The 57,508-nt window shown below is 70.2% G+C and carries 53 protein-coding genes and 1 tRNA gene (1 of these 54 cut by a window edge); 23 read left to right on the top strand and 31 right to left on the bottom strand.

Annotation, left to right across the window (positions count from 1 at the left end; genetic code table 11):
* The 8 genes in view from QN163_00270 to QN163_00235 are tightly spaced (at most 57 nt apart) and all read right to left on the bottom strand, a layout consistent with a single transcriptional unit that may run on beyond the window.
* Positions 1-925: the 5' portion of a DUF58 domain-containing protein gene (locus QN163_00270; protein MDR5682452.1), read on the bottom strand. Its footprint begins 302 nt before the window's first position; the window shows 925 of its 1,227 coding nt (coding positions 1-925); its start codon is at positions 923-925; its stop codon lies off the left edge, out of view.
* A complete protein-coding gene (locus tag QN163_00265) occupies positions 922-1,902 on the bottom strand; it encodes a MoxR family ATPase (GenBank protein ID MDR5682451.1) in 981 nt (326 codons plus the stop codon). The genes QN163_00270 and QN163_00265 overlap by 4 nt, the downstream gene beginning before the upstream one ends.
* A gap of 57 nt (positions 1,903-1,959) precedes the next feature.
* Positions 1,960-3,279 carry a 3-phosphoshikimate 1-carboxyvinyltransferase gene (gene aroA, locus QN163_00260; GenBank protein ID MDR5682450.1) on the bottom strand — a complete coding sequence of 440 codons (1,320 nt, stop codon included), beginning with the start codon at positions 3,277-3,279 and terminating at the stop codon, positions 1,960-1,962.
* 7 nt (positions 3,280-3,286) lie between these two features.
* A complete protein-coding gene (gene aroH / locus QN163_00255; protein ID MDR5682449.1) occupies positions 3,287-3,655 on the bottom strand; it encodes a chorismate mutase in 369 nt (122 codons plus the stop codon).
* Positions 3,652-4,101: a type II 3-dehydroquinate dehydratase gene (gene aroQ / locus QN163_00250; GenBank protein MDR5682448.1), complete on the bottom strand. Its 450-nt coding sequence runs from the start codon at positions 4,099-4,101 to the stop codon at positions 3,652-3,654. Before aroQ ends, aroH begins: the two co-directional genes overlap by 4 nt.
* On the bottom strand, positions 4,098-5,690 hold the full coding sequence (aroB, locus tag QN163_00245; GenBank protein MDR5682447.1) for a 3-dehydroquinate synthase: 1,593 nt from the start codon (positions 5,688-5,690) through the stop codon (positions 4,098-4,100). Before aroB ends, aroQ begins: the two co-directional genes overlap by 4 nt.
* Positions 5,691-5,712: 22 nt before the next feature.
* A complete protein-coding gene (aroC, locus tag QN163_00240) occupies positions 5,713-6,831 on the bottom strand; it encodes a chorismate synthase (GenBank protein ID MDR5682446.1) in 1,119 nt (372 codons plus the stop codon).
* Between the two features lies 1 nt (position 6,832).
* Complete coding sequence (locus QN163_00235; protein ID MDR5682445.1) at positions 6,833-7,720, bottom strand: shikimate dehydrogenase; 888 nt, start codon at positions 7,718-7,720, stop codon at positions 6,833-6,835.
* 134 nt (positions 7,721-7,854) lie between these two features.
* Between QN163_00235 and QN163_00230 the strand changes: the two genes are divergently transcribed.
* The gene (locus QN163_00230) at positions 7,855-8,433 is read left to right on the top strand and encodes a phosphoribosyltransferase family protein (protein ID MDR5682444.1); all 579 of its coding nucleotides are present in this window, start codon (positions 7,855-7,857) and stop codon (positions 8,431-8,433) included.
* 3 nt (positions 8,434-8,436) lie between these two features.
* On the opposite strand, the gene QN163_00225 is transcribed toward QN163_00230, so the two are convergent.
* The gene (locus QN163_00225; protein MDR5682443.1) at positions 8,437-9,798 is read right to left on the bottom strand and encodes an NYN domain-containing protein; all 1,362 of its coding nucleotides are present in this window, start codon (positions 9,796-9,798) and stop codon (positions 8,437-8,439) included.
* Between the two features lie 136 nt (positions 9,799-9,934).
* Between QN163_00225 and QN163_00220 the strand changes: the two genes are divergently transcribed.
* The 12 genes from QN163_00220 (at position 9,935) to hutI (ending at position 23,801) form a co-directional block, all read left to right on the top strand.
* Positions 9,935-10,648 carry a rhomboid family intramembrane serine protease gene (locus QN163_00220; protein MDR5682442.1) on the top strand — a complete coding sequence of 238 codons (714 nt, stop codon included), beginning with the start codon at positions 9,935-9,937 and terminating at the stop codon, positions 10,646-10,648.
* Positions 10,649-10,734: 86 nt separating this feature from the next.
* Positions 10,735-11,034: a metal-sensitive transcriptional regulator gene (locus QN163_00215; GenBank protein MDR5682441.1), complete on the top strand. Its 300-nt coding sequence runs from the start codon at positions 10,735-10,737 to the stop codon at positions 11,032-11,034.
* A gap of 14 nt (positions 11,035-11,048) precedes the next feature.
* The gene (locus QN163_00210) at positions 11,049-13,511 is read left to right on the top strand and encodes a heavy metal translocating P-type ATPase (protein ID MDR5682440.1); all 2,463 of its coding nucleotides are present in this window, start codon (positions 11,049-11,051) and stop codon (positions 13,509-13,511) included.
* A gap of 25 nt (positions 13,512-13,536) precedes the next feature.
* A complete protein-coding gene (locus QN163_00205; protein MDR5682439.1) occupies positions 13,537-13,743 on the top strand; it encodes a heavy-metal-associated domain-containing protein in 207 nt (68 codons plus the stop codon).
* Entirely contained in the window at positions 13,740-15,047 is a 1,308-nt protein-coding gene (locus tag QN163_00200) for an ABC transporter substrate-binding protein (GenBank protein MDR5682438.1), read from the top strand. Before QN163_00205 ends, QN163_00200 begins: the two co-directional genes overlap by 4 nt.
* A gap of 1 nt (position 15,048) precedes the next feature.
* Positions 15,049-16,032, top strand: coding sequence for an ABC transporter permease (locus QN163_00195; GenBank protein ID MDR5682437.1), 984 nt, complete (start codon positions 15,049-15,051; stop codon positions 16,030-16,032).
* A gap of 45 nt (positions 16,033-16,077) precedes the next feature.
* Complete coding sequence (locus QN163_00190; protein ID MDR5682436.1) at positions 16,078-16,935, top strand: ABC transporter permease; 858 nt, start codon at positions 16,078-16,080, stop codon at positions 16,933-16,935.
* A gap of 153 nt (positions 16,936-17,088) precedes the next feature.
* Complete coding sequence (locus QN163_00185; protein ID MDR5682435.1) at positions 17,089-18,309, top strand: MFS transporter; 1,221 nt, start codon at positions 17,089-17,091, stop codon at positions 18,307-18,309.
* Between the two features lie 86 nt (positions 18,310-18,395).
* Positions 18,396-19,907 (top strand): histidine ammonia-lyase, encoded by a 1,512-nt coding sequence (hutH, locus tag QN163_00180; protein ID MDR5682434.1) that lies wholly within the window; start codon positions 18,396-18,398, stop codon positions 19,905-19,907.
* A 23-nt stretch (positions 19,908-19,930) separates the two neighbouring features.
* Positions 19,931-21,613, top strand: a complete 1,683-nt coding sequence (hutU, locus tag QN163_00175; protein MDR5682433.1) for a urocanate hydratase — start codon at positions 19,931-19,933, stop codon at positions 21,611-21,613.
* Positions 21,614-21,615: 2 nt separating this feature from the next.
* The gene (gene speB / locus QN163_00170) at positions 21,616-22,542 is read left to right on the top strand and encodes an agmatinase (protein MDR5682432.1); all 927 of its coding nucleotides are present in this window, start codon (positions 21,616-21,618) and stop codon (positions 22,540-22,542) included.
* 53 nt (positions 22,543-22,595) lie between these two features.
* Complete coding sequence (hutI, locus tag QN163_00165; protein ID MDR5682431.1) at positions 22,596-23,801, top strand: imidazolonepropionase; 1,206 nt, start codon at positions 22,596-22,598, stop codon at positions 23,799-23,801.
* Positions 23,802-23,839: 38 nt separating this feature from the next.
* Here the strand turns inward: hutI and QN163_00160 are convergent.
* The 16 genes from QN163_00160 to QN163_00085 all read right to left on the bottom strand — a co-directional run bounded on the left by QN163_00160 (position 23,840) and on the right by QN163_00085 (position 43,892).
* Positions 23,840-23,917: transfer RNA gene (locus QN163_00160), tRNA-Glu, on the bottom strand.
* Between the two features lie 25 nt (positions 23,918-23,942).
* Positions 23,943-25,343 carry a M20/M25/M40 family metallo-hydrolase gene (locus QN163_00155; GenBank protein MDR5682430.1) on the bottom strand — a complete coding sequence of 467 codons (1,401 nt, stop codon included), beginning with the start codon at positions 25,341-25,343 and terminating at the stop codon, positions 23,943-23,945.
* A 30-nt stretch (positions 25,344-25,373) separates the two neighbouring features.
* Complete coding sequence (locus QN163_00150; GenBank protein MDR5682429.1) at positions 25,374-26,303, bottom strand: 2-dehydropantoate 2-reductase; 930 nt, start codon at positions 26,301-26,303, stop codon at positions 25,374-25,376.
* Positions 26,300-26,752, bottom strand: a complete 453-nt coding sequence (locus QN163_00145) for a hypothetical protein (GenBank protein ID MDR5682428.1) — start codon at positions 26,750-26,752, stop codon at positions 26,300-26,302. The genes QN163_00150 and QN163_00145 overlap by 4 nt, the downstream gene beginning before the upstream one ends.
* Before the next feature lie 23 nt (positions 26,753-26,775).
* Complete coding sequence (locus tag QN163_00140) at positions 26,776-27,993, bottom strand: ABC transporter permease (GenBank protein MDR5682427.1); 1,218 nt, start codon at positions 27,991-27,993, stop codon at positions 26,776-26,778.
* Positions 27,990-28,703: an ABC transporter ATP-binding protein gene (locus QN163_00135; GenBank protein MDR5682426.1), complete on the bottom strand. Its 714-nt coding sequence runs from the start codon at positions 28,701-28,703 to the stop codon at positions 27,990-27,992. The genes QN163_00140 and QN163_00135 overlap by 4 nt, the downstream gene beginning before the upstream one ends.
* Before the next feature lie 17 nt (positions 28,704-28,720).
* A complete protein-coding gene (locus QN163_00130; GenBank protein MDR5682425.1) occupies positions 28,721-30,187 on the bottom strand; it encodes an efflux RND transporter periplasmic adaptor subunit in 1,467 nt (488 codons plus the stop codon).
* A gap of 97 nt (positions 30,188-30,284) precedes the next feature.
* A complete protein-coding gene (locus tag QN163_00125; GenBank protein ID MDR5682424.1) occupies positions 30,285-31,541 on the bottom strand; it encodes a TolC family protein in 1,257 nt (418 codons plus the stop codon).
* Between the two features lie 120 nt (positions 31,542-31,661).
* Positions 31,662-34,841, bottom strand: a complete 3,180-nt coding sequence (locus tag QN163_00120; GenBank protein MDR5682423.1) for an efflux RND transporter permease subunit — start codon at positions 34,839-34,841, stop codon at positions 31,662-31,664.
* Positions 34,838-36,322, bottom strand: coding sequence for an efflux RND transporter periplasmic adaptor subunit (locus tag QN163_00115; GenBank protein ID MDR5682422.1), 1,485 nt, complete (start codon positions 36,320-36,322; stop codon positions 34,838-34,840). Before QN163_00115 ends, QN163_00120 begins: the two co-directional genes overlap by 4 nt.
* 39 nt (positions 36,323-36,361) lie before the next feature.
* Positions 36,362-37,306: a dienelactone hydrolase family protein gene (locus tag QN163_00110; GenBank protein MDR5682421.1), complete on the bottom strand. Its 945-nt coding sequence runs from the start codon at positions 37,304-37,306 to the stop codon at positions 36,362-36,364.
* Positions 37,307-37,372: 66 nt separating this feature from the next.
* Positions 37,373-38,386, bottom strand: coding sequence for a VWA domain-containing protein (locus tag QN163_00105; protein ID MDR5682420.1), 1,014 nt, complete (start codon positions 38,384-38,386; stop codon positions 37,373-37,375).
* Between the two features lie 28 nt (positions 38,387-38,414).
* On the bottom strand, positions 38,415-39,413 hold the full coding sequence (locus QN163_00100; GenBank protein MDR5682419.1) for a trypsin-like peptidase domain-containing protein: 999 nt from the start codon (positions 39,411-39,413) through the stop codon (positions 38,415-38,417).
* A 24-nt stretch (positions 39,414-39,437) separates the two neighbouring features.
* Positions 39,438-40,082 (bottom strand): YceI family protein, encoded by a 645-nt coding sequence (locus QN163_00095; GenBank protein MDR5682418.1) that lies wholly within the window; start codon positions 40,080-40,082, stop codon positions 39,438-39,440.
* Between the two features lie 107 nt (positions 40,083-40,189).
* The gene (locus QN163_00090; protein MDR5682417.1) at positions 40,190-41,395 is read right to left on the bottom strand and encodes a hypothetical protein; all 1,206 of its coding nucleotides are present in this window, start codon (positions 41,393-41,395) and stop codon (positions 40,190-40,192) included.
* Between the two features lie 43 nt (positions 41,396-41,438).
* On the bottom strand, positions 41,439-43,892 hold the full coding sequence (locus QN163_00085; protein ID MDR5682416.1) for an ATP-binding protein: 2,454 nt from the start codon (positions 43,890-43,892) through the stop codon (positions 41,439-41,441).
* Between the two features lie 126 nt (positions 43,893-44,018).
* On the opposite strand from QN163_00085, the gene QN163_00080 reads away from it, so the two are divergent.
* From QN163_00080 to QN163_00070, 3 genes are read left to right on the top strand one after another with little or no spacing between them, the layout of a single operon-like run.
* Positions 44,019-44,306 carry a hypothetical protein gene (locus tag QN163_00080; protein MDR5682415.1) on the top strand — a complete coding sequence of 96 codons (288 nt, stop codon included), beginning with the start codon at positions 44,019-44,021 and terminating at the stop codon, positions 44,304-44,306.
* The gene (locus QN163_00075) at positions 44,216-44,587 is read left to right on the top strand and encodes a GNAT family protein (GenBank protein ID MDR5682414.1); all 372 of its coding nucleotides are present in this window, start codon (positions 44,216-44,218) and stop codon (positions 44,585-44,587) included. Before QN163_00080 ends, QN163_00075 begins: the two co-directional genes overlap by 91 nt.
* Positions 44,584-45,354 (top strand): hypothetical protein, encoded by a 771-nt coding sequence (locus tag QN163_00070; protein MDR5682413.1) that lies wholly within the window; start codon positions 44,584-44,586, stop codon positions 45,352-45,354. The genes QN163_00075 and QN163_00070 overlap by 4 nt, the downstream gene beginning before the upstream one ends.
* A 30-nt stretch (positions 45,355-45,384) precedes the next feature.
* On the opposite strand, the gene QN163_00065 is transcribed toward QN163_00070, so the two are convergent.
* A complete protein-coding gene (locus QN163_00065) occupies positions 45,385-45,981 on the bottom strand; it encodes a nucleoside-diphosphate kinase (GenBank protein MDR5682412.1) in 597 nt (198 codons plus the stop codon).
* 113 nt (positions 45,982-46,094) lie between these two features.
* Between QN163_00065 and QN163_00060 the strand changes: the two genes are divergently transcribed.
* Positions 46,095-47,294 carry a sialidase family protein gene (locus QN163_00060; protein MDR5682411.1) on the top strand — a complete coding sequence of 400 codons (1,200 nt, stop codon included), beginning with the start codon at positions 46,095-46,097 and terminating at the stop codon, positions 47,292-47,294.
* Here the strand turns inward: QN163_00060 and nth are convergent.
* Complete coding sequence (nth, locus tag QN163_00055) at positions 47,284-48,090, bottom strand: endonuclease III (GenBank protein MDR5682410.1); 807 nt, start codon at positions 48,088-48,090, stop codon at positions 47,284-47,286. The two genes, QN163_00060 and nth, sit on opposite strands and share 11 nt — an antisense overlap.
* Before the next feature lie 209 nt (positions 48,091-48,299).
* On the opposite strand from nth, the gene QN163_00050 reads away from it, so the two are divergent.
* Together QN163_00050 and QN163_00045 are read left to right on the top strand one after the other, a co-directional pair.
* A complete protein-coding gene (locus QN163_00050; protein MDR5682409.1) occupies positions 48,300-49,115 on the top strand; it encodes a carbon-nitrogen hydrolase family protein in 816 nt (271 codons plus the stop codon).
* A 19-nt stretch (positions 49,116-49,134) separates the two neighbouring features.
* On the top strand, positions 49,135-50,223 hold the full coding sequence (locus tag QN163_00045) for a Xaa-Pro peptidase family protein (protein ID MDR5682408.1): 1,089 nt from the start codon (positions 49,135-49,137) through the stop codon (positions 50,221-50,223).
* On the opposite strand, the gene QN163_00040 is transcribed toward QN163_00045, so the two are convergent.
* A complete protein-coding gene (locus tag QN163_00040; GenBank protein MDR5682407.1) occupies positions 50,220-51,107 on the bottom strand; it encodes an EamA family transporter in 888 nt (295 codons plus the stop codon). The two genes, QN163_00045 and QN163_00040, sit on opposite strands and share 4 nt — an antisense overlap.
* A 397-nt stretch (positions 51,108-51,504) precedes the next feature.
* Between QN163_00040 and QN163_00035 the strand changes: the two genes are divergently transcribed.
* Both QN163_00035 and QN163_00030 read left to right on the top strand, forming a co-directional pair.
* Positions 51,505-52,080, top strand: a complete 576-nt coding sequence (locus QN163_00035) for an ECF transporter S component (GenBank protein MDR5682406.1) — start codon at positions 51,505-51,507, stop codon at positions 52,078-52,080.
* A 99-nt stretch (positions 52,081-52,179) separates the two neighbouring features.
* Positions 52,180-52,779, top strand: a complete 600-nt coding sequence (locus QN163_00030) for a hypothetical protein (protein MDR5682405.1) — start codon at positions 52,180-52,182, stop codon at positions 52,777-52,779.
* A gap of 19 nt (positions 52,780-52,798) precedes the next feature.
* Here the strand turns inward: QN163_00030 and QN163_00025 are convergent, their stop codons facing one another.
* Together QN163_00025 and QN163_00020 are read right to left on the bottom strand one after the other, a co-directional pair.
* Positions 52,799-53,608 (bottom strand): inositol monophosphatase family protein, encoded by an 810-nt coding sequence (locus QN163_00025; protein MDR5682404.1) that lies wholly within the window; start codon positions 53,606-53,608, stop codon positions 52,799-52,801.
* 177 nt (positions 53,609-53,785) lie between these two features.
* Positions 53,786-54,952, bottom strand: a complete 1,167-nt coding sequence (locus tag QN163_00020; protein MDR5682403.1) for a hypothetical protein — start codon at positions 54,950-54,952, stop codon at positions 53,786-53,788.
* Positions 54,953-55,110: 158 nt separating this feature from the next.
* Between QN163_00020 and QN163_00015 the strand changes: the two genes are divergently transcribed.
* Positions 55,111-55,593 (top strand): GNAT family N-acetyltransferase, encoded by a 483-nt coding sequence (locus QN163_00015; GenBank protein MDR5682402.1) that lies wholly within the window; start codon positions 55,111-55,113, stop codon positions 55,591-55,593.
* Between the two features lie 27 nt (positions 55,594-55,620).
* Here QN163_00015 and QN163_00010 read toward each other — a convergent pair whose 3' ends face one another.
* The gene (locus QN163_00010) at positions 55,621-56,856 is read right to left on the bottom strand and encodes a citrate/2-methylcitrate synthase (protein MDR5682401.1); all 1,236 of its coding nucleotides are present in this window, start codon (positions 56,854-56,856) and stop codon (positions 55,621-55,623) included.
* A gap of 60 nt (positions 56,857-56,916) precedes the next feature.
* On the opposite strand from QN163_00010, the gene QN163_00005 reads away from it, so the two are divergent.
* On the top strand, positions 56,917-57,508 hold a 592-nt coding region (locus QN163_00005; GenBank protein ID MDR5682400.1), incomplete at its 3' end, for a DUF1028 domain-containing protein.

The following is a 57,508-nucleotide window of genomic DNA, read 5'->3' as shown; positions in this document are numbered from 1 at the left end:
CGGGTCCGGCGTCGGGGGGCAGGGCCACCCACGACCGCGCTTGGGGCGTGAAGCCGTTGGCGTACATTCCGACGGGATGGCCCTGGCCGTATGCCCAGGCTGCGACGGACGCCGCAACGACGATCGTCGTCTCCAGCAGGTCGGGTATGTATCCGCGGTAGTGCGCGTACTCACCGAGCGTGTCCACGTCGCAGAACAACGCCAGCGGCCGCGTGGTGGCGAACTCGTAGAGCTTGGCCTGCAGCCGCCCGTTGTGTGCGGTCGCCTTCCAGTGAACCCTGCGCATAGGATCCCCGGGCTGGTAGTCGCGGACACCGATCACGCGCAGGGGGTCTTCGAACAACGGTCTACGGCGTCGTGCGTCGCCGAAGGGGTGTTCGGCGGGCAGGCCGAGGTCGCGCAGAGGCACCACGCGCGGATAGACGATGAGCCGGTCGGTGGAGGGAACTTCCCGGGCCTGCGTGTGGAAGCCGAAGACGTCGCCGGTGCGCAACCGCGCCGGCCCCAACTGGAAGTCGCCGCGCGCGGTGCAGCGCAGGACGTGCTTGCGGCGCACCCGCTCGTACCACCGCAACGAGAACATGTCCACGAGGATCTTACGGCGCTGACGGGGAGAAGGGAGCGTGCGGCTGCGCACCGGTCGGAGGGCCTGGGGGATCTCGTCGTGGACCTCCAGCCACGCGAGGGGCAGGGCCTTGCGGTTGGTGACCTCCATCGCGAAAGTGATCGGCTCGCCGACGAACGCGCGGCGGGGGCTGAAGCGCCGGCGGTACTCGAGGCGATGGAAACCGTAGCGGTCCCACAGCCGGCTGCTCAGCGCCGCCAGCAGGACCACCGCGCCGAGTGTGACGGGGACGGGGTGGCGCGCCAGGATCCCGGCCAGCAGCACCGCCGCGCCAAGCGCGATCCAGCCCTCGCCGATCATCCGCCCTCGCCTGCTTGCCCTCTGTGCGCCCCGGCGCCCGTCTCCACCGGCACCGGAACGGTGGCCAGCACGTCGGCGACCACTTCGTCGGCTCCTTGTTCGCGCAGGCGCGCCTGCGCGTTGAGGATCAACCGGTGGGGCAGCACCGCCGGCGCCGCACGCTTGACGTCGTCGGGCGTCACGAAGGCCCTCCCGGCCATCGCCGCCAGCGCTTGGGCGACGCGCATCAACGCCAGCGACCCGCGCGGACTCGCCCCCAATACGACCGCCTCGTGCCCGCGCGTGGCGCGCACGATCTCCGCCACGTAGCCTTCCACGGCCGCCGACACCCGGGTCTGGCGCACGGCCCGTTGTGCGGCCTGGACCTCTTCGGGCGACGTCACCGGCTGCAGATCCTCGTAGGGGTTGTCGGCGCGGAAGCGCCCCAGGATCGCCCGCTCCTCGTCGGCCGACGGGTACCCGATCGAGAGGCGGACGAGGAAGCGGTCCAGCTGCGCTTCGGGGAGCGGAAACGTTCCCTGCAGTTCGATCGGGTTTTGCGTGGCGATGACGAGGAAGGGCCTGGGCAGCGGGTGCGTCTCGCCCTCGATGGTTACCTGCCGCTCCTCCATCGCTTCCAGCAGCGCCGACTGCGTGCGCGGCGTGGCGCGGTTGACCTCGTCGGCGAGGACCACCTGCGCGAAGACCGGGCCGGGCCGGAACTCAAACGCCTGGGACCGCTGGTTGAAGTAGTACAGACCGGTGATGTCGGACGGCAGGAGATCGGGGGTGCACTGGATGCGGCGAAAGGAACACCCCAGCGAGCGGGCGAGCGACTTCGCGAGCAGCGTCTTGGCCAGCCCTGGGACGTCCTCGATCAGGATGTGGCCGTCGGCGAGCGCAGCGGCGATCGCCAACTCGACGACCTCGCGCTTCCCGACGACGACCCGCTCGACGCCGTCCCGAACCCTGCGCGCCATCTCGACGACCGGTTGCATCCGCCGCTCCCTCTGGCCCGTCGGCCCAATGGAAACCGACGGCCCACCCATGGGATCCTACGCGCCGTACATACGTCCGCCGGTCAATGCGGTCAGCGCCTGCGCGAACCCGGGAAACGACGTCGCGACGCAGGCCACGTCGTCGATCGTAACACCGCGCTCGGACAGCAATCCGGCCACGGCGAACGCCATCGCGATCCGGTGGTCGCCGGCCGACCGCACGCGCCCGCCGCGGATGCGTCCTCCGTGCACCACCAGACCGTCCGGCAGTTCGGTGCAGTCGACGCCGATCGCGCGGAGATTGCTGACCAGCGCCTCGATCCGGTCGGACTCCTTGACGCGCAGTTCGGCGGCGTCACGGATGATCGTGTCGCCCTCGGCGACAGCGGCTGCGACAGCGAGCGCGGGGATCTCGTCGATCAGGCGGGGGACGAGCGCTCCGGCGACGGCGGTCGCCCTCAGGCCCAGACCCCGCACGGCGACGGTGCCGACAAGTTCTCCGCAGACTTCCCGCACCTCGCGGACGTCGACTGCCGCCCCCATGGCCCGCAGAGCGTCCAGGACGCCGGTGCGCGCGGGGTTGAGTCCGACGTCTTCCACCACGACCTCCCCGCCCGGCTGAGCCGCCGCAGCGACCCAGAAGAACGCCGCTGAGGAGGGGTCGCCGGGGACGCCCATCTCGACGGGCTCGATGCGTCCTACCCCTCGCACCCATACCTCCCTTGGCCCTTCGGCCCCCGGAGAGGAGGGGGGAACTTCGCGGACGCCGGTCTGCACCCCCATCGCACGGAGCATCCGCTCGGTGTGGTCCCTCGACGGCTGGGGCTCGACGACAGTCGTCTCCCCGTCGGCGTACAGGCCGGCAAGCAGGATCGCGGACTTCACCTGCGCGCTGGGGATGGGCATCCGATGGCGGATCGGCCGCAGTGCACCGCCCCGGACCCGCAGGGGTGCCAGCCCTCCCGCCTGCGCTTCGATCCTCGCGCCCATCTCCCGCAGCGGCGTGACGACGCGGTCCATCGGCCGCCGGCGGATCGAGTCGTCGCCGGTCAGTATGGCTTCGAACGGCTGGCCGGCGAGGACTCCGCACAGCAGGCGGATCGTCGTCCCCGAGTTCCCTGCGTCCAGCGCTTCGGTCGGTGCTCGCAGACCGCGCAGACCGCGTCCGCCGACGCGCAGCGTCGTGCCGTCGAGTTGTGCGTCGACGCCGAGTGCTCGGACGCAGGCGACGCTGCGCAGCGTGTCGGCGGCGACGAGGAAGTTGCGCGCCACACTGACCCCCTGGGCGATCGCGCCGAGCAGCACCGCCCGGTGGGAGATGGACTTGTCGGCCGGAACGCGCAGGCGGCCGCGGATGCGGGCGGGCGAGACGGTCATCGTGTGCTCACTGGGCGCTTGCGAGGTCCGGACGCAGGCGCTCGGCCTCGCCCACATAGACGTGCACGATCTTCTCCTGCGGGACAGTTGTGTTCACCAGCATCAACACGCGCAGTACACGCGACATCGCCCCCGGGACGTCCATCTCCCGAGAGCACAGCAGGGGGACGCGGCTCCAGCCGAGGCTCCGGGCGGCCTCTGCGGGGAAGGCCGCGTCCAGGTCCGGCGTGCAGGTGAACAGCACCGCCGCGACGTCGTCGGCGGCGAGGCCGTTGGCGCGCACGAGTTCGTCCAGCAGGGTCCGGGCCGCATCGAGGATCGCCTCGGCGGTGTTCGCCTCGACGCGGATCGCGCCCCGGATCCCGCGGACGCTCACGGTGCCCCTCCGCGCCCGCGCGCGACGCGGACGGCGGCCTCCAGACCGAGCAGGTAGCTGTCGGCACCGAATCCGAGGACCTGGCCGCGCACGACCGGTGCCAGCAGCAGCCTTCGGCGGAACTGCTCGCGCGCGTGGAGGTTGCTGAGGTGCACCTCGACGACCGGGATGCCGATCGCAGCGATCGCGTCGCGCAGCGCGACGGAAGTGTGCGTCAGGGCGCCGGGGTTCAGCACCACGGCGTCGCAATCCTCCCGTGCGGCGTGCAGCGCGTCGATGAGCGCCCCCTCGTGGTTGGACTGGAGGAAGCGCACCTCGACATCGAGTTCGCTCGCGCGCATCCTCAGGCGGGATTCGATGTCGGCCAGCGTCTGGGTGCCGTAGATGTGGGGTTCTCGGGTGCCGAGCAGGTTGAGGTTCGGCCCGGACAGCACGAGGATCCTCATCGTGACCCCTCCAGCAACGCGTGCAGCGCCTTTGCGACGACAGCGACGTCCACCTCCACACCGGTGCGGGCGGCGCCGATGCGCTCCAGCAGCACAAACCGCAGCCGTCCGGCGCGCGTCTTTTTGTCCAGCGCCATCCGGCCGATGGCCTCGTCCGGATCAAAGGGAGGTGGCCGCAGCTTCATACCGGCCCGTTCGAGCAGTGCGCGCAGGCGGCGGGCACCGTCCGGATCGGTGATGCCCACCCGGATGCCGATCTCACACTCGGCCAGCATCCCGATCGCCACGGCCTCGCCGTGCGGCAGGCGGTAGGCGGTGGTGGCTTCCAGGGCGTGCGCCACCGTGTGCCCGAAGTTCAGGGCCTCACGGCCGCCGGCGGTCTCCCGCTCGTCGGCTTCGACGATGCGGGACTTGATCTCGACGTTGCGTGCCACGAGCTCGGTGAGCGCGGTGGGATCGCGGCGCAGCACCACCGCGACGTTCGCCTCCAGCCAGGCGAACAGATCGGCGTCGGCGACCGCCGCGTGCTTGGCGCACTCGCTCAGTCCCGCGCGCAGCGCCCGTGGGGGCAGCGACCGCAGCGTCGCGACGTCGGCGACCACCGCCTGCGGATGCCAGAACAGACCGACTAAGTTGCGCGCGACGACGTTGAGCGCGGCCTTGCCTCCGATGCTGGAGTCGACCTGCGCGAGGAGGGTCGTCGGGAGGTGGACCAGTGCGAGGCCGCGCATGTACGTCCCGGCGGCAAATGCCCCCAGGTCGCCGATCACCCCGCCGCCCAGGGCGAGCAGCGCAGCCGTGCGGTCCAGGCGCGCTTGGGCCATGCCCTCGTAGACGCGCTGCGCGTACCGCAGCGACTTGCTCCGTTCCCCCGGCGGCACCGTGATGGGGTGGGGGTCCAAGCCCCACGCCCGCAGGGCCATGCACAGCCGACCGCCGTACAGGTCCAACAGCCGCGGGTGGGTGAGGAGGGCGATCCGGCGTGCTCCGATGCGCTGCAAGTCCAGGGCCACCAGGGGCAGGATGCCCTCGCCGACGTGTACAGGGTAGCCGCCGCCCAGGGCCACCGGGATCGTGCGGCGCTCGCGCTCGGCCGCCGCCCGGATGACGCACTCGGCGGCGGCCTCCACGGTCAGCTCGCCTGTGTCGACGACGATCTCGGCCGCCTTGCGGTACAGCGGCCGGCGCTGCTCCATCAGCTCGGCGGCGCGTCGGGACGGGTCCTCTCGCAGCAGCGGGCGCTGTGCCGCCGCGCCGACGCGGGCGAGCGTTCGCTCCAGGGGGGCCTCCAGGAGGACGATCCGGCCGGTCCGCTTGAGCCGATGGACGTTGTGCGGGTCGGTCACCACACCCCCGCCGCACGCGATCACGGCCGGCCTCCGCCGCGCGACTTGGGCGACGGCCCGCCGCTCCCGCTCGCGGAAACCCACCTCCCCTTCCTGTTCGAAGATCGCGGAGGTGGACTTGCCTGCTTCCTGCTCGACGAGCGTGTCCGTGTCGTAGAACGGCCAGCCCAAACGGCGCGACACCTCCTGGCCGACGGCTGTCTTGCCAGCACCCATGAACCCGATCAGGACGATGTTGCGCATCCTGTCAGCCCACCGCTTGCGGTCAGCGGATCCTCTGCAAATATCGGTCATAGGCGCCGCGCATGTCGTCGAGGGAGTCCGCACCGAACTTCTCGCACAGCGCGTCGGCCAAGACGAATGCCAGCATGGCCTCGCACACCACACCTGCCGCCGGGAGCGCCGTCACGTCGGAGCGCACGACGGCGGCGGCAGCGGGCTCGCGCGTGCGGATGTCCACGGATCGCAACGGGGCACGCAAAGTCGAAAGCGGCTTCATCGCGGCCCGCACGACGATCGGCATGCCGTTGCTGACGCCTCCCTCGATGCCGCCGGCGCGGTTGGTTTCGCGGTAGAAACCCCTGGCCGCATCGTAGTGGATCTCGTCGTGGGCGGTGCTGCCCCGCCCTGAGGCGATCGCGAACGCATCCCCGATCGCGACGCCCTTGATCGCGTGGACGCTCATGACCGCCTGGGCGATCCTTCCGTCGAGCCTGCGGTCCCAGTGGACGTAGGATCCCAGGCCCGGCGGCACGCCCACCGCCACGATCTCAATGACCCCTCCCAGCGTGTCCCCGCTGGCTTTGGCTTCGTCGATCGCGCGGTGCATCGCCTGTGCGGCGTGAGGGTCGGCGCACCGCAGATCCGACGTCTCGGCGCGGCGCGCGACCTCGTCCCAATCTGGGGGCAGGTCGGCGACGTGGACGCCTCCGAGTTCGACGACGTGGCTGAGCACGCGGATGCCGAACTCCTCGAGCAGGCGGCGGGCGAGCGTGGCGCCGGCCACCCGGGCGGCCGTTTCCCGGGCGCTGGCCCGCTCAAGGGCCCTGCGCACGTCGTCGAAGCCGTACTTCTGCGCGCCCACCAGGTCCGCGTGGCCCGGACGCGGCCGCACCAGCGGCGCTTCGCCCGTGCGCCAGTCGCGGTTCCAGACGAGCACCGAAACCGGGGCGCCGATCGTCACGCCGTCCACCAGTCCCGAGAGGATCTCGGCGCGATCCTGCTCGATCCGCATGCGGCCGCCGCGGCCATACCCGGCCTGCCGGCGGCGCAACTGCCCGTTCAGGTACTCCTCGTCTACCGCCAGCCCCGCCGGCAGCCCTTCCACCGTGGCGACCAGCCCGCGACCGTGGGACTCCCCGGCGGTGATCAGACGCAGCGGCATCTCAGCCCGTGGCCGTCGCCGGATCCACCAGCCCCACTGCCCTTCTCATGGCCTCCAGGGGTGCCGGCTTTCCCGTCCACAGCTCGAAGGAAGCGGCGCCCTGCCAGACCAGCATCTCCAGCCCCGAGATGGTACGCCCACCGGCTTCGCGCGCCATCCACAGCAGCTTGGTCTGCGCGGGATTGTAGACCATGTCGAAGACCGCCAGTCCCGCGCGCAGCATCTCGGTCGACGGGATCGGGCTGCGGTCGACGTCGGGATGCATGCCGACCGGCGTCGCGTTGATCAGCAGATCGACCCCGCGCAGGACCACGCGCAAAGACGTTGGCTCAAGCGGGAAGGCTTCGAACTGGGTCTTGCCAGACAGCGCCGACATCTGCCCACACAGAAATTCGGCCCGTTCGACGTCGCGCGACAGCACCGCGATCTCTGCCGCGCCTCCCGACGCCAGCGCGACGCAGGCAGCGCGCGCGGCACCGCCCGCGCCGACGACGGCCGCCCGCAACCCCGCGAGCCCCACGCCGGCTTCGGCCAAGGCGCGCTCCACGCCGGCGACGTCGGTGTTGCGGCCCAGCAGGCGACGGCCTTCTCCGAAGACGATCGTGTTCACCGCCCCGCACCGCCGGGCGCACTCGTCCAGATCGTCCACCAGTTCGCAGGTCGCTTCCTTGTGCGGCACGGTGACGTTGGCGCCGGCGAACCCCAGCGCCCGCAGCCCGGCCAGGGCGGCGCGCAGATCCGAGGGCAGGACGCGCAGCGCGACGTACGCCCACGGCAGCCCCGCCGCGGCGAACGCCGCGGCCTGCATCCGGGGCGAGAGACTGTGGGCGACCGGATCGCCGAGCAGTGCGACGATCTCGGTGCCCGGCGGGATCTCTGCGGCGTTCAATCCGGCGTCCGAGGCTCCAGATCCGTACGACAGCGGCTGGCTTTTCCGCCATTGTACCCCAGCACTTCGCGGCTGCGGCGCGGTGTGCTAAAGTACCCGATAACACCGGCGGACCTGATGCCCAGGGAGGGACGATGCGCTACGAGGGACAGACCGCGTTCGACCTGCGCGTGGCTGGGGTCCGGCGCACCCTACCCGTCGAGCAGGTGCAGGACAACGTCTGGATCCCCTTCTTTCGGCTGTGGGGCGACGTCGAGCTGACGAACGCCTGCGCCCGCGAACTGGCCAGCGAGCTGCGGACGAGGGAGTTCGACGCGCTCGTCTCGCTGACCGCCAAGTCCGTCCCGTTGGTGCACATGATCGCGACGTACCTGTCCGAGCCGCGCCACGGGCAGTTCTTCCCGTACGTGGCGTGCCGGCGCGAGGTCAAGAGTTATATGCGCGACCCCGTCGTCGTCGAGGCGCAGTCCATCACCGCGGCGACGGCCCACCCGCTGGTGCTCAACGGGCCCGATGCGACGGCAATCCGCGGCCGACGCGTGGCTATAGTCGACGACGTTGTCAGTACCGGGGGGACCTTCCAGGCCGCAGCCCGCCTGATGGAGGTGCTGGGGGCGCCGATCACCGCCCGCGCGGCGGTCATCCTCCAGGGGGATGTGTACCGCGACCCCGAGCTGATCTACCTAGCCACGTTGCCCGTCTTCACCCGCTAGGCGTCAGGATCTCTGCCGGGCTGGCATCAGCAGATCACCCTCCAGCGGGATCCAGCCGTCGGCGGCCGAGATCAGTTCGCCCGCGGTGTGTCCGGCTACCCCGGCGACGTGGACCTGCAGCCCCTGCCGGCGAAGCCATCGCACCAGGTCCACGAAATCGCCGTCTCCTGTCGCCAACAGCACCACGTCCAGGTCGTCGGCGCAGACGAGGATGTCAGTCGCCATCCCCAGGTCCCAGTTCGCCTTGTGCCGGCCATCCGACAGGCGCCGCAGGTGGAGGACCTTGACCTCGAATCCGATGTGCCGCAGGGCTGCTTCGAACGCCGCCTGGCCCTCGGCGTTTGATCCCTCGGTCACATACGCGCGCGCCACGGCGACTTCGCCCAGCTGCTGGCCGCGCGCCATCAAGGCGCCGTAGTGCACCCGCGATCCATGGGCGTCCCGCGCCGAGAAGTACAGGTTGGCGACGTCGGCAAAGATCCCCACGCGCACCTTGCCCGAACGCACGCGGGTCAACTCCCGGCGTGCGGCCTCGACCTGGCCTCGCTCGAGGGCGACCGCGACGCCGGCCAGGCGGCGGACGAGTTCCTCGGTGGCCTGCTGATGGCGGTCCAGCCGCGACTCCAACGAACGGATCGCCGATGTGAGTTCCTCCAGGCTGCGCCGGACGGAACCCTGCTGCTCGCCGAACCAGGACCGCACGCGCGTGATCTCGTCGCCCAGCCCCTGCACCTTCCGATCGATGTGAGCGGCCTGGCGCGCGACGTCCTGGTCCACGCGCCGGAGATACTGTGCGGCCTCTCGGAGGACGTCGCGCAGGTCCTTCGCGGCCGACGTGAGTCTCTCCGAGGCCGCCTGCAGGGGTTCGGAGGCGATGCGCACGAGCTCGTTGAGGACCTGCGTCGGCATCTCCTCCGGCCGGAGCTGTTGTTGCCGGGTGGCGTCGGCCAGGAAGCGGCGCCACCAGCTGCGCGCGCTGCGTCCGACGCGCGGGCGCTCATCCACGATCGCAGCGACCAACCGCTTCATCCCTTCTTCGGCAGAGCCGGTGCCGGCGATCCAGCGCGCCACGTGCTGGCTGGCGATCGCCTGGACGGCGGTCAGCTGCTCTTGAGCGCCCTCGAGCAGTTCCTCGGCCAGGCGGGTCCGCTCGCCAGGGTGCTGGCGCACCGTCTCGGCGACCGCATCCAGCAGCTCCGGCCGCGGGACCTTCGTGATCCGATGTCCGACGTACGTCACGCCCAGCCGCGTGGCCAGCGTCGCCAGGGCGCGTCCGGGATAGAGGGCTCCGACCAGCACGCGCACGGTGCGCTCGTCCTCGGCGAGCCACTCCTCGATCTTTCGAAGCCTTACTTCCCTGTCCACTGGCGGCCTCCCCACGGTCCGCTGCCCACCCTGTTGGGGATTCCACGTCGCCCCGTTCTTATACTCCCAGCCCCGGCGGCCGCTGCCGAGTGCCCGCGGCGGTCGCTACAATACATCCTGTTCGAGAGGCCGCCTCGTGCTGAGGGGACGTTCGCGCCACCCGCTGCTCGCGCTGCCCGGCGGATGCCCGGTCACCTGGGCTCTGCTGGCGGCCAATGCCCTCACGTTCGTCGCGTCCTTCGTCGGTGTGGCGCGGTGGGACGCCCTCGCCTTCCATACCGCCGACGCCGCGTGGCGGCCGTGGACGGCCGTTACGTATCCGCTGGTGGGTTCCGGTCCGATCCTGTGGCTGTTGGTCGGTGCCTACGTGGTCTGGATGTTCGGGGGCAGCCTGGAACGAGCGTGGGGAGCGCGCGACTACCTGATCTTCCTGATGCTGTGTTCACTAGTTGCGGCAGCGGGCCTGTGGGTCGGTGCGGCGCTCACCGGGCGTGCGGCACTGCTCGAAGGGCTGTGGATGCCGCTGGCGGCGGCGGTCGTGGCCTGGTCCCAGATCAATCCGCGGGAACGGGTGCTCGCATTCTTCGTACTGCCGGTGGAGTCCCGCTGGCTTGGGGCGATCGCAGCCGTAGTCGTGGTCTTCTCGTTTTCGTTCCCGCTTGGCGCATTCGCGCTCTTCGGCCCCGCTTTGGCCTGGTGGTTCGCGCGGCGTGGCCGGTACTCCCTGGGGCGCTTGTCGCGCCGTCTTCTCCCCAGTCCGGCCGCCCGGCTGCATCGCTGGTGGCTCAGGCGCCGCTTCCGGCGCCTGATGCGCATCAGCGGGCTGGAGGACCGGGACCGGATTCACTGATCTTCGGCGAGTGGGTTGCGGGTGCGCCCCGTCTCCGCTATCCTGATAAAGACCCCCTCCCCATAAGGGGGGGGGCGGAGGGCCCGATGGCGACCAAAGTCCTGGGTTCGGATCCCGTAGCCAAAGAGCGCATCCTCGCGCGCCTGCGCAGCATCGAAGGGCACGTCGGCGGGATCGTCCGGATGGTCGAGGACGACGCCTACTGCGTCGACGTGCTCAAGCAGACGAAGGCCGTGCAGGCAGCGATCGACCGGGTCAACGCCATGCTGCTGGAGCGGCACCTCAACCACTGCGTGAGCGCGGCGATCCGGTCGGACGACCCCAACGAGCGAGAGCGCGTCATCCGCGAACTGCTCGACGTCTTCGAGCAGAGAGTCGGCGGATAGAGGACGAAGGACCGATGCCGGACAAGACGATCGACATCCCCATTGAGGGCATGAGCTGCGCGTCGTGCGTGGCGCAGGTCGAATCCGCCCTGCGTGTGGTTCCCGGTGTGCGGGAGGCCTCCGTGAACCTGGCGACCGAGCGGGCGACCGTGACGGTCGACCCGCAGACCGCGGAGCTGCGGCGGTTGGTGCGTGCGGTGCGCGACCGCGGTTACGACGTGCGCACCGAGCGGGTGGACATCGCCGTGCGCGGGATGAGCTGCGCTTCGTGCGTGGTCCGTGTGGAGCAGACCCTGCGGGCGGTGGCGGGCGTGGTGGACGCCTCGGTGAACCTGGCCACCGAGCGCGCGACCGTAATCTACGTACCGGGCCTCGTCTCGATGCGCGACCTGTACCGGGCCATCCGGGATGCCGGCTACGATCCGGAGGAAGGTGAGGTCGCAGGTACTTCAACGGCCGCCGCCGACAGGGAACAGGAGGCGCGCACGGCGGAATTGCGCGACGTGCGCAACCGGTTCCTGGTTGCCGCGGTCCTCACGCTGCCGCTGGCGATCGGTTCGTTGCCCCACATGCTGGGTGTGCACCTCAGCGCGATCCCGCCCTGGCTGTCGGCACCGCTCGTGCAGTTCGCGCTGGCCACGCCGGTGCAGTTCTGGTCGGGCTGGCGGTTCTACCGGGGCGCTTGGGCGGTGGGGCGGCACCGGACGACCGACATGAACACGCTGATCGCGGTCGGCACATCGGCGGCCTACGGCTACAGCGCCGTCGCCACCTTCGCCCCACACGCGTTCGCGCGTGCCGGGCTCCAGCCGGCGCTGTACTACGAGGTCGCCGCGATCATCGTCACGCTCGTCCTGCTCGGCCGGTTGCTCGAGGCCCGGGCCAGGGGCCGGGCCTCGGAGGCGATCCGCAGGCTGCTCGCGCTGGGTGCCCGGACAGCCCGCGTCGTACGCGAAGGCGTCGAGGTCGAGATTCCCGTCGAGGATGTGCAGGTCGGCGACGTGGTGGTCGTGCGGCCCGGCGAGAAGATCCCCGTCGACGGCGTCGTCGTGCACGGTCGGTCCACAGTCGACGAGTCGATGATCACAGGCGAGAGCATGCCGGTCGACAAGGGCCCCGGCGACGAGGTAATTGGGGCGACGATCAACAAGACCGGCTCGTTCCGCTTCCGCGCGACCCGCGTCGGCACCGACACCGCTCTGGCGCAGATTGTCCGTCTGGTGGAGCAGGCACAGAGCAGCAAGGCACCGGTGCAGCGGCTCGTGGACGTCGTCGCCAGCTACTTCGTGCCCGCCGTGATGGCGGTGGCGATTGTGACCTTCTTGGTGTGGTGGATCTGGGGACCACAGCCCGGGGCGACGCTCGCGCTGGCGAACTTCATCGCGGTGTTGATCATCGCCTGTCCGTGTGCGCTCGGACTGGCGACGCCGACGGCGATCATGGTGGGCACCGGTGTTGGCGCTCAGCTCGGCGTGCTCATCAAGGACGCGGCCGCGCTGGAGATCGCCGGCCGCGTGCGGGTCGTCGTGCTCGACAAGACCGGCACCCTCACGCGGGGAGCGCCGGCCCTGACCGACGTGCGCGCGGCTGGGGGATTCTCGGAAGCGGAACTGCTGCAGATCGCAGCATCGGCCGAGCGGGGCAGCGAACATCCCCTCGGCGAGGCGATCGTGGCCGCGGCGCGCTCGCGGAATCTGGAACTGACCGATCCCGAGCGCTTCGAGGCCATCCCCGGAGGCGGCGTCGTCGCCCTCGTCGCCGGTCGCGAGGTCGTGGCCGGCAACGAGCAGCTGCTGGCCGGGCGCGCGATCTCGCTGGACGGGCTTGCGCCCGCCGCTCGGCAGTTCGCCGAACAGGGCAAGACGGCGATGTTCGTGGCGGTGGACGGACAGCCCGCGGGCGTGCTGGCGGTGGCGGACACCCTCAAGCCCAACGCGCGGGAGGTGGTGGCCGAGCTGCGCCGCATGGGCTTGCAGGTCGCGATGCTCACCGGAGACAACCGCCGAACCGCGGAGGCGATCGCCCGCCAGGTCGGCATCGACCGCGTGCTGAGCGAGGTGCTGCCACACCAGAAGGCGGAGGAGGTGAGGCGGCTCCAGGCGGAAGGCCACCGGGTGGCGTTCGTGGGGGATGGGATCAACGACGCGCCGGCTTTGGTTCAGGCCGATTTGGGAATCGCGATCGGTGCAGGGACGGACGTCGCGATCGAGTCTGCCGACGTCGTCCTGGTGGGCGACAACCTGGGGGCGATTCCCACCGCGATCCGTCTCAGCCGGGCCACGATGCGGACGATCCGGCAGAACCTGTTCTGGGCCTTCGCGTACAACACGGCCCTGATCCCGGTGGCGGCCGGGGTCCTGTACCCGTTCTTCGGAATCCTGCTCAACCCGGTCCTGGCGGCGGCGGCCATGGCGTTGAGTTCCGTGTCCGTCGTCTCGAACAGCCTGCGCCTTCGGAGGTTCGCCGCACACGCCTGACCTTCGATCGGAAGGAGGAGCCGCAATGGAGAGAGTCTACAAGGTACCCCGCATCCACTGCGGCGGATGCGTTGCTACGGTGGAGGAGACAGCCTCAAGCCTGCCCGGGGTCATTCGGGTGAGGGCCGACGAGAACAGTAAGGAAGTCCGCGTGGAGTTCGATCCCCAGCAGATCGACGAGGAGCGGATCAAGCAGGCCCTGGCGGACGTCGGTTACCCGGTCGCGGTCTGAAACCCGCGCCAAGGGGTACCCGATCACCGGACGGCCGAACACACCTGAGTGGACGAGGCCGGTTCACGCACGGCCGCTGGACGCCGCAGGCCCGCGACATCGAGGCCATCGACACACCCAACCCGCAAACCGTGGTGTTCCGTCTGCGTGCGGCCAGGGCGGCGTTCCGCGCGCAGCCGCTTGCCGACGTGCCGATCCTGCCGCGTCACATCTGGGAGTCGGTCACCGAGCCCCGCAGGTTCGACAACACGATCGGCAGTGGTCCCTACCGGGTCGGTGAGGTGCGCTCCGGTCAGTTCTACCGGTTGGTGGCAAACGACACCTACTTCGCTGGACGCCCCAAGGTGCGGGAGATTGTCCTCCCGATCATCCGCGACGCGGCCGTGGACTTCACGTCCCTGCGCGCTGGGGAGACCGATGCCACCGTCCGCAGCCTGTTGCCGGAACTGGTCGCTCAGTTCCAGGCGGTACGGGACATGAAGGTGGTGCGCGGCCCCGGGTATGCGTCCACACTGCTCCAGTTCAACCTCGAGCACCCTCAGCTGAGGGACGTTCGCCTGCGCCGGGCGATCGCGCACGCGATCAATACCTCTTTGATGGTGCGGCTGCTCATGCTCGGCTACGCGGTCGTCGGCAGCCCGGGCTACCTGCATCCCGCATCGCCCTGGTACAACCGGGAGGTGAGGATCGAGCCGAACAAGGCACGCGCGGTCGCGATCCTCAACGAGGCTGGCTATCGGGATCGCAACAACGACGGCATCCGAGAGGCACCGGACGGCACACCGTTGCGGTTCGTGCTCCTGGCCCAATCCGGCAACCCGGTCCGCATTCGCGGCGCGGACCTGATCCGTACGTGGCTGCGCGACGTCGGGATCGCCGTGACCGTTCGGGTCATGGAGGATGCGTCGATCATCGACTTGGTGTGGCCGGAGTTCGATGTCTGCAAGGGCCGCCGCTTCGACATGACGATGTTCGGCTGGTCGGCGCCCGTGATGTCGCGGCCGACGGCCCTGCGCGACCTGTTCCATTCGGACTGCCGAGTGGGGACCATCAACATCGGCGGCTACAAGAACCCGCGCATCGATCAGCTCGGTGAACAGCTCGCGACGGTGGTGGATCCGAACCGACAGAGGCAGTTGGCATACGAGATGCAGAGGATCATCGCACAGGACCTGCCGGTGCACGTGCTCTTCTACGCCGATGGAATCTACGCGTACCGGGCGTCCCGGTTCGACGGTTGGGTCTATCAGAAGGGACAGGGCATCGTCAACAAGCTGTCGTTCGTGAACGCGCCGCGCAGATAGCATGATGTGGCGGTTCCTGGTCGGAAAGGGGGCCCAGTACGCTCTCGTCCTGCTTGTCGCGAGCACGATCAACTTCGCGCTGCCGCGGCTGATGCCCGGAAGCCCCCTCGTGCTTCTGGCGGGCGAGGACGCCGCCTCTTTGTCCGCGGAAGACCGACAAAATCTCCTCGCAAGCCTGGGCCTGGATCGACCCGTCTGGCAGCAGTACCTGCACTATCTCGGGCGGCTGGCTGTCGGCGACCTCGGCTACTCGCTCCAGCAGGGCCGCCCGGTCGCCCACATCCTGGCCGAGCGGTTGCCCTGGACTCTGCTGCTGGTCGGGACCGCTCTCGTCCTGTCGACGGTCTTGGGCGTGTGGCTCGGCGCGATCGCGGCCTGGCGGCGGGGACGGGCGACCGATCTCGGCCTGCTGGGCGGCTGCATGCTCTTCGAGTCGATGCCCAGCTTTTGGCTCGCGATGATCCTGATTGCCACGGTTGCTGCGAAACTCCGCTGGTTCCCCATCTTCGGTGCGCGCACGATCGGGTCCGGCCTGGAGGGGCTGGCGCTGGTCGGCAACGTCGCCTGGCACCTCGTCCTGCCCCTGACAACCCTCGTCGTCGTATCGGTTCCGAACGTGTTCCTCGTAATGCGGTACTCGATGCTTTCGGTGCTCGGGGAACCATACATTGTCACCGCGCGTTCAAAGGGCTTGCCCGAGCGGGTCATCCTGTTCCGACACGTCACACGGAACGCGTTGCTTCCGGTCGCCACCGTCTTCATGCTGAACTTGGGCTTCGTGGTCGGCGGCGCCACGGTGATCGAGACCGTGTTCTCCTATCCGGGCGTGGGTCGCCTGCTCTTCGAAGCGGTGCTCGCACGGGACTATCCGGTGCTGCAGGCGTCTTTCTTCGTGATCACGGTCAGCGTCATTGCGGCGAACGTGCTGGCTGACCTGCTGTACCCGTTGGTTGACCCACGGGTGCGACGGGGTCTGGGGGTCTGAAGCGCATGTCGCTCTGCACCGGAACGCTGTGAGGGAGGCTGGCGGATGGCGACCGCGGAGGTGACCATGCCTCTGGCCAGGCGCCGCCTACGGGTTGGCGGAGTTGGCACCGTGGGTCTGGCGCTGCTGTGCGGTCTCATCGCGGCGGCGGCCTTGGCGCCCTGGATCAGTCCGCATGACCCGACGGAGAACGTCGCCGCGCCGTTCTCGCCGCCGAGCCAGGTCCACCCGTTGGGCACCAACGATGTCGGCCAGGACATCCTCAGCGAGCTGCTTTACGGGGCCCGCGTGTCGCTTACGATTGGGTTTTTAGCGGCTGCGGCTGCGATCGTGATCGGCACGGCGGTGGGCGTCGTCTCCGGCTACTTCGGAGGCTGGCTGGACGTGCTGCTCATGCGGATCGTGGACATCGTGCTCGTGCTGCCCTTCCTGCCGTTGATGATCCTGCTCGCGGCCTATCTCGGACCGAGCTTCTGGAACCTCATCCTGGTGATCGGCGCGCTGGTGTGGGCACGGCCCGCCCGCATCGTTCGCTCGCAGGTGTTGCAGCTGCGCACGCTCGATTACGTCGAAGCCGCGAGGGCACTGGGTGCGGGATCGCTGCGGATCCTCAGTAAGCACGTGCTCCCCGGTGCGCTGCCGGTCGCACTGTCACAGTTCATCCTTGCTGCCAGCAGTGCGATCCTGATCGAGGCGTCCTTGAGCTTCCTCGGTCTGGGGGATCCGACGGCGAAGAGCTGGGGGTCGGTCCTGTACTACGCTCAGGTGCGCAGCGCTTTCCTCAGCGGTGCGTGGGTGTGGTGGGTGCTGCCGCCGGGACTGCTCATCACGTTTACGGTGCTGGGTTTCGCCCTCACTGGCTTCGCGTGGGAGGCGAGGATGAACCCGCGCGTGCGGTGCTGACGGCCGTCTCGGGGCGAGGGTCGGGATGAGGACCGCTGAATTCGGCCGCCCTGGCATCCGCAGCCTCAAGGAACACGCCTGCTTGCAGGCAGCCAGGATGGCGCGCAAGAGGGATACGACCCCGGGACGTCGGGCCTCTTCGGATCTGTGGGATTGCCCCTGACCGCCCGCTACCAAAGCCTGCTCACCGGCAACGCGCACTTCCGGCGCGTCTTCGTCGGCCAGGTGATCTCGCGGGTGGGCGACGCGGTCGACGACGTGGCGGTGCTGTGGCTGGTGCTGCAGGTCACCGGATCGGCGGTTGCTGCGGCCGTGGCCCTCATCGCACAGATCCTGCCGACGGTGCTGTTCGGTCTGGTTGCCGGTGCCCTGGTGGACCGGTGGAACCGGCGCCAGACCATGATCACGATGGACGTCGTGCGCGCGGCGGTTGTGGCCGCCATCCCTCTGCTGCGCGGTGCGGGCCTGCTGTCGCTGCCGGTTCTGTACGTTCTGGTCTTCCTGCTCGGGGTGGCTTCCCAGGTCTTCCGTCCGGCGCTGCGCGCGAGCCTGCCCAACCTGGTGGCCCCGCACGATCTGGTGGCCGCCAACTCGCTGCTGGAGACCACGCGCCAGGTCGCGGGCGTCATCGGGCCGGGGCTGGGCGGCGTGCTGATCGCGACGGTCGGGATCGATACGGTCTTCTACCTCGATGCGCTGAGCTACCTAGCGTCGGGGGCGCTGATCGCACGCGCGACCATCCCGCAACGGCGCGAGGGTCGGGGATCCCCAGCGTCGTTGCTGGCCGAGATCGCCGACGGCATCCGATACCTGGTGCGCGCCCGCGTCGTTTTCTTGCTCGCAGTGCTGGGAATCCTGTCTCACTTCTACTGGGCGGCGATGCCGCTGGTGGCACCGGTGTTCTCCGAGCGGGTTCTGGACGCCGGCCCGGTAGGGTACGGGACGTTGCTGTCGGCACTCAACGCGGGGATGGCGACCAGCGGCCTGTTGATCGGACTGCTGCCCCCGACCGTATCAAGAGGTCGGCTCGTCCTGGCCGGCTACCTCGGGATGGGGCTCACCGCCGGGTTGCTGGCGGTCTCGCAGACCCTCGTGCAGGCCGCCGCCGTGCTTGCCCTCTCCGGAGCCGTCTCGATGCTGACGGTCGTGCCGTTCTTCGCCCTGCTCCAGCAGGCAGTCCCGGACGAATTCCGGGGGCGCGTCTTCGCGACCGACGAGACCTTGGAGCACGCTGTCCTGCCGCCGTTTTACGGGATCGTCGGCTGGCTGCTCGATGCATACGGAGCACGCTTGGCACTCGCCGTCGTGGCAGTCGTGCTCATCGGGGTGGCGGCGCTGGGGATGTCCCGGCGCGAGGTGCGCGAAGCCGTGTAGAGGAGTGGCCCGCTGCCGGTGAGAAGACTGCTTCGGTGTGCCTTCCGTCGGCCGTCGACCGACCACCGACGACCGACCGCCGACCGATGATCGAACTCGACGGCCACAGCCTGACGCCCGAGCAAGTCGAAGCCGCCGTCGGCGGGGAGCCGGTGCGGCTGGCGGCCCAGGCCCGGGTGCGCCTGCAGCGGGCCCGGGAGATGGTCGAACGGGTGGTGCGCGAAGGGCGCCCGGTGTATGCGATCTCCACCGGTGTGGGCGCGCTGCGCACCGTTCCGATATCCATCGAGGACGCCGAGGCGCTGCAGCGGAACATCCTCAGGTCCCACGCGGCCGGGGTCGGCACCCCGCTGGGCGAGGACGTGGTGCGGGCGATGCTCGTGCTGCGGGCGAACGCGCTCGCCGGAGGGTACTCCGGTGTGCGTCCGGTCGTGATCGACACGCTGCTTGGGATGCTCGAGCGCGGGGTGCATCCGGTGGTCCCCGAGCAGGGGTCGCTGGGCGCCAGCGGCGATCTGGCACCGCTCGCCCACCTCGCGCTGGTGCTCATCGGCGAGGGGGAGGCGATCCATGACGGCGAGCGCTTGTCCGGCGCGGAGGCGATGCGCCGGGCCAGGATCGAGCCGCTGGTCCTCGAAGCCAAGGAGGGGATCGCGCTGATCAACGGCACGCAGCTGATGACCGCGCTGGGGACGCTGTTCCTGCTCGATGCCGAGCGCCTGTGCGAGGTCGCCGACGTTGCAGGCGCCCTGACGCTCGAGGCGCTGCGCGGCACCGAACGCGCCTTCCATCCGCTGCTGCACGCCGCGCGGCCCCACCCCGGCCAGATCCGCAGCGCCGCCCGGATCCGGTCGCTGCTCATGGGCAGCGAGCGCGTCGCCCGAAGGGAGTACGACGGCGTGCAGGACGCCTACTCGCTGCGATGCATGCCCCAGGTCCACGGTGCCGTGCGGGATGCGCTCGCGCACCTGCGCCGGATCCTGACCATCGAGATGAACAGCGCCACCGACAACCCGCTGCTGTTCCCAGACCACGACGAGATCCTGTCCGGAGGCAACTTCCACGGCGAGCCGCTGGCGCTCGCACTCGACTACGCCGGGATCGCCGTCGCCGAACTCGCGTCGATCAGCGAGCGGCGGATCGAGCGTCTGGTGAACCCGCAGCTGTCCGGCCTGCCGCCCTTTTTGGCCCGGCAGAGCGGGCTGCACTCGGGTTACATGCTGGCCCAGTACACCGCCGCTTCGCTCGTCTCCGAGAACAAGGTGTTGAGCCATCCCGCCAGCGCCGACAGCATTCCGACGTCAGCCAACCAGGAAGACCATGTCAGCATGGGCGCACACGCCGCCCGCAAAGCGGCGCAGATCCTGCGCAACTGCCAGCAGGTGCTGGCGATTGAACTCGTCGTGGCGGCCCAGGGTGTGGAGATGGGTTCCGGAAGGCTCGGAGAGGGAACTGCGGCCGCGTACCGGATCGTCCGCGAGGCCGTGCGTCCGCTCGGGGAAGATCGCGTGCTCACCGAAGAGTTCGAACGGGCAGCGGCGCTGGTGCGCTCCGGCGCCTTACTCAAAGGCGTCGCATCCCCGGCCCCTGAGCCCTGATCCGGTCCACTTCGGAGGTGGCCATGAGGGGACCGACAGACATCCGCGCGCCGCGCGGTGCGCTGCTCACCTGTCGAGGTTGGGCACAGGAGGCGGCGATGCGCATGCTGATGAACAACCTGGATCCGGACGTCGCGGAGCGGCCCGAGGAGCTGATCGTCTACGGCGGGACCGGCAAGGCCGCGCGCAACTGGGACTGCTTTCACGCGATCGTCGACGCTTTGAGATCTCTGGCCGACGACGAGACGCTGCTGGTGCAGTCCGGCAAGCCGGTGGGTGTGTTCCGCACGCACGAGTGGGCGCCCCGGGTATTGATCAGCAATTCGATGCTGGTCCCGAAGTGGGCGACGTGGGAACACTTCCACGAGCTCGAACGGCGCGGGTTGATGATGTTCGGGCAGATGACCGCCGGTTCTTGGATCTACATCGGCACGCAGGGCATCCTGCAGGGCACCTACGAGACCTTCGCCGCGGTGGCGCGGACCCACTTCGGTGGCAGCCTGCGCGGCCGGCTCGTCCTGACCGCGGGCCTCGGTGGGATGGGCGGGGCGCAGCCGATGGCGATCACGATGAACGAGGGGACGGCGCTGGTGGTCGAGGTCGATCCGGCGAGGATCCAGCGCCGCCTGCGGGGGGGCTGGGTCGACGAGACCGCGGACGATCTCGACGACGCGCTGCGCCGGGTCGAGGCGTACCGGGCGGAGGGCGCGCCGCGGTCGGTCGCGCTGCTGGGCAACGCGGCCGAGGTGCTGCCGGAGGTGGTGCGGCGCGGTGTGGCCGTGGACGTGGTCACCGATCAGACCTCGGCGCACGATCCGCTCAAGGGATACGTGCCTCACGATATACCCCTGGAAGACGCCGAGACGTTGCGCCGGCGTGATCCCGCCGGCTACGTCCGGAGGTCGCTGCACTCGATCGCCCGCCACTGTCAGGCGATCCTAGACTTGCAGAAAGCCGGGGCGGTCGCCTTCGACTACGGCAACAACCTGCGGGGGTTCGCCCAACAGGCGGGCGTGGCCAACGCCTTCGACTATCCCGGGTTCGTACAGGCCTACATCCGACCGCTGTTCTGCGAGGGCAAGGGCCCGTTCCGCTGGGTGGCGCTTTCCGGCAACCCCGACGACATCCGCAGGACCGACGGACGCATCGTCGAGCTGTTCCCCGCCGACGAGGCCCTGCGCCGCTGGATCGTCCTCGCCGGGCAGAAGGTTCCGTTTCAGGGCCTGCCGGCGCGCATCTGCTGGCTCGGTTACGGGCAGCGCCACCTGGCCGGACTGGCGTTCAACGAGATGGTTCGGCGCGGCGAGCTGCAAGCGCCGATCGTGATCGGTCGCGACCACCTGGACGCCGGATCGGTGGCGTCGCCGAACCGGGAGACCGAGGGGATGCGCGACGGGTCGGACGCGGTGGCGGACTGGCCGATCCTCAACGCCCTGTTGAACGCCTGCGCGGGTGCGTCCTGGGTCGCCGTACACCACGGGGGCGGGGTGGGCATCGGGTATTCGATCCACGCGGGTCAAGTGATCGTGGCCGATGGCACTACACTGGGTGCCCGCAAGCTGGAGCGCGTGCTCACCACCGACCCTGGCACGGGTGTCGTGCGCCACGCCGATGCCGGTTACGACCGCGCGATCGAGGTCGCCCGCGAGCGCGGCGTCCGCATCCCGATGCTCCGCCATGGGTCGGAACCCCGCGAGGAGGCGTGAGCTTGCCGTCCACCTACCCGTACTTCGGGATCCATACCTTCTGCGGCGCCCCGCACCGCAGCCTCGAGGAATTCGCCGGCGGGATCGCGGTGATCGGTGTCCCCTGGGATCAGGGCGTAGGCTATCGGCCCGGCGCGCGGTTCGGCCCCGCAGCGATCCGTCAGGTCTCTTCGCGGTATCCGATCGCGGACGGCTACTACGACATCGAGTGCGACCGGGCGTTCCTCCAGGATGCCGCGGTCTTCGATCTGGGCGACGTGGACGTGGTGGCCACGCAGGTCGAGCGCACGTTCGAGAACGTGACGGCCACGGTCCGTGGCGTCGTAGAGGGGGGAGGCAGGCCACTCGTGCTCGGAGGAGATCACTCCATCACGTTCCCGGTGGTCCGTGCGCTCGATTCTGGGCCGCTCGGCATCCTGCAGCTGGACGCCCATCTCGATTACGCCGACGAGGTCGGGGAGGCCCGCCACACGAGCAGCACGGTGATGCGGCGCGTGCGGGAACTCCCGCACGTGCAGCGGCTGGTGACGGTCGGCGTCCGCGGCCTGCGGACGTCCGCGCGGGTGCTGGCCGACTCCCGCGGCCACGGCAACGTCGTGCTGAGCGCATCGGCGTTCGATCCCCGGAGGGTCCTCGACCAACTGGACTTCGACCTTGCCTGGTACGTCACGGTCGACCTGGACGTGCTCGACCCGGGTCAGGCACCGGGCGTCTCCTCCCCGGAGCCGGGAGGGCCGACCGTGGCGCAGGTCACCGCCCTCGTGCAGGCCCTCGGCGCAAACGCATCCGTGGTCGGCTGCGACGTCGTCGAGCTCAACCCGCTCGTGGATCCGACCGGTATCACGGCGGTGGCGGCCGCCAACCTGGCGGTGCGCTGCACGGCACTGCTCGCCAAGCCCGCACGCGACGCGCGCCCAAGGGTGGGGTAGGGGGCGTGGCATCGACATACGAAGTCGACTTCCTGCTCGTGCACGCGGGGCAGATGCACACCCTCGCGGGGACGACGGCGCCGCGGCGCGGCGCCGAGCTGCGCAGCCTCGGCACGATCGGCGACGGCGCTGTCGCCGCGCGCGGCGGCCGGATCGTGTGGGTCGGGCAGACGGACGACGCCCACCGACTGAAGCTCGCGCCGGGCGGCACTGAGCTGGACGCCGCAGGACGCTGCGTGGTGCCCGGCTTCGTGGATCCCCACACGCACCTGGTGTGGGCCGGCTCGCGCGCCGACGAGTGGGAGATGCGGCTGGCCGGTGCGAGCTACGAGGAGATCGCCGCCCGCGGCGGCGGGATCCTCAGCACCACCCGGGCCACGCGCGAAGCCGCCGATCGGACGCTGCGGGCGCTGGCGGACAGGCGCCTGGACGCCATGCTCCGGCACGGCACGACCACGGCGGAGGCCAAGAGCGGCTACGGCCTGGACCGTGACACCGAACTGCGCACGCTGCGCGTGGTGCGCGATCTCGCCGAATCGCATCCGGTGGATCTGGCGGCGACGTTTCTGGGCGCGCACGCGGTACCAGCGGGATTCGAAGCCGACGCCTACGTGGACTTCGTCTGCGAGCAGGTGATCCCGGCGGTCGCCGCCGAGGGACTGGCCGAGTTCTGTGACGTCTTCTGCGAGCGCGGCGCGTTCAGCGCCGAACAGTCGCGCCGCATCCTTAGGGCGGGCAGGCGGCACGGCCTGCGGCCGAAGATCCACGCCGACGAGTTCTCGGATCTAGGCGGTGCCCGACTCGCCGTCGAGGAGGGGGCCGTGTCGGCCGACCACCTGCTGCGGGTCGGCGAGGTAGGCATCCGCGCCCTGGCGGCGTCCGACACGATCGCAGTCCTGCTGCCGGGGACGGCCCTCTTTCTGGGCGTGGGCTACGCGCCCGCGCGCCGGTTGATCGAGGCCGGCGCCGCCGTCGCCCTGGGCACCGACCACAATCCGGGCAGCAGCCCCACGTTGTCCATGCAGGCGATCTGCGCGCTGGCGTGCAGCGGCATGAAGATGCATCCTGCCGAGGCGCTCACCGCGGCGACGGTCAACGCGGCGCACGCGATCGGGCGAGCGCACGACGTGGGCAGCATCGAGGTGGCCAAACGCGCCGATCTGGTGGTGCTGGACTGCGAGGACTACCGGGAGATGATGGCGGCGTTCGGCACGAACCTCGTCTGGTGCGTCGTCAAGAGCGGCCGCTGCGTAAGCTGAGGGCCCTGGTCGGGCACCGGTGCGCGGGTTGTGGCGGGTGGTGCCCCGGACGGGATTCGAACCCGTGTTGCCGGCTTGAAAGACCGGAGTCCTGGGCCTGGCTAGACGACCGGGGCGCCGTACCGAGTGTAGCACGCCACGTCAGCCGCCGGTGGGGCCTGCGTCTGAGGCGAACTCGAACAGAAAGGCCGCCACCGACCGCTCGTGGGCGCGGATGCCTTCCACGGTGGCGTACTCGTTGGGGCTGTGTGCCCTGCCGCCGTGGCCCAAGCCACCCGCGACCGTCGGGATCCCCAGCGTGCGGGTGAACAGGTAGAAGGGCGCCGAGCCGGCCGTACGCGGCCACGCGTACGGTTCCAATCCCTCCGCGCGGATCGCCCGCATCAGCGCCTGCGCGACCGGGGCGTCGGGATCGGTCCGCGACCATGGGTAGCTGTCCATGACCGTGAAGTCTAGGCCCTCCAGACCCAGACGGTCGAGGTGTCCTCGCAACAATTCGACGACGCGCTGTGGTTCCATGTCGGGGACCATGCGCACGTCCAGCCGGACCCTGGCTTCGTGCGGAAGGAGCGTCTTGGTGCCCGGGCCCATGTAGCCCGCTTCCATGCCGTCGATGTTCAGCGTCGGGTCGAACAGCATGTGGCGCAGCTGCTGGACGCCTGAACCGGGATGCTTGAAGCGGCGTGCGTCGTTCTGCTTCAGCGCGACGGCCTCGTCGAACACCCCCGCCAGTCGCTCCAGGAGGGCTTCGTCCTTCGGCGTCGGCGGCCGGACGTCGTCGTAGAAACCCGCAACGAGGATTCGCTCTTCGTCGTCGACCAGTGTCTTGAGGACGTGGACCAACCGCCACGGGGGACTGGCGATCCACGCGGCGTTGCTCCCGTGGATCATGCGGCGGGTGGGACCGCCCCATTCACCTCCCCGGACGCTCAGTTCCACGAACAGTATGCCCTTGACGCCCAGAAAGACGTAGGGGATGCCGCGGGGGTCCTGACCGAATGAGGCGAAGAAGCAGCCGTCGGCGCGCAGGGCATCTCTGTGCGATTCCACGAAGTCGGGGAGGTGAGGGCTGCCCAACTCCTCTTCTCCCTCGACGACGAACTTAACGTTCACCGGCAGCGCGGTGCCGCTGTCGCGGAATGCGTGCAGGGTGTTGAAGAAGGCCGCGAGCGGCCCCTTCTGGTTGCTGATGCCCCTGCCGACGACGCACTTCCCGAAGTCCTGGAAGTCCACGATCTGTGCGCCGAACGGCGGCGCCACCCAGTCCTCGCCGGCCACCGGCTGCACATCGTACATGCCGTAGAACAGCAGCGTCCGCGCGGCGCCCGCGTCGATGTGGCCGTGCACGACCGGATGCCCGGCGGTCGGCACGACTCGGGCGTGCCCTCCCAGGGCCCAGATCTCCGAGGCCACCATCTCGGCCATCTCCGCAATGCCTTCGCCCGTACCGCTGATGCTCGGCTGGCGCACGAACCGGCGCACCCTCTCCAAGTGCGCGTCGAAGTCGGAGTCGATCTGTGCTCTCACCGTGTCCAACGACATGGCTGCCTCCTCCGGTCGGTCTGCCGCAGACTAGGCACCGCCGGCTGCGTTGCGGCGCGCCCACGGCTCGAGAATGGCGTATACGGCCTGCGACATCGGCACGTCGATCCCGTGTTTGCGTGCAAGCCGGACCACGGTTCCGTGAAGCGCCTCGAGTTCCATGCGGCGCCCGGAGGTCATGTCGTGGTGCAGGGACGACAGCGAGTCCGGCTCCAGGCGCTGTGCGAACTCCTGGTGTCGGTCGGCCGTGTCTTGCGGAAGCGGTACGCCCTCCGCGGCGGCGACGGCGCAGACTTCCTCGACGATCCTTCGGAACATCGCCCACGACGCCGGCGCACCCCGGATCTCGCCGATCGGCAGGCGCACCGCCGCCGTGAGGCCGGCCTGCGCGCAGATGAACGCGAACTTGTCCCACAGCACCGTGCGGATGTCACTGTGCAGCTCCGCGTCGACGCCGGCCCGCCGACACGCTTCCAGGAGGCGTGTGGCGCGCTCGCTACGCGTACCGTCCATCTCACCGAACACGATGCGCCCCGGCCCTGCGGTATGTGCGATCACGCCTGGGGACGCGATGGTCGCGAAGACGAAGGCCGCGCCGCCGAGCACGTGCTCCCAGCCGACGGCGCGTGCGATCTTCTCCTCGTTGTCCACGCCGTTTTGCAAGGACACGACCGCCGTCCCCTCGCGCAGCAGAGGCGGCAGCCGCGAAGCAGCCTCCTCGGTGTCGTAGGACTTGACGCAGAACAGGACGGCGTCGCAGGGTCCGATCCGCTCGGGTTCGTCCGTCGCCGGCAGGCGCACCTCGAAGTCGCCGGCGAGGCTGCGCACGCGCAGCCCGCGCTGCCCAAGCGCCTCCAGGTGCGCACCGCGGGCGATCAGGTGCACGTCGGCACCGGCCAGCGCAAGCCGTCCGCCGAAGTAGCCGCCAACCCCGCCCGCCCCGTACACCGCGATCTTCACCGGGCCCTGTCCTCCAGGATCCGGATCGCGCGGTCCAGCGCGGCTCGCCGCGCCTCGGCGCGCCGGCCGGGGTCGGGCTGCCCCCGGCCGTCGGTCGGGCGGCCCATGCGCCGACGTGCCCCACCGGCCTCCTCGCGCATGCGGCGGAGTGCGGTCTGCTGTTGGGGAGTGAGGACTTCCCGGATCTGCCGCGCGATGGCTTCGGTCGCGTCGCGCTCTTCGGGGCGCGTATCGCGCAGCGCCTCGAACAGCGGCAGCAGCTGGCGGGCCTGCTCAGGTGTGATCCTGTGCTCTCCAGAGCGCTCCAACGCCACGATCGCGGCGGCCACCAGCACGGCCGGATCGGCGCGTCGTTGCGCTTGCACGGCCGAGTCGCCTGGACCGCAGGCGGACAGGGCCAAGGTCGCCACGAGGACGACGAGAGCGGGGAACCGTGTGCGCGAACGCATCAGCCCCTCACCCGAAATCCTCCTCACTCGTACCGCAGCGCGACGATCGGGTCCAGCGACGCCGCCCGCTGAGCAGGGTACAGGCCGAAGAAGACACCTACCGCCGCCGCGAAGCTGAACGCCATCACAACGGCCCAGGGCGTGATGATGGTGACCCAGCCGGCGACCGCCGAGATGGCGCGCGTCGCCGCGACGGCCAGCAGGATGCCCACCGCGCCTCCGACCGCACTCAGCGTGACGGCCTCGACGAGGAACTGCACGAGGATGGCCCGCCGGGTCGCGCCCACGGCCTTGCGGATGCCGATCTCCCGGGTGCGTTCGGTCACCGACACCAGCATGATGTTCATGATCCCGATCCCCCCGACGACCAGCGAGACCGCGGCGATCGCACTCAGCAACGTGGTGATGGTCTGCGTCACGCCCTGGAAGGTCTGGACGAGGTCCGCCTGGTTGCGGATGACGAAGTCCGGCTCGCCGCCCTCGGGAATCCGCCGGCGCGACGACAGCAGCGCTTCGACCTGTTCTTGCACCTCGTTCATCAGGCCGGCGTCGCGCACCTTGACGTAGATTGCGCGGACGTGGTTCACGCCGAACAGCCTGCGCTGAGCGGTCGTCAGCGGTACGAACACGACATCGTCGCGATCCCCGAAACCCGTGGCGCCCTTGCTCTCCATGACGCCGATCACGGTGAACGCCACCCGCTGGATCCGGATCTGTTGCCCCACGGCCTCGCCGTCCGGGAACAGCGTGTCGCGAACGGTCTTGCCGATGACGGCCACGCGCGCACGCGATGTCAGATCGGTCTCCCCGAAGAACGTTCCCTCCACGGGATGCCAGTTGCGGACCTCGGGAAAGCTCTCCGTGACCCCGGACACGGTGGTCACGTCGTTGTAAGACCCTGCGACGACCTGCGCACTTCGACTGAACTCCGCGGTCACGGCCTCGACGTCGGGGAGGGACTCCAGGATGGCACGGGCGTCCGCCTCGGTGAGCGTCTGGACCGTCCCCAAGCCCTGGCCGATGCCTCCGGGGCCCGTCTGACGGCCCGGGATCACCGTGAGCAGGTTCGTGCCCAGCTGCGTCAGCTGGTCCTGCACGCTGTGGCGGGCACCCGTGCCGATGCCGATGGTCGTGACGACGGCGGCCACACCGATGATCACACCGAGCGCGGTCAGCATCGAGCGCAGCGGGTTTGCCAGCAGGGAGCGGACCGCGATCCGGACGCTGGCGCGCAGGGTCACAGCACACCTCCTGGAGCTTCGGGGGACCGGCGCTGGCGGTTGGGCTCGTCGCGCTCGATCAGCCCGTCGCGGAAGTGCACGATGCGCCGGGCGTGGGAGGCGACCTCGCGCTCGTGCGTGATCAGGACCACCGTGATGCCTTCGAGGTTGAGCCTGTGCAGGATGGCCATGATCTCCGCGCTGGTCTTCGTATCCAGGTTGCCGGTCGGCTCGTCGGCGAGGATCACCGGCGGGCGCATGACCAGGGCACGGGCGATCGCGACCCTCTGCTGCTCCCCACCCGATAGCTGCGTGGGGAGGTGGCGGGCGCGGTGGGCCAGCCCGACAGAGGCCAAGGCCTGCATCGCGTACGTCGGGTCGCCCTCGCCGGCGTAGACGAGCGGCAGCTGTACGTTCTCCAGCGCCGTCGTGCGCGGCAGCAGGTTGAACGACTGGAAGACGAACCCCATCCGCCGGTTGCGCAGCCTCGCGAGTTCCGTGTCGCCCAGCGCCGAGACGTCCCGTCCTTCGAAGCGGTACGACCCCGATGTCGGCCGGTCCAAAAACCCGATGATGTTCATGCAGGTGGACTTGCCCGAGCCCGACGGTCCCATGATCGCGACGAACTCCCCTGCGTCGATGCGCAGGGAGATCCCGCGCAGCGCCTCTACCGCCACGCCGTCCATCCGGTAGGTCTTCGTGACGTTGTCGAGTTCGACCAGCGGTGTCATGGAACGGGACCTGCGGATCAGGGTGCCCTCGTGGGGCGCGGTCGGAACTGGGGGAGCAGCGGGTTGCGCTGCTGGGGCTGCCCGGGCGCAGTGACCCGGGCCTCGCCCAGGTAGACGATCTCGCCTTCGCGCAGTCCGTCGGTGATCTCCACCCGGCGACCATCGGTCTCTCCGGTCTTCACGGGCCGGGGCACGAGTCTGTCCCCGTCGACGACGAGCACCGTGGTGGCTCCGCCTCCCCGCACCGCCTCGCGGGGGACCAGCAGGACGTCCGTACGCCGCAGCAGGACGAACTCGGCCTGCACCGTCATCCCCAACCGCAGACTGTGCTGCGGGTCGTCCACGCGCACCGTGACCTCGTATTGGACGACGTTGTTCACGACTTGTGCGTTGGGCGAGATCGCCGTGACCTCCCCCGCGAAGGTCCGCTCCGGCAGACTGTCAGCCCGGATCTCCACCGGCAGTCCGCGCCGGACGCTCGGGATGTCCGTTTCGTCCACCATGATCCGCGCGAGGACCGGTTCGGTCACCGCGATCGTCATCACCGGAGTGCCTCCGGCGGCACTGCCGATGACCGACTGTCCGATCTCCACCGATCGCCGCGAGACCAGACCGGAAACCGGCGCACGGATGGAGGTTTCGGCTAGGCGCTCTTCGGCGTTGCGCAGGTTGCTCTCGGCCAGCGCCAGCTGCGCCCGTGCGGCGGCGATCTCCTCGGCGCGGACAGGATCCGAGAGGGCCGACGCCCTGGCCTGCTCGAGGTTGGCTTCCGCCTGGCGCACCGCCGCCCGGGCTTCCGCCACCTGGGCCGGCGTGGGGCCGGCGCGCAACTGGTTCAGCCGCTCGGCGGCCGAACGCTGCTGTGCCTGCGCCGCGCGCAGGCGGGCCTCGGCCTGGTCGAGCTGCTGGCGCGCGACGAAGCCCTGCCGGTACAGTTCCTGGGCGCGTTCGTGATCCCGCCGTGCCAGGTCCAGCTCCGCTTCGGCCGCGCGCACGGCTTGCTCGGCCTGCGCGATCTCCTCCGGACGCGGCCCGGCCATCAGTTGTTGCAGCCGCGCACGCGCGGCCGCCACGGCGGCCTCCGCCTGACGCAGCTGCGCCGTGTCCTGGGCCCACTGGGCCCGCCGCTGGGCTTCGACCTGTCGCAGCCGCGCCCGGGCGGATTCGAGGTTCGCACGGGCGCTGCGGACGGAAGCCACCGCGTCGGGGTCGTCGATGCGCACCAGGATCTGTCCCTGGACGACACGGTCTCCTTCGCTCACCGTCACTTCGCGCACCACGCCGGTGGCGCGCGACTTCACCTCCACCTCGGACACGGGGCGGATCGAACCGGAGCCCGCGACCGTGACGACGAGGTCGCCGCGTGTCGCCACCGCGGTCCGCCAGCGCGCCGCCGGCTCGGCAGACCTGTGCTGCAGGCCCCAGACGTAGGCGATGCCCGCGAGCGCGATGACACCCGTGACCAGCCACAGCACTCGCTTCATGATCCTCGTGAACCCCTGGTCGGCAAAACCCCCGCCTTTTGCAACGGGCCGGCGGGCCGCGCACTTCCGTCGGACCGCCGGTCAGACTCCCCGGCCTCTACGGCAGCACGGGCATCGCCATCGCCCGCCGCAGGGCGGCCAGCACTGTCCAGCGATCCGCCGCCGCCTGCAGTGCACTCACCTCGGCAGCGGTGAGTTCCGTGCGCGCGGTCGCTACCTCTAGAATCGTGCCCACGCCGGCACGGTATCTCCCTTCGGCTACCCGGTGTGCCTCGCGGGCCGCGGCGAGCGCCCGCTGCGATGCCTGCTCCCGAGCGACTGCCGAGAGCAGCGCCAGATGCGCCTGCACCGCTTCTTGCTGCACCTGGAGCCGGATCTGCTCCAGCCGTGCCCTCGCCGCCTCGAGGGCGGCGCGCGCTTCCTCGACCTGGGCCTGCTTGCGGCCACCGTCGTACACGGGCAGCGAGATCGCCGCGCCCACCGACCACGTCCCGGAGCTCCCGCCGGTGGCGACCAGCACGTAGCGACCGTCGAGCGTGACGGTGATGCCGCCGGCGATCATGGCCGCGGCCAGGGAAGCCTCGGCAGCACGGACGTCGGCCTCGGACCGCCGGACCTCGGGGCGCCCACCGGCGCGCTGCAGCGCCTCTTGCTGGGAGACCTCGAGCGCCGGTGGGGGCTCGGGGGGTACGACCGCAATCGGCGCAGCGGCGCCCAGAGCAAGCACCGCGCGCAACGCAACCCGCCGCGTATCGGCCAGTGCCCGGGCCTCGATCAGTTCGACTTCGGCCGAGGCCAGTTGCGACAGCGCGCGCAAGACGTCCGACTGCGGCAGCGTGCCGGCGCGGAACCCGGCCTGCGCCGCGTCTACCTGTCCGCGGGCCTGGGCGACGGCCTGTTCGCGGACGGTGATGAACCGCTCCGCGGCGACCACGCCGATGAACGCCTGCACGGCCGCGAGCGCGACGTCGGACCGGACCGCCGCCAGATTCTCGCGCGCGGCCTGCGCCTGCGCTTCGGCCTGACGGATCTGCGCCTCGCGCAGACCGCCGTCGTAGACGAGGTAGCTGACACCCGCGCCCACCTGGCCCGAGGTGTTGACGACGCCCGTCCCTCCGCTCACGCCACCCGTGGCGGACAGCGACACCGACGGCAACAGAGCCGCGCGCAGTGCCTGCGCGCGTGCCTCGGCCGCGCGCACGGACTGCTCTGCAGCCCGGACCTGGGGGTTGCGCTCGACGGCGGCGGCCACGGCCTGGGCCAGCGTGTACGTGGCCGCCTCCTGAGCGGTCGCCGGAGCGCCCAGCGCCGCGAGCAAGGCGGCCGCAACACCGAACAGGACGATTCTCGTCATGGAAGTACGGCCTCCATCGTTTTCTGCGTCGGTGAGTGCGCTCGTATCCAACGACCCCGATCCTCGAGCGCACGCGTCGGCGGGCCACGGAGCAAGTAGGTGTTCCCGGGGCTGATCGCGCTACGCGTCGCCGGACGCCGAGGCGCCGGTGGGATCCGTGGTCGGGCTGCCGGCGGCCCGAGCAGACCGCCCGTCGTCGATCGGGACGCTTCCGCCCGCCACCGGAGCCCACGCGGGCTGGGGAGCCGGGCGGCGTTCCCGCCGCTCCTCGACTGCGACGTACAGCGTGGGGATGAACACCAGCGTCACCAGCGCCGACAGCAGCATGCCGCCGATCACGCTGCGGGCGAGCGGGGCCTGCAGTTCCGCGCCCTCGCCCAGGCCGATCGCCACCGGCACGAGGGCCAGCACCGTCGTCAGCGTCGTCATCAGGACCGGCCGCAGGCGCGCCGCCGACGCCTCCACCGCGGCCTGCCGCGGCGGCGTGCCCTCGCCGCGGTGCTTGGAGAGGATGAAGTCGACGAGCACGATCGCGTTGTTGACGACGATCCCGGCCAGCACGATGATCCCGATCCACGACTGGACGTTCAGCGTCGTCTGGGTCAGCCACAGCATCAACAACGATCCCGCGACCGCGAACGGCACCGCGCCCATGATCAGCAACGGCTGCACCAGCCGCTCGAACTGGATCGCCATCACCGCGTACACGAGCAGAACCGCCACGCCGAATCCCAGCAGGAGCTGGCGGTTGGCGCGCTGTTGTTCCTCGTACTGCTCGCCGAACGCGATGGCGAACCCGGGCGGCAGGGAAATCTGAGCGATCCGCGCACGCACTTCCTCCATCGCGCTGCCGAAGTCGCGCCCGCTCAGCCCTGCGCTCACCGTGATGACCCGTTCGCGGCCCCGGCGGAAGATCTGGGCGGGCGCAACTCCGCGCACGACCTCCGCGACCTGGCCCAGCAGGATCTGGCGCCCACCCGTGGCGGTGATCGGAACCGACAGGAGGTCGGCCGCGGTGCGCCGATCGTCCTCACGGAGCCGGACGACGACGTCCATCTCGCGCCCCCCTTCCCGGAGGATCGTGGCGGTCCGCCCGGCCACCGCTGCGCTGAGGACGTCGCCCACCTGCTGGGGCGTGAGCCCGAACGCCGCTGCGCGCTCGACGTCCACGCGCACGGCCATCTCGGGGATGCGCTCCTCCCGGGCGACGCTGGCATCAGTGACGCCGGGAACTTGCTCCAGCGCGTCGCGCACTTGTTCGGCCAGCCGCATGCCCGCATCCAGATCGAAGCCGCGGATGTCCACGCTGATGGGGTCGGCGCTGCTGCCGAACCGCAGGATCCCCAGTGCGCCCGCGCTCGCCCGCACCATCACCCGGCCTCCCGGGACCCGCAGGCGCTGACGCAGCACCGACGCGATCTGTTCGGTCGTTCGGGACCGCTCACCCTTGGGGAGCAGCCGCAACCGCAGCGATCCGCGGTGCGTTCCCGTCCCGAATCCGGCCGACCCGACCGCCAGCGTGGAGTCGACGATCTCGGGTGCGGCCTCGCGCGCCGCCTGCTCCAGACCGCGCAGCGTCTGCTCGGTGAGATCGAGCCGTGTGCCGACGGGCAGGACCGCACTGACGAAGATCTCGCCCTCGTCGGAGGCTGGGAGGATCTCGCTGCCCACCAGCCGAGAGGCACCCAGGCCGATCAGAAAGACCGCCAGCGCTGCCGCGAACACCGCCGCCCGGTGCCGCAGGGCCCAGTCCAGCAACGACCGGTACGCGGTCACCAGGCGGCCGCTGCGGGTGCTGTCCGACCGCGCCGCGTGCAGGGCCGGCAGCCACGAGGCCAGCACCGGCGTCAGGGTGAGCGAGACCGCCAAGGAGCACAGCAGCGCGAAGATGACGACCATCGAGAACTGGAAGAACATCTGCGTGACGACGGCGCCGCCGCGCAAAAAGATCACGGGCAGGAACACGACGATGGTCGTCAGCGTCGATGCGGTGACGGCCGAGGCCACTTCGCGTGCGCCGCGCACCGCGGCTTCGGGCCCTGCGCAGCCCGCTTCGCGGTGTCGGTAGATGTTCTCCAAGACGACGATCGAGGTGTCCACGAGCATCCCGACGCCCAGCGCCAGCGCGCCCATCGTCATCAGGTTGAGGGTGTATCCCGAGAAGAACATCAGCGCGCAGGCGGCCAGAATCGAGATCGGGATCGCCGTACCGATGACCAGCACGCTGCGCACGTCGCGCAGGAAGAACAGCAGCACGGCGACGGCGAAGATGGTCCCCAGCAGCAGCGCGTTGCGCACCGACGCGAGCGCGCTGCGGATGAACCGCGCGTTGTCGGCGACCACGACGATCCGCGCACCCGGCAGGGTGGCGTTGAGTTGCTCCACCTGCCGCAGCACGCCGTCGGAGACGGCCACGGTGTTCCGACCGGGCTGTCGTTGGACTTGCAGCAAGACGCCGGGCACGCCGTTGATGCGGATGCGACCCGTGTCCTCCTCTTGCCCAGCCGCCACCTCGGCGACGTCCCGCACGTGGATCGGTGCCCCGCCGCGGTACGCGACGACGGTGTTGCGGATCTGATCGAGGTCGCGGTAACGGCTGAGGACGCGCAGACCGAGTTGCCGCGTCCCCTCCAGGACCTCGCCGGCCGGTGCGGCGATGTTGGCGGCGGCCAGCGCGGTGGCGACGTCGCGCTCGGAGATCCGCAACGCCTGCATCCGATCGCGGTCGAGCGCCACCTGGATATGCCGGCGCCGGCCGCCGCGGACCTCGGCCAGCGCGACGCCGGGCACCCGCTCCAGCCGGAACAGGACCTGCTCATCGGCCAGGCGTCGCAACTCCGCGCTGTCCAGGTTGGACCCTTCGCGCGCGATCAGCCCCATCTGCATGATCGGTTGCTGCGAGGGGTCGAACTTGAAGACGATCGGCGGCGACGCGCCGTCGGGCAGGCGTCGGCGCGCCCGTTCCACAGCGGCACGCAGGTCGTCGGCCGCCGCGTTCAGGTCGGTGCCGTTGGGGAACAGCACGACCACGCTGGACGCACCCTGGCTGGACGTCGAGATCACTTCCTGCGCCCCGGGGACCGTGCTGGCGGCTTCCTCGATGACCCGCGAGACCAGGTTCTCCACTTCCTCGGGGCCGGCACCCGGATACTGCGTGGACACCGACAGCCTGGGCAGCGACACCTCTGGGAGCAGATCGATCGGCAGGCCTGCCAGCGCGGTCAGGCCCAAGAGCACGACCACGCTGAACAGGATGCACGTTCCGATCGGACGCGCGACCGCCAGTGCCGGCGGGCTCACGGTCGGTCCCCTCCTGGGCGCGTCGGGACGCGTCGGGGACCCCGCGGAGATGTCCCCGGCCCCGCCACGAGGACCTGGGTGCCGTCGCGCAGCGTCTCCTGGCCCGTGACCACAACGTTTTCGCCCGGACGCAGACCCCGCACGATCTCAATCCGCATGCCGTCCGTTAGACCGGTCTCCACCTGGCGCGCCTGTGCCAGCCCGTCTGTGACGACGAATACGACGCGCCGTCCTTCGCGTTCCACCACGGCCTCGATCGGCACCGCGATCACGCCAAGGCGCTGCTCCAAGACGAGCTCGACCCGGGCGGCCATGCCTGGGCGCAACGACGCATCGGGGTTGGCGACTTCCACCCGGATCTCCGCGGTGCGGGTCTCGGTGGCCAGGACCGGGCCTACCCGCGCGAGCCGTCCGGCGAACATCCTGTCTGGCAGCGCGTCCACCCGAACCGCAGCTGGCATGCCGACAGCTACGCGGCCCAGATCGCGCTCACTGACCGGTGCTGCGATCTCCACCGGATCGATGTCCACCACCTGCATCAGCAGGGTCGACGGCGTCACGGTGTCGCCGGGGTCGACCGCGCGGCGGGCGACGACCCCCTCCGCGGGCGCGCGCACTGCGCTTTCGGCGAGCAGGGTCTCGGCCTGACGGAGGGAGACCTCGGACTGGGCGAGGACGCTTTCGGCCTGGCGCAAGGCGACCTCGGCTTGGGCCGCCTGGCTTTGGGCCTGTTGGAACGCGACTTCCGCCTGGCGCAGCTGCCCCCGGGCGACCTCCACCTCCTCGGCCCGCGGTCCCTGGCGCAAGAGATTGAGTTGCGCTTCGGCCGCCCGCAACCGCGCCTGCTGCACCTCGTAGTCCATCCGGGCCGAATCGACCGCCTGGCGGGCGACGAATCCCTGCTCGAACAGCTCTTCGGTGCGCCGCAGCTGTGCGGCACTGAACTCGACGGCGGCCTTTGCCTGGCGCACCTGTTCTTCGGCCTGTCGAATCTGCTCGGGTGCCGGCCCTGCGAGCAGCTGGGCCAGGCGGGCGCGCTGCGTGGCGAGGCCGGCGCGGGCCTGCTCGACCTGCAGCCGCTGCGTCCGGACGGCGGCGCGGGCCTGTTCGACCTGCACGCGCTGCGTGTTCACTGCAGCGCGTGCCTGCTCGGCCTGGAAGCGGAACTCGCGGGGATCCAGGCGTGCCACCACCTGCCCGGCGGCCACCAGGTCCCCTTCGCGCACCCGCACTTCCGCGACGACCCCGGAGATCCGCGGGAAGACGTCGACCGTCGAATGCGCCCGCACCTCGCCGGAGTACGACGCCCACCGGGCCAGGTTGTGGCGCGCGGCCGGCGCGACCTGTACGGTCATCGGCTGGCGGACCGCGCCGGCGGCGCGCGCCGGTGCGTCTGGGCGCGGTCGGACCGCCTCGATGCCGCGCCAGCCCAGCAAGCCCACCACCATCACCGCGGCGACCACCCACGAGGACTTACGCAATCGACCGCCTCCTCGCGTCCCCCACAGTTAGGATCCCCCTCACGCGCCGAGGTATCGCTGCAACCAGGCCAGCGTCCGTTCCCAGGCCTGGCGGGCGACCGCCGCGTTGTACCGCGCACCGGTGTCGTTGAAGAACGCGTGATCCACGCCGGGGAAGATCACGATCTCGTGCGTGACATTGGCTCGCTGCAGCGCCTCGCGCAGGGCCGGGATTCCGGCGTTGATCCGCTGGTCCTGCTCCGCGTAGATTCCCAGCACCGCGGCGTGGATCCGCGGCACGTCTTCCAGTGGCGGGTTGGGTCCATAATAGGGCACCGCGGCGCGGATGTCGCGGTTGACGGTGACGAGCCGCCACGTCATGCCTCCCCCGAAACACCAGCCGATCGCACCGATCCGGTCCGCGTGCACGAAGTCGCGCGATCGCAGGTGGTGCACACCGCCGTCGAGCATCCCCACGAGTTGCGCGGGCGGTGTGCGTCCGAGTAGCGCGGTGACCGCGGCGGGGTCGCCGAACCGGTCCGTACCGCCCTCGTGCGAGGCCAGATCCACCGCGAGGGCGACGTAGCCCACCTTGGCGAACCGCCGGGCGACGTCCCGGGTGTGCTCGACCAATCCCCGGTTCTCGTGGCACAGGACCAGGCCCGGGGCGCGATCGCGGTTGCGGGGCCTGGCGAGGTAGCCGCGCACGTTCGTGCCGTCGTGAGCGAAGGTCACCATACCGACCTGGATCGCAGGGTCGTCGGGCGGCACCGTCACGCCCTGAGTGGCCTGAGGCGGCGGTACCTGCGCCGTGGCCGCCGACACCTCCTCGGCCGAAGCCGCGACGCCTAGCCTGCCCAGCAGCGGCACCGCGGTTGCGGTCGAACCGGCGAACAGCACGACGCGCCGCAGGAACTCGCGGCGGCCGAGCTGGCCCTTGCGGTAGTCCTCCGCCCACTCCTCGAGGACGTAGCGACCCATGTCGGTGATGCGATCTTCGTTCATAGTCGTCCTCCTGTTGGCCGCCGGTGTCCAGCTGCCCGACGGCGTCCGTCTGCTTCCTGTCCGGCTCTACCTGCTCTCTGCGGCGCGCTCCGCTGGACGGTCGCCGGTCTGCCAGCCGCTTGCTTGCGCCGGGTGCGTGAACGTCGAGGCGGCGATCGCCGCCAGCAATGCCGCGGCGGCGACCAACGCCACGATTCCCGAGACCTCGACCGGCCGCCGCTCCCAGCCGACCTGCCGCGCCAGCGTGCGATAGACCTGGTGCAGCCGCGACGCGGTCGAGGCGTGGTGGTACGCGCCACCGGTCCGCCGTGCGATCTCCTGCAGCGTCGTCTCGTCGAGCGATCCGCCCAGCGTCCAGACGTTGTTGGGGGTCACCGGTTGTCCCACGCCGACGGTGTAGACCGTGACTGCCTGCTGTCTGGCCCACTCGGCTGCCTGCAGGGGATCCATCCCTGCGTTGTTGCGCCCGTCGGACAGCAACACGACGATGCCCGGTGCGAGCCGCCCGGCCGGCCGGTCGGGCAGGACGCCGTCGACGCTCGGGCGGACGGGACCCGGCAGCGCCGCGACGGCCTCCATCAGCCCCTCCCCGATCGCCGTCCGCCGCACGAACCCCAGATCGTCGATCGCCTGGTTGAGCGCCAGCCGGTCGGTGGTCGGCGGCCGGATCAGCTGCGCGTAGCCTCCGAACGCCACGAGCCCCACGCGTACCGAGTTGGGCAGCGCCGCGACGAACGCCTTCGCCGCGCTCTTGGCGGCCTCCAGACGGTTCGGCTCCACGTCCTGTGACCGCATGCTGCCGCTGACGTCGATGCTCAACATGATCGCACGCCCGTCCGCCGCCACCGGGAGCGGGAAGGTAGGACGGGCAGCGGCCAGCAGCACGGATGCGACCGCCACCAGGTACAGTACGGCCGCCGCGTGGCGCCGCCAGGACCCACGTACCAAGACCGCGATCGCGGCGGCGTGCGGGTGCGCCAGCGCGCGCGGAGCTGACCGTCGGACCCACGCCGCGTAGCCGACTGCGAGGGCGGGCACCAGCAGGAGTCCCCACAGCAAGGCCGGCCACAGGAAACGCACGCTACCTCCGCAGCAACCCAACCGGGCCCTAGGGTCTTGCGCCCAGCGTGACCTCGACCGTCACTTGCCGGGATTCGCGCACGATCTCGACCTGCATCCGCTGTCCGGGTTCGCGCGCGCCGAGAACGCGCATCACGTCCTCCCAGGTGGCGACCGGATACCCGTCCAGCGCCACGATGACGTCGCCCACGGGACCATCCTTTCGGTCGCCGCGCAAGCCCGCCTGTTCGGCTGGGCTCCCGGGCTGCACCTCCACCACCAGCATCCCGCGGTCCACCGGCAGATTCCGCTGTCGAGCCAGTGACGCATCGAGCGCGATCGCCACGATGCCCAGCCACGCCCGCTCGCGCCGCACCCCGGCGAGCAGGGCCGGCAGCGTCTCGCGCACGACCGAGCCGGACACCGCGAGTCCGCCTTCCTCGCCGGGCCGGGTCGAGATGGCCACGACGACGCCGACCGCCCGCCCCTGCCCGTCCAGCAGCGGACTACCGGAGTGGCCCGGCTGGATCGGCGCGCTGTTGCGGATCATGATTCCCGGCACCAAGCCGGCCAGCGTCGTGCCGTTGGCGAGCACCTGACCGGCGCTGACAGTGAGGGGCCGCCCGCGCGGCGAACCGACGACGAAGACGGGATCGCCCACCTTCAAAGCCTCCGCTCCGATCAGCGGCAAGGGGAGCGGCGTCGAGTCCGCGCGGATGACCGCGAGGTCACGCCGCGCGTCGTATCCGACCAAGTGTGCCTCCGCGGAGGACCCGTCTGCGAACTCGACTCGGATCCGTTCCGCGCCCCGTACTACGTGCGCCGCGGTCAGGAGCTGACCGGAGGCGTTGAATGCGAACGCGGTACCGGTGGCGCTCCGTCCTTCCGCGCCGACTTGGAGGGTCGCGATCGAGGGAGCGACCCGATCGTAGATCGCCTGCGGGTCGGCCGCCAGCTGGGCGACCGCCGCCGCAGCCAGCAGGGCCACCGCGACGGCAGACAGTGCGCCGCTGCGGACTGACCAATCTAGTAGCCGCCGTGGCATCATCGTTGCCACCCACCGGACGACCGCTCAGCGCGGCGCCCGCCTGGCCGTCAACCGCAACTCCAGCTTCGCCTCGTTCTGCGCGCGCACGAATCCCAGAATCGAGGGCGGCTCGAAGCCGAAGTCCGTCATGCGGATCTCGGTCGTCGCCACCGCCGTGAGCGTGGCTCCGCTCAGCGTCAGTGTCGCATCGAATGTGGTCTGCCGGATGACGTCGCGGATCTTTAGGTTTCCGACGACGGCGACCTTCAGTGCTTCCCCCTCGCGGTAAGTCTGCGGCAGGCCCCGGATCTCGGTGGTCAGGAACTCGGCGAGCGGGTAGCGTGCCGACTCCAACCAGCGGTTGCGGATCGCGTTGTCCCGCCGCGTGCTGTCGGACCGCAGCGCGCTGATGTCGACCGTGATGCGCCCGACGCGACTGGCGCGCGGGTTCTGCCGGTTCACGACGATATCGCCGTGCACCTCGTTGGTGGTTCCGACGGCGGTGTTGAACCGGTTGTCGCCCAGGAAGGTCTCGTCGACCCGATAGGATACCGTCGACGCGGACGGATCGACGACGAACCGCTCGAATCCCGGCGGCAGCGGGCTCGGAGACGGTGCCGCCGTCTCCGCGGTCGGGGCGGCGAGCCCGGCCGCGACAGCGAGCGCGGCGACGAACACGATGGTGCGCATCGGTCATCCGGTCGGCGACCGGCCGCGGGACGGCATTCGCGCCGCCCATGGGTGTCGCCCTGCTTGGGGTAGTACATCTGAGCAACGTAAAGGAGCCGTGAACGGTCCTACCAGCCCAGCACACGGATCCAGTACGCGCCCAGGGCGTTGCTCGCCACGCTCAAACCCAGCAACGCCCAGTCCAGGCCCGTGGGCGCCGGGCGCAGGCACAGCGCCAGGAGCACCACAGCGAGCGGCATCCAGTCGAGGCTGTAACGGTAACCCCACTGCACCCACCCCGTCGAGAACCAGAATAGCGAAGGCAGCATCACGAGCGCGATGGCCGCCACGAGGATCCGATGGCAGGAGCGGTAGGGGGTGAGCGGGGCGAACACGCGCACGAGGGCGGGTGTGGTGAGAAAGACCGAAAGCCCCTCGGCAGAGGGGCGCAAGAACGGCGCACTGCCGATCACCTCGAACCCGCGCAGCCACATGGTGTGCAGGTTGCGCCCCAGGTGGGCGACGCTGAGGATGCCCTGCCGGAGGGGTTCGGTGAAGTGGGCGGCGTGGGTGTGCATCGAGATCCCTGTCTCCAGCGGGTCGCCGAACCGCGCAGCATTGTAGAGGAAGAACAAGATCAGGCCGGCGAGGTTAGCCGCCGCGAACCACCACACGCGATCGTCTCCCAGCCGCCGCAACCTCCACGCAGCCGCCGGGAGCGCGAGGAGGACCGGCACGCGCGACAGCCATGCGAGCGCGAACCACACCCCCGCCAGCCAGCCCCGGCCCCGGCCTTCGATCTCCAGCCACGCCAGCAGCACGAAGAAGACGGCGCAGACATGAGCGAAGAACCACGTGGTTCCGATCGTCGCGGCCGACCAGTGCACGGTTCCGAAGCCCAACAGCACTGCTCCGAACAGCGCCACCGGTGCGGGGAAACCCAGGCGCACGAGCAGCGCCCACATCAGCGCGACGTTGACCGCGCCCAGCAGCTGGGCCACCCGTGTTTGGTCGGTCGCCTCTGCCCACAACGCGACGGCCGGCATCAAGACCAGTGCCGGGGCCGGTGGAAAGGGCAGATAGACCCTGCCCTCAAACGGCGACAGGTCCTGGTAGAAGTCGGGGACGCCTCGGACGTCCAGCCGGCCCTGGCCGAAGGCGACGGCCTGGTACACGTAGTGCTTGTACCAGCCCGGCGGACGCGGATTCGATCCGATGTGGACGGCGGCGGCGACGGCGAACAGGAGCAGAGGGATCCCGACGTTGCGCAGCCGGGGCGCCCCGGCCGAGGAGCCCTGCGCCGCAGGGGTCCGAAGCGAACTGCCTTCCGCCACCCGATGTCCCTACCGGAGTCCGTGGTGCTCAGCCGCAGGCGTCCTACCCGCTGCCCTCCGCGTTGGGCTCGCGTTCCGACGGCTCGCGTTCCTGCTCCCTCGACGGACGCATCCTGCGCATGCGCTCGGCGAACTCGTCCAGCCGGGCGAGGACGCGCTGGTGCACGGTCCCCTCCGGGTAGCTCCCGTCCGGCCGGATGTCGCCCGCCGGGACACCGGTGAGGATCTCGATCCCTTCGTCGATCGTCCACACGGCCCAGATGTGGAACTGCCCTTCCCGCACGGCCTCGACGACCTCTTCCCGAAGCATCAGGTTCTGCGCGTTGCTGTGCGGGATGAGCACGCCCTGACGGCCGGTCAGGCCCTTCACCTTGCAGACCGCATAGAACCCCTCGATCTTCTCGTTGACGCCGCCGATCGGCTGGATCTCGCCCCGCTGGTTCACCGATCCCGTGACGGCGATCCCCTGCGCGATCGGCAGGTCCGCGAGGACGCTGAGCAGGGCGTACAGCTCCGCCGACGATGCGGAGTCGCCTTCAACCTCCTCGTAGGTCTGCTCGAAGGTCAGGGTGGCCGACAGGCTCAGGGGTCGGTGCAGCGCGTACTTGCCCCCCAGGTAGCCACTGAGGATCAGCACACCCTTGCTGTGGATCGGCCCCGACAAGTTGATCTCGCGCTCGATGTTCACGACGCCGCGCGCACCCACGAACGCGCGGGCGGTGATCCGGTTCGGGCGACCGAAGGCGTAGTCTCCAACCTGCCACACCGAGATCCCGTTGATCTGTCCGACGGTCGCACCGTCGGTGTCGACGAACAGCTGGCCGCGCCGGATGGCGTCTTGGATCTTCTCCTCCAACTGCCTGCTGCGGTAGACCTTCTCTTCGAGGGCGCGCTGCACGTGGGCCGCGGAGACCGCGGGCGCGCCGTCGCGCTCGGCCCAGGCTGCCGCCTCGACGAGAAGCTGCTTGATCTCCGCGAAGCGCGTGGACAGCTTTTCCTGGGACCCGGCCAGCCGGGCGCTGTACTCGAGGATCCGGGCGACGCCGGTGCGGTCGCACGGTCTCAGACCGTCTTCGGTGCACGCGACCCCCAACACCGCCGCCAGGCGCTGCATGTTCTCCTCGGTGCGGGGCATCTCGGTGTCGAACTCCGCCTTCACCCGGAACATCTTGCGGAAGTCGTCGTCTAGCCGGTGCAGGGGATAGTACAGCTCCGGCGGTCCGATCAGGACGACCTTGACCCGCAGCGGAATCGGTTGGGGTCGCAGGGTCGCCGTGGGGATGAGCCCGTACACCTCCGACAGGTTCTCGATGCGTACATCACCGCTTCGCAGCGCTCGTTTGAGGGCATCGTAGGACGCCGGCTGCAACAGCAGGTCCCGCGCGTTGAGGATCAGATACCCGCCGTTGGCGCGGTGCAGCGCGCCCGGCCTGATCATCCGGAAGTCGGTGACCATCGCGCCCAGCTCGCCGCGGTACTCGACCTTCCCGAACAGGTTGTAGTAGGAAGGGTTCCTCTCGAAGACGACTGGGGCACCGGTCACGTCGCTGTTGTCCACGAGCAGATTGACCTCGTACCGCTCGAGCACGCTGCGCCGCGGCAACGGGATGGGCAGTGGGAGCTGCGGCGGCTGCTCGTCTTCGCGGAAGGCGTCGCTGTTCTCGACGACGTCTTCCTGCATCGCATCCAGGTGGGCGACGACATCCGGGTGGTCTCGGTAGCGGTCGCGCAGCCGCTGGATCGGGTCGCGGATCGCGGCGAGCACCGCGTTGCGCTCCAGCGTCGCGACCGCCTCCCGTGCCTGCCGCTCGATCGCGCGCACCCGGCGGACCGACTCCGCGATCTCTTCCTGCACCTCGCGGTTGGCCTGCGCCAGGCGCTCGCGCGCCATGCCGGGCAGCCTGTCGAACTCCTCCTGGCTCATCGGCTGGCCGCCGCTGCCCAGGGGTACGGTGGTGATCCCGACCGGGCCGCGCTGCACCAGGAAGCCCTTCTGCCGGGCGAAGGCGTCCAGCTGCTGCCAGATGCGGTTGGCCTCGGCCTCTAGACCCTCCAGCGTCTGCCGCTTGAGGGCCTCGAACTGCTCGCTGGTCAGCACCTTGCGGATCGCCTGCCGGAGGTCGTCGACCAGCGTGGCGATTGCGGCGACGAACCGCCGCCCCTCCCCAGGAGGCAGACGCAACGCGACCGGTTCGCCCGGAGACCGGAAGTTGTAGACGTAGCACCAGTCCGGCGGCGTCGGGTCGCGGGCGGCCACCTCGCGTACCTTCGCCTCGGTGTACGTGGTCCGGCCCGTTCCAGCGGGGCCCACGACGAAGACGTGGAACTGCGGCTGGCGAATCGACAGTCCGAAGTCCAGCGCCCGCACCGCGCGGTCTTGGCCCACCAACGACCGCTCCGGCGGCAGATCGGCCGTGGTCCCAAAGCGCAGGTACTCCGGTCGGCACACCCACCGCAGCCGGTCGGCTGCAACGCGCAGATCCTCGCCTTTTGTCATCGCACGCTCCCATTTGAGGGTCGGCCGGTCCGAAGATCCTCGCCACCCCGATCGCCGAGCAGAGCCTCGCTCTGGTAAACTTCGCAGAAGCCTGGTCGAAATCCCGTCGCCGGGGAGGGGATGCCCGTGGGCGCGTTGGGCCTGCGCGGAGAGCGGATCCGGTTGGTGCCCCCAGATCGGCATGACCATCTGGACAACGCGTGGCGCTGGATGAACGATCCCGACGTCACCTCGACCCTGCTTCGGTGCTTCGGGGTCACGCGCGGGCAGGAAGCCGAGTGGTTCGACCGGATCGAGAAGGACTTCGGCCGCGAGGCGTTCGTCTGGGCGATCCTCACCGAGACCGGCACATCGGGTTTACGGGCCTGCACGAGATCGACTGGCAGGATCGGTGCACGGTCGGCGGGACGATGATCGGCGAGCGCGAAGTGTGGGGCAAGGGCTACGGTACGGACGCGATCCGCACGCGCAACCGGTTCGCGTTCGAGCAGGTGGGGTTGCACCGCATCGAGGGGAGGACGTTCGAGTTCAACCGTGCGATGCAGCGCGTGTACGAGAAGTGCGAATACCACCGTGAGGGCGTGCAGCGAAAGCGCCTGTGGCGCAACGGGCGCTGGTGGGACATGATCCTGTACGCCATCCTGGACGAAGAGCATCCCCAAACAGCGGGGGGCAGGATGGGACAGCGAGGATGAGCTACTACGCGTGTGTGGGATTCGCCGTCGCCGACGCGGCCGAAGTCCACGCCCTGGCTTCCCACGCCGCCTCCCAGGGCGAGTCCGTTCCGTCCGGGACCGGGGTCACCCTCCGACGGTGGCGGGCCGGGGCGGACGTGGAACTGTGGGCGGAGGTCGGGCCGCGGGGCGAGGTGCTCGGCGTCCTGCCTTTCTACGACGGGGGTGCGCAGCGGCGCGTCGCGATCACCGCGTGGGGCGCCGACCCTGACCACCCCGAGGAGGGGTGGATCGAGGGCTGGATCGACCCCACGGATCCCGGCGAACCTTACTCTGGGGCGTTCCCGCTGGTCTGCGATTTGGTGGACTTCCTGGCTGCCTCGCCGCGGTTCGGCGACCTGCCCCGCACCCTGGAGGCCAGAATCGTCGGGTTCCTCCACGAGGCCAGTGTGTACGAAGACGAGTTGGCCCTGGCGGTGCAGTCCTGCGAGACGGGGTTCCGCCTGCCTCCCTATGCGTTCGCGAGCACCGCGCATACGGCTCTGGACGACGCCGACCGGGGCGACCGTCCGGAGGCGACGGCGATGCTCAGCGGCAGACTGCTGCGCGTCGACCGCCTGCGCAACCCCGCGACCGGCTTGCCGTTTTGGGCCCTTCGCGTGGACACTCAGAAGGCGGCCGTCGACTTGGTCGCGCCCGCCGAGATGCTGCTCGATCCGCAGCCAGGTCAGCTGCTGCAGGGCGGCGTCTGGATGCTGGCCCGCATCCCCGCGTTCGATCCGGCGTAGTGGGCGCACCGTCACGCGGGGCGAGTTCCGTCAGCTCCCGAACATCGCGCCTTCGTCGGCGCGGCGGTACGACCAGATCTCGTCTACACCGAACCACAGTTCGATCTCGAATCGCGCCTCCTCAAGGGTACCGGAGGCGTGAACCAGGTTGCGGACCGGGCGGCCCTCCAGGTTGGCCAGAGTCGGTGAGTCTACCGCGAAGTCGCCGCGTACGGTCCCGGGTTCAGCGAAGACCGGCAGCGTCGCGCCCACCAGCTTTCGCACGACGCTCACCGCGTGGACCCCCTCGACGACCGCGGCCACCACGGGCGCGGAACTCATGAAGTCCACCAGCCATCCGCGCACGCGCGCGCCGACCTCCCGCAGGTCGTCGGTGCCCATGCGCTCGCGGAGGTCGAGCCCGTAAGCGTCGAACGCCTCCTTCGTCTTTCCGCCGATCGTGCGTAGGAAGCCGTCGTCGTCGGGGTAGTGCCGCTCGAGCAGGTCGCGCGAAGCGGTGAGCATCTTCAGCCCGACGATCTTCAACCCGGACCGCTCCAGGCGGCCCAGGATCTCACCTACCAGTCCGCGCTGGACGCCGTCGGGTTTGACCACTACCAGCGTCCGCTCCGTCCTCGGGTTGTGCATGCGACCGACCTCCCAAACCAACGGCGCGGGATCCGCGGTCGCCGCAAAAGCGCCGGCGGTCGTCCCGCTCGATTCTACAGGAGCCCGACCACCGGATGTGGTATCCGAGGGGTGTGCGGCCAATCTGCCTCGCCCTCGCCGTTGTCCTGCTCGGCGGCAAGGTCACCATTTCCGCGCCGGAGGCGTCGGGCCGGATCTTGGGCGCGTCGCAGGACGCGACCGCTGCCAACAACCAGCGCAAGATCGCGCAGACCAGCGAGGGTTTGTATCTGGCCTACGTAGCCCCAGAAGACGGCGTCGATCAGGTATTCGTCGCGCGCTCCACCGATGGAGGCCGCCGCTGGATCCGGGAGGCGCGCCTGAGCCGCCGCGGGATTCGGGCCTCGCTGCCCGCGGTCGCGGCCGACCGCGCCGGCCGGGTGCACGCGGTGTGGGTCGACTACGAGACCGTCGGTCACGTCTGGTACGCGGTGCGAGGTGCGGGTGGGTGGTCGGGCCACACGAAGCTGTCTTTGGGTCCGGACTACGCCGGTTTCCCCGCGGTCGCGGCGGCGTCCGACGGGGTGCACGTGGTCTGGTACGGCGTGCGCCCAGGCGAGACGACGCGGCACGGAGCCATCTATGAGATCCTGCACACCCGCAGCGTGCCCGGCGGGTGGAGCCGCCCGGCGCTGCTGTCGGCAGGGTTTCCGGACTCGCTCAACCCCGCGCTCGAAGCCGCAGGGGGAGTCTTACAGGCCGCCTGGTACCAGTTCGACGGGCAACGCTATCGAGTGCACCACGCGACGTGGCGCGAGGGCCGTTGGGAATCTCCAGCGCTGGTCTCGCAGCCGGGACACGACGCCTACGGGGTCGCGCTGGCTGTCGAACCCGACGGCACGGCGCACCTGGTGTGGGAACGGCGGGATCGCGCGGGCCCGTTCGTTACCTACGCGCGCCTGTCACTCGGGGCGCTCGTCGCCGAGGAAACGGTGTCCGCCGAGGCCGGGGAGGCCCCGACCGTCGCGGTGGGTGCGGACAGGACCGTCTACGTCGCCTGGATCTCCAAAGACCGGGTGCTGCTCCGGCGCCGCGAGGGCCGGTGGCGTCCGATCCAATCGCTTGGGCCCGGGGCGCACCCCACGCTGTATGCCGCAAGCGAAGTCTGGCTGGCCTGGACCCGGGCTGCGGGCGGGACCTCTGAGATCGTCGCGGGTCCGGTCTCGCCACCGGCGGACGCACAGCGGCCCCGCAGCGGCCACTGGCTGACCTGGGTGATCTTTGCCGCCTTGGTGGCCCTCTACCTGTTGCTGCGGCGGTCCATCAGGCGTTAGGCGCACGGGCCCGCCTCCGGTCCGGTTTGGCAGCCCCCGACCGGGAGCGTTCCATCCACGGTGGCCTCCCGAGGTACTTCGAGGAAGGGCACAGCTCGCTGAGCGGACAGAATGGGCACTTGGGCTGCTTGGCGGTACAGATTTCCCGTCCGAAGTAAATCAACCGCAGCGCAAACCGGGCCCACTCCCTGCGCGGGATCAGCGCCATCAGGTCCTGCTCGATCTTGACGGGGTCGGTGTGCAGGCTCAACGCCAGCCGCCGGCTCAGGCGCGCGACGTGCGTATCGACGACGATGCCGGTGCCGTCGCGCTCTCGGGGCGCGTGGGGCCAGTCCGGCCATTGCTCGATCGCGGCCGCGGAGAACAGCACGTTGGCCGTCTTCCGCCCCACCCCGGGCAGGCGGGTGAGGTGGTCCATGTCGGGGGGGATTTCGCCGCCGTGGCGCTCCAGCAAGGCGCGCGCGCAAGCCTGCAGGGTGGCGGACTTCTGCTGGTAGAACCCGGTCGGCCGCACGATCGCCCTCAGCTGGGCGATGTCGGCGGCCGCCATCGCTTCCGGTGTCGGGAACCGTTCGAACAGCAGCGGGGTGACCCGGTTGACCATTTCGTCTGTACACTGGGCGGAAAGTATGGTCGCGATCAACAGTTCGAAAGGTGAACGGTGCCGCAGCGGGATCTGTGGATCCGGGTAGCGCCTGCGCAGCAAGGCCACGATCCGGGCGGCCCTGGCGCGCTTGCGCTCGGCCGACTCGCGTGGCGGCCCCGGTGGTGTGTGGAGGGGTCGTCTGGGCGGCACGGCTTCCTCCTGCGGGGGGTCACAGACGAGCGTACCAGTGCCGGCGTCGGGGGGCAAACAGACGTGAAAGGACGCGTCTGAGCACGCTGGAAGGCGGCTGGAGCAGGAAAAGTTCCTGTTCGGTCGCGTAATAGTCTGGGAAGAACGGCTCCAGCAGCCGGGGCTTGGGGTACCGATCATGTGATCGGGGCTGCACCGGAGGTGGGGGAGTGCGGTTTGGCCTCGCGCAGATGCGCTACCGGTGGGGAGAGAGCCGCTCGTGGCAGGAAGGGACGACCGACAACTTGGACAAGGCGGTGGAGTTCATCCGCCGCGGCGGGCGGGAGGGCGCGGCGGTGGTCGCGTTCTCCGAGTACTTCCTGGGGAACACCAAGCCGATGCCGATTCCCTGCCCGGTGACCGATCGCCTGTGCCAGGCCGCCCGGGAGGCCAACGTGTACGTCATCTGTGGGACTACGCGCGAACTCCTGCCCAGACCCAAGGGGGCGCGAAAGCCCCCCAAGCCGCGCCTCTGCTCGTTCGTCATCGCGCCCAACGGCAAGATCACGAGCAAGCACTACAAGCAGGTGTTCTACCCCACCGAGCGTGGCCACTACGATCCCGGACCCAACCGACCAGCCCTCGTCGCCGGCGTGCGGGTCGGGATCATCGCGGGCTACGAACTTCTGGTTCCCGAGATCGCCCGCCGACTCGCCAACGCGGGCGCCGAGGTACTGCTCGTGCAGATGACCGCGTCCTCCGACATGCCCTACATGCTCGAGACGATGCAGTCCGCGGTTCGCACCCGCACGATGGAGCTGCTGATGCCGGTGTTGGCCGTGGGGCAGTACGGTGAGTTCTACGGCGGTGCCACGCAGCTGGGCGGCAGCATCGCCTACGTGCCGGAGCTGGGGAAGTTCCAGGGGAAGTGGGCTCCCAACGGCGCGCGGCTGGTGACGCGCATGGGCGAGTATGAGAACCTCCTGCCCGTCGACATCCAGCCCGACATCGCGCGCGAGGTCCGCAAGAAGTTCACGTGGACGTGATCGGATCCGACCCAAGTCCATGCGCGCCGACCGCCTCCGCCGCGTCCGTACTGCCATGGCCGCCCAGCGTTGCGACCTGCTGGCCCTGCCCCCCGGAGACGATTTCCTCTACCTGGCGGGTTTTGCGCCGCTGCGTGACGAGCGCGCCTGCGTCCTTCTGGTCGGGGCCGGCGGCGAAGCGCTGCTCGTCCCGCGGGTCAACGCCGCTCAGGTCGAGTCCCGCCTGCCCGTGCGTCTGTTCACCTACAACGACACCCAAGGACCTTTTGCGGCGCTGGAAGCCGCGCTGCGGTCTGTGGGGGATCGGCTGGAAGCGGTTGCGGTGGGCGACGACATGCGCGCGGACCACCTCCTGCTCATGCAGCAGGCCCTGCCCGGCGCGCGCTTCTTGCCCGCCTCGCGGTTGTTGGCCCCCATGCGTATGCGCAAGGACCCCGCAGAGATCGAAGCCCTCCGGCGGGCCGCGGCCACCGCGGACGCCGGCGTCCTGGCCGCGGCGGAGGCCTGCCGTCCGGGCACGAGCGAGCGCGAGGTGGCGGCCGCCGCCGCCGGTGCGATCAGGGGTGCCGGAGCGGACGCCGTGGGGTTCGCCATCGTCGCGTCGGGGCCCAACAGCGCCTTCCCGCACCACGAGCCGACCAACCGAAGGCTGCGCGTCGGCGAGGCGGTCCTGCTCGACGTCGGCGGTCGGCGGGACGGCTACTGCTCGGACATCACGCGCATGGTGTTCTTGGGAGAGCCGACGCCCAAGTACCGGGAGGTGCACGCCCTCGTCGAGGAGGCGGTGCGGGCGGCGCTGGGTGTGATCCGGCCCGACGTGCCGGTCGCCGAGGTGGACCGGGCCGCCCGCGGGGTGATCGCGCGCGCCGGCTACGGTGAGTTCTTCATCCACCGCACCGGTCACGGCCTCGGGCTGACCGCGCACGAGCCGCCGTCGGTCGTCGATACCGACGCGACGCGGCTCCAGGAGGGGATGGTCTTCTCCGTGGAGCCGGGCATCTATCTGCCGGGCGAGTTCGGGGTCCGTCTGGAGGACATCGTCGTTGTGACACAGCATGGACCCGAGATCCTCAGCCGGCTCCCGCGAGGCCTGCTGCGTTCTGCTTAGCCGAACAGGACCGCCGCCGTCCCGACCAGGCAGACCAAACTCCCGATCACCAGACGCCGGCCGGTGCTCTCGTCGCCGCGCAGCATCCGGCGGCTGAGGAAGATCACGAGCAGCACCTGGAGATTGTACAGCACCGAGGCGTTCGCCACCGTGGTGCGTTGCAGCGCCAGAAACAAAAGCAAGATCGCCGCGGTGTTACCGAGGGCGCTGCCGACCACGTCGGCCCGCCACGCCACGCCGATCACGCTTCCGCGCAGTCGGCGCGTCCCCAGCCAGACGGCCTGGACCGCAAGCGCCGTCGCGGCCCCGATGGACGCTCCGATGAAGGGCTGCGGCGTGATCCCCAGTGCGACGCGGCGTGAGGTGTCGCCGAGCGCGAACGCCGCGGCCGCCGCCACCGCCGCCAGGATGCCCCCTGCGTCGAAGGTGCGTCGTTGGGATCCTCGCTCGGACACGACCGTCCACAGGCCCGCGGTGATCAGCACAGCGCCGGCGATCTGCACGCCGCGGGGCAGTTCCCGCAGCCACCACAGGCCGAGCAGCGCGGCGAACAGGGTATTCGACAGCCGGATGGCGGTCGAGCGCGACGGCCCGATGCGCAGCACGCTGAGGTACGCCAGGTTGCGGCCCAGCAGCGTCCCGCCGATCCCGCCCAGGGCGAACAAAGCCGCCGACTGCCACGTCAGCCGCTGGAACCCTCCGCCCAGGGCCTCCAGGATCGTCAGCACGCCGAAGACGGCGACGTTCGTGACCATGCTCACGAACACGCCGGCCTCGGGCGACACCGGCGGCCTGCCGGGCCCTCCGATCATGAAACGGCGCGACAGTACCGTGCTGAGCGCAAACGCGCCTGCCGCCAGCAGCGCGAAGAGCTCACCCCACACGGTACGGATCGGTTCGCGCGGGCCGGGCTTGCTTCCCGCTTGAAGCAGCTACTACCATGGGATCACAACCAGCGAGCACGACCTTCGGGGCGGGGTGCGGAAGCGGCACGCTTCCAATTCCCCACCGGCGGTAGCCCGGTGCTCACTCCGCTGATGGGCGGAGGTGGGTGCCGGGGAGCCCGCGACCCGCGCACGGTCGGAGGCGCGGTGGACCCGGTGACGCGCAAGCCAGTCCGGGGCCGACGGTACAGTCCGGATGGGAGGAGGTCGGAGGCCGCGTGTTGCGCCGCGCCCTGCGGTGTCGCGTCGCGCCGTCCGGCGAGCCCGAAGGTCGGGACCTTCGGGTTTGTTGTTTGGGGGGCGTGCCGCGCTGGAACAACCGGCAGGGAGGTGCGACATGCGGCTCCGCGAGCTTACGACGCTGGCGATGCTGACCGCGATCGCAGCGTTGCTCATGCAATTCGTGCAGTTCCCCATCATCCCGGGTGCGCCCTATCTGCGTTTCGACCCCAGCGAGGTCCCCACGCTGTTGGCGGGAGTGATGTTCGGCCCGCTGGCGGCGGTTGCGGTCGCCCTGCTGAAGAACGTGGTGCGCATGCTGCTGTTCGGCAGCGCCACCGGCTGGATCGGCCCCGCGGCGAACTTCATCGCCGTCGGGCTGTTTGTCGGCGTCGCTTCGTGGGTGTACTGGCGCCGGCCGACGACCGGGGGGCTCGCCAGGGGTGTCGCGCTCGGGGCGGTGGTGCGGACCGCGGCCATGGTCCCGGTGCTGGTGTTCTTCATCTTGCCGGTGTTCTTCAACTATAGCCCGACCGACTGGGCGGCCATCCAGACGAGGGTGCTGCCGCTGATGGGCGCTGCGTTCGTGCCGTTCAATCTTGTCACCAGCGTCGTCAACGGCGCGCTGACGCTGTGGATGGTCGCCCTGCTGCGCGACCGGATCCCGACCCTCCGGCGGGCCGACACGGCATAGGGCGGTCGGCGCCGGGGGAACCGGCGGGGCCGTGGCGCCGTAACAAGGGCCGAGCGGCTCCGGCGTCTGCGCCGGCAACCTCAGCTCGGGAGGCGACACATGCGGGTCGGCATGCTCATCGCGGTTGCACTGACCCTCTTGCTGGGAACTGTCCCGTCGTCTGCGACGACCCCTGCGGCGCACACCTACCTCGCGAAGCTGGACCGCGCACCGGCGGGTAGCCAGGCTGCCCTCGTCAGGCAGGCCGGCCGTTTCGAGGGCTACGTCTGCAGCCCCGACCCGACCGTCACACGCACCTTCGCCCGATGGTACCGCGGGGCGGTCGATGGATTCGGTGGGTTTCGTGCCGTCCTGCCCGAGGGCATCGACTTCAGCGGCAACGTGGACGGGGCACGGTTCGCCGGCACCGTCCGCAACCGCGCCGGCACGACGTTCGCCTTCATCGGCGCGCGTGTGAGCGCAGGACCCGCGGGACTGTATCGGGGGATGGTGACCTACCGCGGCCATGCGGTCACGGTGGGCGCGATCGTCGGTTCGGACGGCACGTTCTGTGCGGCCGCGCACAGCGGCGCGCGGCTCGCCGCCGAGACGGAGCGCAGCCCGGAACGCCTGGCGCGGGACCGGATTGCCGTCCGCATCGGGCCGGAGCGCACCCGCGCCGTGCTCTCGCTCGTGACGCGCCTGGCGACGTCACCCTAGTCGTTGCCGCAGCGTCGCCCTACCGCACGGGGCCACCGGTGCTGAGCAGGGCCAGCATCTGCCGGTGGAGCTGCCCATTGGTGGCGAGCGGGCTGCGGGTGCCCGCGACGTAGGGTGATCCGTCTATCCCCGTGACGGTCCCGCCCGCCTCGAGCACCATCAGTGCGCCGGCGGCGACGTCCCAGGGGTTGAGGTCCGGCTCCCAGAACGCGTCGAGTCGGCCGGCGGCCACCGAACACAGGTTGATCGCCGCGGATCCCATCTGCCGCACGTCCTCGGTGACCTTGAGCATCGTCACGATCTGGGGCAGGTTGTTACCCGTGATCCCGATGTCGGTCGGGGTGCCTGTGCCGACCAGCGCGTATTGCAGCGAGATGGTCTTGGACACCTGCAGTCGCTCCACCACCTTGCCCCGGACGGCCCACGCCCCCGCGCCGCGCTCGGCGACGAACAGCTCGTCGAGCACAGGGTGGTACACGACACCCACCAAGACCTCGTCGCCCTCGGCGAGCGCCAGCGACACGCCGAACCAGGGGAGCCGGTGCGCGAAGTTCGTTGTACCGTCCAGCGGATCCACGTACCAGCGCCACCGCGCGTCCGATTCGTGCCCGCCACCTTCTTCCGCCACGATCGCGTGGTCGGGGAACGCCTCGCGCAGCAGCGAGACGATGCACGCCTCGGCGGCCTCATCCGCCTCGGTGACGGGGTTGACGCGTCCTTTGTAGCGCACCTCACCGGGCCGCGGCGGTCGGACGAACCGGTCCATCAGGACGTGACCGGCTTCACGGGCCGCGCGTACCGCGACGTCGACCCATGGCGAGAACCGCATGGCAACCCCCGTCAGACCTTTTGGTGGCGTCCGCCGGAAGCTCTCGCCGCCTCGCGCCCCGGTTCCGGACCCACCAGGCGCCGAGAGGGCGGACCGCAGATCACGTCCATGATGTCATCCCGCCACGCGTACCTGGAACCGACCGCGCCGCAGGCCCCCTTCGGCGGCCCCATCTTCTCACGAGGAGGTGGGTTCGGTGGCCTGCGCGGTCGCCGCCCCGAACGCGGCCAAACCCATCGCGCCGAACCCCACCAACGCCGCGACAACCCGGATCAGCCAGCCGACGTACGGTATGGTGGACAAGACCACGAGGGCGAGGGTGCCGAGCGCGACCGCCCCATAGGGCGATGCGACGGTACCTTCCCGGCGTACCCTCCGCAGCAAGGCGCCGCCCAGCCAGCCGGCGAAGAACGCCTGGCCCACGTACAGGGCAGCGAAGTAGGCCAACATGCCCAGCACCGACAGCGGGATGCCGATCACCGTAAACAGCAGCAGGATCGCGGACGGCGGAGCGCCGACGAGCAGCGCGAACCCCAACAGTAGGCTCCACCCGAACCGCCTGCCCACTTCTCCGCAGATACGCGCAGCCGCACGGGGCGCCAGGGAGAAGGCCACCAGCCCCGTGACCAGCAGCCACAGCCCTTCCAGCAGCCGCAACAGCGGGACCGCCGCGCGTGGGACCGGCAGCGGACGCGAGCGGGCCCGTGCGCCCGCAAGGCGCTCGATCCCACCGGCGACCCGTGCTCCCGGGTGCAGCTCCGGGGGCGCGTCGGACCTGTACAGCAGCCTGCCGCCGATCCGCGCCGTGGGCAGGAGCACGATGCGGTCGGCTTCGACGTGTGCGTCCGCGCCGACCGATCCGGCAATCGTCACCGTGCCGGCAGCAGCCCACAGGTTGCGGCTGACCTCCCCCAGGACCCAGACGTTCCCACCACTCACCGCGACGTCGCGTCCGACGCCTGCCGTGGTCTCGACCGTCACCGCACTGCCGGCCGCCACGACATCCCCGCCGACCTGTGCGCCGACGGACACCCCGACCGCGGCGGCGCGCACCGTGCGCCCGACGGTGGTGGGCCCCACCCGCACGCTTCCACCTGCGGCGAGTACGCCCCCGCTCACCGGACCGTCCACGTATACGCTGCCGCCGGCTGCAGCGACGTCTCCGTCGACGGTAGCCCGGATCGAGACCCTGCCGCCGGCGGCGTACAGGTCGTCCTGGATCGACCCGGTGACCACCACCGTCTGGCCGGCCCGCGGCGTCAGCGCCAGCGCCGGCGAGGATGCTGCCGCAGCCACGAGGAGGACGACTCCCGCCCAGCCCACCCGAGTCACCCGACGTCGCATCCTGCTCCCTCCACTCGGAGTGCTCCGGCCAACCGCGCCGTGTCGCGGCGGCCCGTACCCGATGTGCCTGGGGGCAGATTCGCCGCAGATCCCGCCGCGCACCGGGGGCGTTCTGCGGTCCCGGAGGGATCTGTCCACTGCACGGGCAATCAGCACATATGGCCGATCCCGCCGGTGTGCGTGTTCGCGACGCCGACCGTGCTGACCTTGCGAGGATCGTCGACGCCTGGGGCGAGCTGGCTCGGCTGCACGAGCGGACCCACCCAGCCTTCGCCCTCAGCCAGACATGGCGGCGTGCCTACGAGGAGTACCTCGCCGCGTTGCTGGGACGGGAGGACACCCTGGTGGTGGTGGCCGAGTCCGGAGGGCAGCTGGCGGGCGTGGCGATCGGGCGGATCACGACGCTCCCGCCGTTCTTCAGGCACCGGCGGCGAGGCTTCATCCAGGACGTCTACACGCGGGAGGGCTACCGCCGGCGGGGGGTCGGCCGCCGGATGATCGAGCGCATCGAGCAGTGGCTTCGCGATCGCGGCATACGTCGCGCCGAACTCACGGTTGCGGTTCCCAACCGGGAGGCCGAGGCATTCTGGGAACGGATGGGCTACCGGACGTACATGGTGCACCGGACCAAGGAACTGTAGGGAAAGCCGACGGCGGCGCGCCGAAGGTCAGCGCTCGTCGATCGGGATGTACGTCGCTTCCTTGGGTCCGGTGTACTCCGACTGCGGGCGGAAGAGCCGGTTGTCTTCCTGCTGCTCGATGACGTGCGCGGTCCAGCCGGCCACGCGGCTGCAGGCGAACAGCGGCGTCATCAGGTCACCGGGGATGCCGATGTTGTACAGCAGCGAGGCCGAGTAGAAGTCCACGTTGGGATAGATCTCCTTGTCGCCGCGCAGCTGCGCCACCAGTTCGTCCACGCGCTCGGACATCTCCACCCAGACTCCCCCGCCGGTCTTCTCGGCGACCTGGCGCGAGAGCACGCGGAGAATCTTCGCGCGCGGGTCTTCGACCTTGTAGATGCGGTGTCCGAATCCGGGCACCTTCTTGTGCTGGTCGAACAGGCCGCGGATGTAGGCGTCGACGTTGTCCACGGAACCGATTCGCAGCAACATCTCCATCGTCCACTGCGCCGCGCCTCCGTGTAGAGGCCCCTTGAGGGCGCCGATCGCGCCCGCGACGGCGGAGACCATGTCCGACAGGGTGCTGGCGATCACGCGCGCGGTGAACGTCGACGCGTTGTAGCCGTGGTCGGCCAGCAGCACGAGGTAGGTGTCGAAGGCCCTGACGTGCAGGGGGTCCGCGGGCTGCCCCTTGAGCATGTACAGGAAATTGGCAGCGTGGTGCAAGCTTGGATCCGGCGCGACCGGGTCTGCGTCGTGGCGCACCCTCTCGAAGGCAGCGACCACGGTACTGACCAGGGCCGTCAGCCTCTTTGCGCGCCGGAGGTTCGCCTCACGTGAGGTGTCCTCCGGATCTTCGTCGTACGCCATCAACGGCGAGAGCACGGTGCGCAGTGCGTCCAGCGGGTGGAGCGACTTTGGTAGTGAGCGGAGCACACCGAGGAGACCCTCGGGAAGCGCGCGCATGCTCGCCAGTTCCGCGGTCAGCGCGCCCAGCTCGGTCCGCGTGGGCAGCCGTCCGTGCCAGAGCAGGTAGCAGACTTCTTCGAACGTCGACTTCTGGGCCAGGTCGTTGATGTCGTAGCCGCGGTAGATAAGCCTCCCCGCGCGGCCGTCGATGAAGCTCAACGCCGTCGTCCCGGCGACGACGCCTTCCAGTCCTCTGGCAACCGCAGACATGCCGGCACCCGCTTGGTCGAAGTCCCGCATCGAGCCGAGCGTCCGGGGAGGCTTGCGCTGGTCGACATCGGCGCGCTGCACTTCGACCATACGGCAGCGGCGCAAACAGTGTCAACACGGCCTCCGCGCAGGAGTTGGCATACCGCGCCGCAAACAGTCTGTTCCATGGTGAGGATGCACACGTTCTCCATCGTCGCGGCCGACCCACAGGCCGCGGAGTGGGGGGTGGCGGTCGCGAGCAAGTTCCTTGCGGTCGGCGCGGTGGTGCCGTGGGCGACGGCGGGTGCGGGAGCCGTCGCGACGCAGGCGTGGGCAAACCTCTCGCACGGTCCGGAGGGGCTGCGCCTGCTCGGCGAAGGGCTGTCCGCGGACGAAGTCGTACGCCGCCTCACCGACGCCGACCAGGGCCGGGACCACCGCCAGCTCGGCGTGGTCGACGCACGGGGTCGGGCCGCGTCGTACACCGGCGGCGCGTGCCTGGCGTGGGCCGGCGGGCGCACCGGCGACCGCTACGCCTGCCAGGGCAACCTGCTGGCGGGCCCGGAGGTGGTATCCGCGATGGCGAAGGCATTCGAAGCCGGTGCGGGCCGACCCCTGCCCGAGCGGCTGCTGGCTGCCCTCGAAGCCGGCCAGCACGCCGGCGGCGACCGCCGGGGCCAGCAGTCTGCAGCCCTGTACGTCGTCAAGGAGGGCGGCTCGTACGGCGGCTACCTGGACCGCTACGTCGATCTGCGTGTGGACGACGACCCGCAGCCGA

The organism is Armatimonadota bacterium, from assembly GCA_031432545.1.
Taxonomy (GTDB): Bacteria; Sysuimicrobiota; Sysuimicrobiia; order Sysuimicrobiales; family Sysuimicrobiaceae; genus Caldifonticola; species Caldifonticola tengchongensis.
This window is presented reverse-complemented; position numbering and strand designations above follow the sequence as displayed.

What these genes read in the sequence shown, in the direction of transcription:
- QN163_00135 (MDR5682426.1), bottom strand. Translation starts at nt 28,703, where the DNA reads ATGACACCGCTGGTCGAACTCGACAACGTCACGAAGACCTACCGGATG.
- QN163_00035 (MDR5682406.1), top strand. Translation starts at nt 51,505, where the DNA reads ATGCGGCTCCGCGAGCTTACGACGCTGGCGATGCTGACCGCGATCGCA.
- QN163_00230 (MDR5682444.1), top strand. Translation starts at nt 7,855, where the DNA reads ATGCGCTACGAGGGACAGACCGCGTTCGACCTGCGCGTGGCTGGGGTC.
- QN163_00025 (MDR5682404.1), bottom strand. Translation starts at nt 53,608, where the DNA reads ATGCGGTTCTCGCCATGGGTCGACGTCGCGGTACGCGCGGCCCGTGAA.
- aroQ (MDR5682448.1), bottom strand. Translation starts at nt 4,101, where the DNA reads ATGAGGATCCTCGTGCTGTCCGGGCCGAACCTCAACCTGCTCGGCACC.
- QN163_00130 (MDR5682425.1), bottom strand. Translation starts at nt 30,187, where the DNA reads ATGAAGCGAGTGCTGTGGCTGGTCACGGGTGTCATCGCGCTCGCGGGC.
- QN163_00065 (MDR5682412.1), bottom strand. Translation starts at nt 45,981, where the DNA reads ATGCACAACCCGAGGACGGAGCGGACGCTGGTAGTGGTCAAACCCGAC.
- QN163_00205 (MDR5682439.1), top strand. Translation starts at nt 13,537, where the DNA reads ATGGAGAGAGTCTACAAGGTACCCCGCATCCACTGCGGCGGATGCGTT.
- QN163_00190 (MDR5682436.1), top strand. Translation starts at nt 16,078, where the DNA reads ATGGCGACCGCGGAGGTGACCATGCCTCTGGCCAGGCGCCGCCTACGG.
- QN163_00020 (MDR5682403.1), bottom strand. Translation starts at nt 54,952, where the DNA reads ATGCGACGTCGGGTGACTCGGGTGGGCTGGGCGGGAGTCGTCCTCCTC.
- QN163_00100 (MDR5682419.1), bottom strand. Translation starts at nt 39,413, where the DNA reads ATGATGCCACGGCGGCTACTAGATTGGTCAGTCCGCAGCGGCGCACTG.
- aroB (MDR5682447.1), bottom strand. Translation starts at nt 5,690, where the DNA reads ATGCGCAACATCGTCCTGATCGGGTTCATGGGTGCTGGCAAGACAGCC.
- QN163_00030 (MDR5682405.1), top strand. Translation starts at nt 52,180, where the DNA reads ATGCGGGTCGGCATGCTCATCGCGGTTGCACTGACCCTCTTGCTGGGA.
- QN163_00070 (MDR5682413.1), top strand. Translation starts at nt 44,584, where the DNA reads ATGAGCTACTACGCGTGTGTGGGATTCGCCGTCGCCGACGCGGCCGAA.
- aroA (MDR5682450.1), bottom strand. Translation starts at nt 3,279, where the DNA reads ATGACCGTCTCGCCCGCCCGCATCCGCGGCCGCCTGCGCGTTCCGGCC.
- hutH (MDR5682434.1), top strand. Translation starts at nt 18,396, where the DNA reads ATGATCGAACTCGACGGCCACAGCCTGACGCCCGAGCAAGTCGAAGCC.
- QN163_00125 (MDR5682424.1), bottom strand. Translation starts at nt 31,541, where the DNA reads ATGACGAGAATCGTCCTGTTCGGTGTTGCGGCCGCCTTGCTCGCGGCG.
- aroC (MDR5682446.1), bottom strand. Translation starts at nt 6,831, where the DNA reads ATGCCGCTGCGTCTGATCACCGCCGGGGAGTCCCACGGTCGCGGGCTG.
- QN163_00045 (MDR5682408.1), top strand. Translation starts at nt 49,135, where the DNA reads ATGCGCGCCGACCGCCTCCGCCGCGTCCGTACTGCCATGGCCGCCCAG.
- hutU (MDR5682433.1), top strand. Translation starts at nt 19,931, where the DNA reads ATGAGGGGACCGACAGACATCCGCGCGCCGCGCGGTGCGCTGCTCACC.
- QN163_00210 (MDR5682440.1), top strand. Translation starts at nt 11,049, where the DNA reads ATGCCGGACAAGACGATCGACATCCCCATTGAGGGCATGAGCTGCGCG.
- QN163_00110 (MDR5682421.1), bottom strand. Translation starts at nt 37,306, where the DNA reads ATGAACGAAGATCGCATCACCGACATGGGTCGCTACGTCCTCGAGGAG.
- hutI (MDR5682431.1), top strand. Translation starts at nt 22,596, where the DNA reads ATGCACACCCTCGCGGGGACGACGGCGCCGCGGCGCGGCGCCGAGCTG.
- QN163_00265 (MDR5682451.1), bottom strand. Translation starts at nt 1,902, where the DNA reads ATGCAACCGGTCGTCGAGATGGCGCGCAGGGTTCGGGACGGCGTCGAG.
- QN163_00195 (MDR5682437.1), top strand. Translation starts at nt 15,049, where the DNA reads ATGATGTGGCGGTTCCTGGTCGGAAAGGGGGCCCAGTACGCTCTCGTC.
- QN163_00155 (MDR5682430.1), bottom strand. Translation starts at nt 25,343, where the DNA reads ATGTCGTTGGACACGGTGAGAGCACAGATCGACTCCGACTTCGACGCG.
- QN163_00215 (MDR5682441.1), top strand. Translation starts at nt 10,735, where the DNA reads ATGGCGACCAAAGTCCTGGGTTCGGATCCCGTAGCCAAAGAGCGCATC.
- QN163_00145 (MDR5682428.1), bottom strand. Translation starts at nt 26,752, where the DNA reads ATGCGTTCGCGCACACGGTTCCCCGCTCTCGTCGTCCTCGTGGCGACC.
- QN163_00015 (MDR5682402.1), top strand. Translation starts at nt 55,111, where the DNA reads ATGGCCGATCCCGCCGGTGTGCGTGTTCGCGACGCCGACCGTGCTGAC.
- QN163_00085 (MDR5682416.1), bottom strand. Translation starts at nt 43,892, where the DNA reads ATGACAAAAGGCGAGGATCTGCGCGTTGCAGCCGACCGGCTGCGGTGG.
- QN163_00095 (MDR5682418.1), bottom strand. Translation starts at nt 40,082, where the DNA reads ATGCGCACCATCGTGTTCGTCGCCGCGCTCGCTGTCGCGGCCGGGCTC.